Origin of the sequence: Pseudomonas sp. R1-15, assembly GCF_051132085.1 — a bacterium.
Lineage (GTDB): Bacteria > Pseudomonadota > Gammaproteobacteria > Pseudomonadales > Pseudomonadaceae > Aquipseudomonas.
This window is the reverse complement of record NZ_CP071660.1, coordinates 2991986-3049656: the sequence shown is the minus strand read 5'-3', so window position 1 is coordinate 3049656 and position 57671 is coordinate 2991986. Positions and strand designations below refer to the sequence as shown.

Here is a 57671-nt window from a genome sequence, read left to right as displayed (position 1 = left end):
TTGCCAGTAATGGGCACGCAGATCTTTCTTCAGCACCTTGCCGACCGGGCTGCGCGGCAATGCATCAATGAAATCTACGGTTTTCGGCGACTTGACCGAGCCGAGCCGGCTTTTGCACAGCTCGATCAACTCCTCGGCGGTGACGGTATGCCCAGCGCTCAACTCGACCACGGCTTTCACGCCCTCGCCCCATTGCTCATCCGGCACACCGATGACCGCGCAGTCCTGCACCGCCGGATGACTCCACAGCACTTGCTCGACTTCACTGGGATAAACGTTGAATCCGCCGGAGATGATCATGTCTTTCTTGCGGTCGGTAATGTGCAGGTAGCCGTGCGCATCAACGTGGCCGATGTCGCCGGTGTGCAGCCAGCCATCGATGATGGTTTCTGCGGTTTTCTGCGGATCTTTGTAATAACCCTTCATCACCAGATCGCCGCGTACACAGATTTCGCCGGTTTGACCCTGACCGAGGATGTCCCCGGCGTCGCTGAGGATTTCCACGCGCACCAGCGGATTAGGCCGGCCCACTGAAGACAGTCGCTCGTCCGATGCCAGGCGCCCACCGTGCAGATGCTCGGCGGGCGGCAGGTTGGAGATCGAGGCCGGGGCTTCGGTCTGTCCGTAACCGCCGGCCATCACCGGGCCGAAGGTCTCGATGGCTTGCTTGAGTTTGTCCACCGACATCGGCGCCGCGCCGTACAAGAAATACTTCAGCGAGCTGAAATCGACCTTCTGCGCCAGATCCGGCACATCCAGCAGTCGATAGATCACGGTAGGCGGCAAAAAGGTTTCGGTGACCTTGTACTTCGGGATCATTGCCAGCATCAGCGCCGGATCCGGTTTGGTAATGATCACCACCGTGCCACCGCGCGAGGTGCACGGCAGCGACAGCGTGCCAGCGGTGTGGGTCATCGGCGCCGCCGCCAGGTTGACTGGCGGATGGTCATCCCCGTAAGGGAAATTGATCATGAAGTGCGCGCAGAACGTCTGGATGCTGCGATGAGTGTTCATCACCCCCTTGGGCAGCCCGGTGGTGCCGCCGGTTGGCGAGAGTGCCACGACATCGTCCAGTTGATACTCGACCTCCGGTGCCGTGACCGGCTGATCCTCAATCCAGGATTTGAGCGAAGGTGCGCCCGGCAGGTGCTCGTCGATGCAGATCCACAAACGGATTTTCGGCAGACTCGGACGCAAGGCGTCGATGATCGGCGCGAACTCTCGCTGAAAAAACAGCACCTCGCAGTCGAAGGCATCGAGCACGTGCCGGTTCTCTTCGGCGCTGTTGCGTGCGCCGACGGGAATCCAGCACAGGTTGGCGCGCCAAAGTCCCAGGGTGCAGGTCCAGGCCACCGCGTCGTTGGCCGACCAGACCGCACCCTTGGTGCCGCTCGGCAAACCGGCCGCCAGCAACGCGTTGGCGATCCGGCAGGACAGATGGCGGACTTCGGTGAAGGTGAACACCCGATCGTCCTGGATGTACGCCGCGCCGTGCGGATTGATCCGCCAGCCACGGTCGAAGAAATCGATAATCGCCATGTCGGTCACTTCACAGTTGAGTAACGGTTGCGCGGGCAAGGCCACGCTGTTCAAGGAAACCCAACAGGTAGCGATGACCGAAGGCTTTCGAGGACGAGGCGAACCCGGTCCTGGCGGTGTCGTTATTCAACAGCTTGACCACGGCAGCGGCGTGCAAGGCGCCGGTGGCGATGTACGGCGTGATGCCATGCACGGTGGCACGCACCGCTGTCAGTTGACCGCGGCCGATCGCGAAGTCGACGGTGCGTTGCAGGGTGCTGCGCTCACGCGGCGGCATGCTCGGGGTGGTCGATTGCACGAGGCTCTGAATCACCGCGTCCTGCTGTTCCTTGGGCAGGTGCTTGTATTCGGCTTCCCACTTCTCGCCCAGGCCGTGGACCATTTTCATCACCGGGTTGTCGTAGAAGCCGACACAGGACATGCAACTTCGCACGCGGCCATCATCTTCGAAGAACACCGGCAGCGAGGTGCCCCCCCAAGGGAGGCAGAACACCGCTTCCAGTAGATCGGGGCAGACCACGTTGAAGCTGGCGTTCGGTGCATAAGGCACCAGTTCCTTCTCCCACAGGTAGGCACCGGGGTAACGCACGCCTTCGAAAATGGTCGCCGTAGAACCGACAGTCACCCCGGCAGCACCGGTGCGCGGGCCACGGGTCAGGGTCGCGGTTTCCAGCGAATCGACACCCGGCGTTTCCAGGGCCAGTTCGGCGGCGATCTCGGCGTAGGTGTACATGTACGCCAACGATGGCGACAGCAGCAGCCCGGCCTGGCGATACAGCTCACCGAACTGGTCGCGCAAGGCCCGGATGTGCGCCTGCTCACCGGCCGGATCCAGGTAATGGCAGCCAGCTTTCAAGGCCGCTTCCACGGCAGTCAGGCCAAAATTGATGAACGGGCCGACCGTGTTGCATACCACGCGCGCACCTTTGAACACCGAGACCAGCGCGTCGACCTCGTGGGCGCATTCAATGATTTCGTAAGTGGCCGACTCCAGACCGACGACGCGTTGCGCCATCATTTCCTGAGCCCGCGCGGCGTTGCGTGCAACGGCGGTGAACGGGATGTGCTGGTCGATCAACCAGTCCATGATCAGCATGCCGGTGTAACCACTGGCGCCGTAAACAACGACAGGATATTTGGCCATCGGGATTTACCTCATTTGTTGTTTTTGGATGAGTGATGTCGGGTGAATGCAGAATCAGTTGTTGGCCCAACCTTCGGCGTACAGTTGCTGGGCAAGCAGCCCCAGGCGCATGGTCAGGACGCGGTTTTCGCCGTCCTCGATCAATGACGACTGGGTGTCACGCAAGAGTTTTTCGATCGGGTATTCACGGGTGGTGCCATTGCCGCCGAACAGACGGAAAGCTTCCTGCACAACGGCCATTGCCTCTTCGGTCACCGTGACCTTGGCGGAGGCGGTAGCGTACGGATGGGTTTGCGGTGAAAGGCGCGCGAAGCTCAGCGAACGGCGGGCGACCGCACGGGCCGTTTCGACCCGACGCAACATGTCGCCCAAACGCAGGCGGGTCATCTGGTGGTCGATCAACGGATGCCCGCCCTGGCGGCGTTCATGGCAGTACTGCAGGGCCATTTCGAAGGCGGCACGTGCGACGCCGGTGAACACCTGCCCCATGTGGGTGCCGGCGAACGACCAGGAAGAACTGACGGCGCCGTAGTAGTTGTCGCGCTCGGCGATAGCAAAGCGCCGGGGCACTCGTACGCTGTCGAAGTAGATTTCGCCTTGGGGCAAGGAGCGCTGGCCGATCTTGTCCAGCGGCTTGCCCTTGGACACGCCCTTGAGATCGAGCGGAATAATCAGCGCAATCCCGTGCGGCCGGCCGTTCTCATCGTAAAACCCGTCACCGTAATCGGCACAGATCAAGCCCAGTGCCACTTGGGCGATGACGCCGTTGGAGACCCACGCCGAGCTTTGGCCGTTGAGGATGACTTCATCGCCAACCACTTTGGCGGTCAAGTTGCCGATATTGCCGGGCTTGCCCGCTGGCCAGTCTCGCGCCATGTCGAAGATCTGGTTGTCGCTGCCACGGTCGGGTTGGGTGGCCATCCAGCAGCCGATCCGGCCCTGGCAGAGTTCGACCAACTCGGCATTGCCGGCGGCAACGGCCATTTGCAGCGGGAAACCGGCGCAGCCCAAAGAGATCGCCAGCCCGGCATCACCCCAGCCGAGTTCTTCACCGATCAGCGATTCGATCCGCACCGCCATGTCCGGCGGCAGCTGCGCCAACAGCGCCGGGTCGAGGCCGAGTTTGGCGAATTCGGCAAACAGCGAGTAGTAAGGCGAGCCGGGGGCAACCACCTCTTCGGCGGTCATGCGATCCAGCTCGCGACCCAATGGTCGCAACACTTCTTTGGCGAAGCGGTGCACGGAGGCCTGAATCGCAGCCTCCTCTTCTGTCAGCGGGGTTTCGAAACCGGTGAGTCCGGCGGCTGGCAGGGTGAGTGTCGACTTGAGCGAGATCATCAAAGTACCTCCATCGAGAGTGGCAACCGCTGCGCTTGCAACGTGCTGCGTCTTGTTATTTGTCATCGACTCTAACAAGCAAAATTATTTAACGCAACATACGTTATGTTTATTATTTCGAGCCTGCAAAGACTTCTTCAGGCGCGGGAAAACCGGCCGAAAATCAGCAGTTTGTTTGAGAAAAAAATCGCGCTGAACTGCCGGGAAACCGGCATGGCGCCGGCCTCCCGACATCCACCCGGGTATCAGCGCCGAGAAACGACGCCTCTACGGGAAAACACGATCGGCGAGCCATCCCCGTTCAGCAGTGTCGCCGTGAGCGAAACCCCGTCGCCGCTGGGTTGCTCATGGAAACTTTGGCCACCGTCGTCACTGCGCACGAGCAAGCCGTCGAGCCCTACCGCAATGACTGTCTGCCCGGAAACATCGATGGCGGTGACCGAGCTCTTGCTCTGCAGCGGTACGCGCTGCCAGCGTGCGCCGTCGGCGGAGCCGTGCAGCAACGTGCCGCGTTGCCCGCCCACCAGCAGCGAGCCGTCGCCCAGCACCGCTCCCGTCCACAAAGTGCCGCTGTAACCGGTATCCATGTAGCGCCAGTGCTTGCCCTGATCGTCCGAGTGCAATAACTGGCCGCGTTCGGCGGTGGCGTACAAGCGCCCTTCTCGATCGGCAAACAGCCCCATCAGGTTCAGATCGGCGCGCTTCGATCCTGGCGGAGCTTCAAGTTGCTGCTCGGTCCAGGTCTTGCCGCCGTCATCTGTGGTCAGCACCAGCGACCACAGCCCCACCGCCACCCCTTGCTGCGGATTGAAAAAGTGCACGGTAAACAGCGGCCGATCTTCCGCACTGGACAGGCGTTGCACCTGCCAGGTATCGCCGCCGTCAGTAGTGGCCAGAATCGCCCCCCAGTGACCCACGGCCCAACCCTGACGGGCGTCGACGAAGGACACCCCGGTCAGAGGCGTGGACAACGGCACGGACGCAGCCTGACGGAAATGCCCGCCGTGATCGTCCGACAGCAGCACCACACCGTGATCACCGACGGCAACGGTTCGCTCCCCGGCGCGGGCAACGCTCAACAGCGTCGCGGCTGTGGCGCTGGCCGTCACGGTCGCCGGAACCGCCGGCAAGGATGACGCCTGCAACAGCGTCGGCAACATCAGAACCAGTAAAGGCATCAGGTTTCGCATGGCTATGTCCTCAATGCACCAGTGAGCCGATCAGACGCACTGGGCGCCGCCGCGGGAATGTCCGCTCCAGCCATACGGCGAAGGCTGGGAGAACGGTCATGGCCATGATCATATTGACCAGAAACATGAAAGCCAGCAGCTTGCCCATGTCTGCCTGGAACTTCAGATCGGAAAACGCCCAGGTGGCGACGCCCACCGCCAGGGTGATGGCGGTAAAAATCGTGGCGACGCCGACCTCCAGCAACGCGTGCTCGACAGCTTTGGTGATCGGCTGGCCGAGGGCCTGATGCAACTGCAAACGGTTGTAGATGTAGAACGCGTAATCCACGCCGATGCCGACGGCGAGCACCATGACCGGCAAGGTGGCGATGGTCAGGCCGATCTGCAGTTCTTTCATGAACCAGTAGCCGATGAAGGTGCCCAGGGTCAGCGGCAGGCAGCAGACCAGCACGGCGCGCCAGTCGCGATAAACGACAAACACCAGCAGCGCGATTGCGCCGTAGACGTAAAGCATCATCGGCAGCTCGCTGCGTTCCACCTCTTCGTTGATCGCCGCAATTACGCCGGCATTACCGGACGCCAGACGTACGCTCACTCCGGGCTGAGTGAACTGGCTGCGGAACGCCTTGGTCGCGGCGATCACCCGGTGAATTGTGGTCGCCTTGTGATCGGCGAGAAACAGATGCACCGCGGTCATACTGCAATCGGGCAGCATCATGCCGGGCACGCGAGCCACCTCGGCGGCCATCGACGAGTAGTTGGTCGGGTCGATGGGCACCGCGTTCATTTTCGGATTGCCCTCGTTATAACCCTCGTTGAACTGGCGTAGGCTGTTGGAAAACGAGGTCACCGAGACCACACCAGGCACCCCTTGCATGGCCCAGACGAAGCGGTCCTGATACTGGCCGAGCGCAACGTTTTCGCAGTCGTTCGCGCCGCCCTCGACCTTGACCTCGAACACCACACTGAGCCAGTCCAGACCGATGTCGTAATGGCTGGCGATCGACAGCGCATCCCTATTGAATCGCGCATCCTCGCGCAGTTCCGGGGCGCCGGCCTGCAAAGAACCGACGACTCGATCATGGCTTTGCCAGGCGGCCGTGACAAAGATCAGCACCGCCATGCCCAGCACCCAGCGCACGTTGTGCCATTCGCTCAAACGCGCAAGACCGTGCAACCAACGAGCGCGGCGCTGGCGAGAAACTTCCTCGGCGGCAGCGTAACCATCCTGCACGCTGAGCATCGAGGCCACCACCGGCAGCATCACCAGATTGGTGACGATCTTAAACGCGACCCCCAGTGACGCGGTGATTGCCAGTTCCCGCACCATGGGGATCGGGATCAACAGCAACGTCACGAACGATACAAATGCGGTGACCAACGCCAGCGTGCCCGGAATCAGCAACCCACTGAAACTCGCCCGCGCTGCGCCCTCCACTGATTTGCCGCAGGCGATCTCGCGAATGATGAAGTTGATCTGCTGCACGCCATGGGACACGCCGATGGCAAACACCAGAAACGGCACCAGCACCGCCAGCGGATCCAGGCCGTAACCGAGCAGACGCAAGGCGCCGAACTGCCAGATCAGCGACACCAACGAGCACCCCACCGCCAGCAAGGTGAAGCGCAGCGAATGGCAGTACCAGTACACCGCAGCCGCCGTCAGCAACAAGGCCAGCAGACAGAACTCGAGAACCGCTGACGCACCCACAGCAATGTCCCCGATCTGCTTGGCGAAGCCGATGATCTGGATCTCGAAATCCGTGTCCTCGAACTGACGGCGAATCTGCTGCTCCAGCACCTGGTTGTACGCCACATAATCCAGGCGCTGGCCGTTGGCATCGAATTCGTTGAGATCGACCGTGATCATCGCGCTGCTCTGGTCGCGAGCCACCAACGTCCCGATAAAACCGCCCTGCGCTGTCGAGTTGGCGATCATGGCAATGCTCGCCTCATCGAGACTTTCCGGGGTTACCGTCCCCGGTACCAGCGGGTCCGCACGAAAGCCCTCCTCGGTGATTTCATTGACGAACGCGTTGGGCGTCCACAACGAACGCACGCTGCTGCGCGACACGTTGGGCAGAAATATCAGCGCCTGGGTGACGTCATAAAGACGCTTGAGCCCTGCCTGGCTCCAGATCGTCCCTTGGCGCGCCTTGACCACCACCGTCAACCGGTTCGCGCCGAGCAAGTCATTGCGATAGGTCTCAAAGGTTTCGATGTATTCGTGGCCGATGGGTAACTGCTTTTCAAACCCGGCTTCCATGCGCAACTGCACCGCAAACCAGGCCATGCCCAGGGTGAACAGCGCCAGACCCGCCAACGTCAGCAGGCGGTGCGAGAACAGCCATTGTTCGATGCGCGGCAGGACGCCGCGCACAGGGTTTTGCTTGAGGTTCAGGGAACTGTTCACGGCGCGCCTCACAGGGTTCGGGAAACCACAAGGCCGACGTAATCGCGATCACGCAGCAGTTGATCGTAAGGGGTCTTGCCACCCATGAATTTTGCGTAGTTGACCGAGATCTGCCAGCTCGCCGGGTTGCGCACGAAATTGAGGTACAGGTTCATGCTGCTTGCATCTTCGGTGAAGGTGGCCGACAGGTTCGGGGTGCGTCCGTTGATCGAGCGCGAATAGAACACGCCCGGCGTGACCTGCCAGCCGGGAATCAGCGTGTTGTCGTAGGTCAGGCTCAAATCGAGGCTGATGCCGGAGGAGGTTTTGTTGCCCTTGGCGCTTGGCGCAATGGCCGGATCCAGTTGCCAGGTATTGAGGCCGGCGGCGATCGGTTCCCCGGCGTAGTCGTTATGCAGGCCGGGGTATTTCACGACCACCAGTTCGCTCAACAAGGTGCCGGTGCTGGCACCGGTGAATTCAAGCAAGGTCGGAGAGTTGGACGGCGTCATGCTGTAGATGCCGGTCAGGTGCCATTGCAATTTCTTTGCGTCTTTCCAGCATTTGCCACCGTTAGCGGCACAAGCGTCGATGACCGGGTTGAGTGGTACCGCATCCTTGGGACGGTAGGACAACTCGGTGCCCAGTGCCCAGTCGCCGACCGGCATGTTGGCGCTGATGCCGTACATCATTCGGTCTTCCGGATATTCCCAGGTCGGCGACACGGCGAAGGTTTGCGGATCCACCTGCACGCTCAGTGACGGCAGTTTGTCGTGATAACGCATCACGTACAGACCCAGGTTGAGATCGGTGTTGTCAGGCTGCCAGCGCAGCGACACGCCCCATTGGCCGCCGTTGCGCGCCTCTTTTTCATCGTACCCGTAGGCACCCCTGCCCTCGCCCAGCGCATGGGTCGTGGACCAATAGCTGCCCACTGGCGGCAATTCGCTTTTGTTCCAGTTGAACTGCCAGTACGCCTCGATATTCACCCCGGCGCCAAGCCCCGACGCGAGGCTGAGCATCGGCGCCGGCAGCAAGGCTTCCTTGAGCTGGGTACCGGGGCGCGACAAGGCCATGACATCGTAGGCGTTGGTGTTGTTGATGCCGCCGGCCGCGAACAGACTCTCGCCCCAGTTGATCACCTGATTACCCAGGCGAGCGCGGACCCGCTGGTCACCGACATCAAAGCTCTTGCTCACCCACAGATCCAGCAGCCGCGCCTTGAACTCCAGATCGTCGCGCGCGCTGCTGGTCAGGCCGTCGCTGCCGACGCCTGCAGGGCGGTCGGTCGACAACGCGCCGCTGGTGTCGGTCGCGGCAAAGTCGCGGATCCAGCTGCCGCGCGCCATGAACGTGTAGTCCTCGGGAAATTTCAGCACCAGCTCATGGGTGCCTTTTATGTAATTGGTGAAGAGGTCGCCCCGGTCGTAATTCAAGTCGCCCTGATCACCAATCCCGGCGCTGGGCGCCAGACAGCCACTGGGTGGATTGTGCCCGCCGGGGCTGCTGATAATGAGGTTGCAGCCACGCGATTCAGTGCGCAGTCCCATGCCCACAGCGAGGGTGGAATCGAATGAGCCGCGAATGTTTTCGGTTTCAAAGGTGAACGCCATGGCAAATGGGGCTGCACACGCGATGACAAGACCTGAGGTTCTACTGATTATTTTTTTCATGTCTGTTCCCGAAAGCCGCTGTCAGCGTTCGCTGGTGGCGCGCAGGTTGTCTGAGGTGTAGAAGTCACGTTTCAGGCGCGGATTGCTCGCCCCGTCGGTCAGCCAGCGATGGTCATTCTTGCCGGTGCCGATGGAGGTCATGTCGTACAGGTAGCGACCGTCAACCAGGTTGTATTGCGCCTGGGCTTCCATGTCGCAGGTGCCGGTCTCGTACACCGGGATTGTGTAGCCCTCGCGGACTTTCCAGATTTGCCCCTGCTTGTCGTAGTCCACCGCCATCAGCGCGTTCCAGCTGTCTTCGTCGATGTAGAACAGACGCTTCGGCGCCTGGTGACGCATGCCTTGGCGAACAGTGGCCTCGACCACCCACACGCGGTGCAGCTCATAGCGACGCGACTTGGGAGCGATGAAGTCGCGCTTGGCCACGTCCTCAATCTTCGCCGAGTTGTCGTAGGCCCCGAACGAGTTGTAGGGCACGAGCATTTCCTGCTTGCCCAGCAGCTTCCAGTCGAAGCGGTCCATGGGGCCGAAGAACACATTGGATTCATCGATGGTGTATTGATTGTCCAGACCGATTTGCGGCGCGTCGTAGGAATACGCCGGCATGCGCCGCACGCGGCGCTGGCCCGGGAAGTAATAGAACGTGGTGGCTTGCTCGCCAGCCTTGGTCGTGACCACTCCGGCTTGTCCGGCCAGTGCGGCGGGGTCGGTGTAGCTGAAGTAGGTGGCGACTTCCAGACGATCGAATGACGAGAACAGCGCGCTGCCCTTCACGCCCCATGGCGTGTACATGAACCAGTCGGTGGAGGTTCGCAGCCAGTCCTCACTGCCCTTGCGTGGCGAAATGCCGGACACGGTCTTCGACATATCGAAACCCACGCCGCGATAGCGCATTTTCATGTTCCACATGACCTCGGCGCCCGAGGCTGGAAATGGAAACGGAATGCCCGGCACGTAGGCTTCCTGCAACGCTAGGCCGTCGCCGTCGAGCTTGGCGAAACCGACGTTCTTCTTGGTGTTGTCCGCGACGAAATCCGGCACGCCGCAGCTACGTCGCGTCGGGTACACGTCCATGCGGTAGCCCGGAATCTTCTTGAACATTTCCACCTGGCCCGGTGAAAGCTTGCTGGCGTACTTCGCGACGTTGCCCGAGTCGATACTGAACAGCGGTTTGTCATCCTTGAATTTCCATTGCTGGCCGCGCACCTGGCCGTGGCTCCAACTGCCACCTTGAGGGCCGGGCGCCGTCCAGGCGGGAATCACCCCGTCGGCGCTGGCCGCGGCCTCGCCTCCCAGCGGGGTCAGTTTGCTGCCGAGCAAAGCAGGATCCTTGTCTGCCGCCTGTGCCGTACAGAAAAACGCCGAGGCGGCGACGGCTGCGACCAGGTGCCGGATTACGACGCCGGTAGAAAAATTGTTATGGGGGCGCTCAATCACTGTGTTCATGGGAGGGATCCTCGTGGGCCTTGGTCAGCAACGGGGCCGTCTTGACGGTGGCAACCCGTTGCCTGCGCTAACCTAATCAACTGACTTGATCAGTTGACCAAGTCGTGTGATCAAAGCAAGCCCGGTGCCAAGATTCGCGGGACCGGAATTAGTCGTTTCTTATCAATCGATTGCGCGCTCATCGGAACGACGGTGCGGGGAAACTGCCGGAGAATGTTCTCGTTTGTTTCGTCGGAACGCACCAATACGTGAAATAACGAAACAGTTGTTACCATTATTGGTGCAACCGTTTCACGTACCGTTTTCATTCATGACGTCGTGCGATTTGTTGATGTAGGATCCGCAAGCGTCGACATCGCCCTCTTCGTTTTCGGGGGCGCCAGGAATAAGGGAGATTGCTGAACCATGGCCAGAATGGGCGCTGAATTACGCCGGCAGGATTTCGTCGAAGCAACGATCAGAGTGATCGCCGAGCACGGCGTAGCCAATGCCACGACCCGCCGTATTTCGGCGCAGGCCGGCTGTCCGTTGGCCTCGTTGCACTACGTGTTTCATACCAAGAACGACCTGTTTTATGCCGTCTACGAATCGCTGTTCAGCCTGCCCCCGCAAGCGCTGGAACGGGTACCGGCCGGCACCACTGCGGCGGCGACGACTGCCGAAGTTCTGCGCCAGTTGATTACTTGGTTCATCGATCATCCGGATGCGGCCAGGGCGCAGACCGAGTTGTTCTTCTGGGCAGTGCGCAATGACCCGCAAATGGCCAGCAAGATTTACTCGGTGGCGATTGAAGCCACCGAGCAGGCGCTGCAGCGGGCCATGGGAACTGAGTTGGACGAAGCGTTTTTAAAGGCGACCAGTCGCTTGTTGATCCAACTGGTAGACGGGCTGACCATTGCCTGGTCGGCCCACGGTGATCTGGATCGATTGCGAGCCGAAACCGAGACTGCTTGCACGGCGCTGGCCTTGCTGGTGGCCAGTCACTGAGTCGATCATCACATGCTGCTGACCAGATGGCCGCCATCCACCGCCAATACGCTGCCGGTCATGAACGCCCCGGCATCGCTGGCCAACAGCAAAAACGGTCCGGCCAGTTCGTGCAACTGGCCCAGGCGCCGCATGGGAATCACGTCGCGGATGTAGTTGTTGCCCTTCTCGCCTTCAAAAAAGGCCTGGTTCATCTCGGTCTTGAAGTAGCCGGGCGCAATGGCGTTGACCCGGATGTTATACCGCGCCAGTTCCAGGGCCAGGGATTTGGTCAGTTGGACAACCCCGGCTTTCGCGGCGCTGTAATGGCTGTAACCGGTGCCGACGCGTAATCCAAGAATCGACGCCACGTTGACGATGCTGCCGCTGCGCCCGGCCTTGGCCAGCCGTTGAGCGGCAACCTGGGCCACACGCCAGACGCCGTCCAGATTGGTCGACAGCATTGCGCGCCACTGCTCTTCGCTGATCTCCAGCGGGCGCTGACCGTCACCGATTCCGGCGTTGTTGAGCACCACGTCGACCAGGCCGAAATGCGCTTGGGCCGTATCGAACGCGGCTTCGACACTGCCGCGATCGGTCACGTCGAGTTCAACCGACAGCGCCTGCCCGCAATCCCACTCAATGTCCTTGGCCACTTGCGCAAGCTTTTCCACGCGCCGCGCAGTCAGCACCACCCGGGCGCCGGCATGTGCAGCGACCCGCGCCAGATGCGCACCAATGCCGCTGGAGGCGCCGGTGATCAATACCGTTCGGCCGGCGAGGGAAAAGTTCTGGGCGAAATCGTAAGTCATCAGTGCACCTCGATAAAATTGGACTCGGCAGCGTTGCCGCACAAAACCGGCCGTTTTCCGATACGCCGGACGATCTCCACGACGGCCGTTACCGCATACGCCGCTGTGGCCTGGCAAGGCACAATTTCCACTTGGCACATGTCGGAGGCCGGGCTGAAGAAACGCAGCCCGACCACAGCCTGTGGCCGCGAAACCTTGTTCGCCAGCGCTTCGATATCCAGCGACGACGTATGGGGCGCGAAAATAGCGCCCGCTTTGCAGACCTGATCCAGCGCGAGAAACACCTGGTGTTTGCTCTCCAGCTTTTCGCACGTCGCCTCGATGATCAGGTCGGCATCCGAAAGATCTGCGTAGTCGAACGTGGTGAATAACAGCTCCATCCGCGGCTGTACTTGTGCGGCGATGAGCTGGCCGCGCTGAACGTGGAGCTGATAATTTTCGTGGATGCGTCGAAGGCCACGGTTCAGCGTGCGCCTGTCCACATCCATCAGCGCCACGGCAATGCCGACATCGGCGAAGCACATCGCGATGCCGCCACCCAGCGTGCCGGCACCGATCACCGCCACCTTATTGATCTTGCACGGCGCACGGTTCAGAGCGGACAGCGCAAGGCCGTATTCGAAACGGTAATAGACCTGGTCAGACATGGCGTATCTCAAAACTTGCGGAATACCCGCCGATGCTGGCAACCGGCAAACCAGGCTGCGCGCGCGCCGGCAGCGTCGAACTCACCGCGCTGAACGCGCCGTACGAGCCGGTCGAGTAAAAGCTATAAATCGAGTAAATGGCGAGTGAGACGAGAGTCACGGTCAGGCAGGAAAAAACAATTGGGCGCATCACTAACCTCCGTCATCTGGCTGGGGCCAAATGCAGTGTCTTTTGTTATTGAGGGTTTTGATTCTGGGTAGCGCGCGCCGCAAAAGCTTGGCAGATCGCGCCAGGTTTTTTGCAGTTCATGACAGTCGAACGCTCTGTAATTCGACCTGCGCGATGAACAGAAATTGTCTCAAATGAACTAATTTTCTCTATTTCAGTGGTTTTCGTTGCAGTAATGAGCTTTTCCGGCACAATTCAGCCTATTGAAATTCGATTCGAGACCAACTGATGTCCCTGACTCCTCAAGATGAACGACTCATCAAGGCGCTGGCCTTGGCCATCGTTGATCGCCCCCGGGCGACGCTCAAGGAACTGGCTGAAGCGGCTGGCGTCAGCAAGGCTACTCTGCATCGCTTTTGCGGCACCCGTGACAATCTGGTTCAGATGATGGAAAGCCATGGTGAGACGGTGCTGAACCAGATCACCACCACCACTGACCTGTTGCACGGCGAGCCGGTGCAGGCGTTGCGCAGTCTGATCAACGAGCATCTGGCGCATCGGGAAATGCTGGTTTTCCTACTCTTTCAGTACCGCCCCGACACGTTTGCGGTCAATGGTGAGGGCGACCGCTGGCAGACTTATGCCGATGCACTCGATGCCTTTTTCCTGCGTGGCCAGCAATCGGGCGCGTTCCGCATCGATGTCACCGCAGCGGTGTTCACCGAACTGTTCCTGACCATGATCTTCGGCATGGTCGATGCCGAGCGCCGTGGACGCGCGGCCAGTGCCAACTCGGCCAACGTGCTGGAACAGATGTTTCTGCACGGCGCCGCCACCGCTACGCCCGCCCCCTGATCCTCATTTTTTCCCGCAAAAAAAGCCCCGTGACCTATCGGTTCACGGGGCAAAAAAAGGTTGGATGCGCCAACCCAAAGGAGCTCCGGTAGGGCGTTACCTGACGGTTGTCGGCGTGGACCATCCTCCGCCCAGCGAACGGAACAGATCGACCAAAGCGATCTGCCGTTGCGTGCTGATCTCAATAAACGCTGTCTCGTTGACGAAGCTGGTGCGCTGCGCATCGAGATAACGCAGGTGGCTGTCGATACCGCCTTCATATCGAGCCCTGGCCAGACTCAGGGTTACAGTGCTGGTGTTGGCCAGTGCTCGGCGCGCGGCCTCCTCCCGGCGCAAGGTGTCGGTGGCAGCCAATGCATCGGCGACCTCGCGGAACGCCGTCTGAATCGTGCCTTCATAGGCCGCCACAGCTGAATCCTTGCGGGCTTCGGCCAGACTCAGCCCGGCACTATTGCGACCGGCATCAAACAACGGCAGCGAAAGGTTCGGCACAAAACTCCAGGAGCGCGAGCCACCGTCGAACAGACCGGACATTTGCGCGCTGGAAGTACCAAAGCTGCCGGTCAGGCTGATACGCGGAAAGAACGCTGCCCGTGCCGCGCCGATATCGGCATTGCGCGCTTGCAGTCGATGCTCGGCCGCAAGAATGTCCGGCCGGCGCTCGATCAGCGTCGACGTGGTGTCCGGGGCGATGTCCTGAACCAGCATCGGCTGCGTCGTCAGGCGCTCGGGAATCACTTTTCCTGCGTCCTTTGTCCCCAGCAGCAAAACCAGCGCGTTGAACGCCTGCTGCTTCTCGCGCAGATTGCGTTCCTGCTCGGCCCGCGCCTGCTCCACCAGCCCAAGCGCTTCCTGATAATCCAGCGCAGTCGCCGTACCGCTGGAGCGGCGCTGGCTGATCAGCGCGAACGAGTATTCGCGGCTGCTCAGTGTTTGTTGGGTCAAATCCAGACGACGCTGGGCGCCGTCATGAACCAGATAGGCCTGACTGACTTCGGCGATCAGCGCGATCTGCGCGGCGCGGGCGGCTTCTTCGGTGGCCAGATATTCCTGCAGCGCAGAGTCGCTGAGGCTTTTTACCCGGCCAAACAGATCCAGCTCGTATTCGGGCAGCGACAGGCCGACCTGATACTGGCTGGCCACTCCTGCCCGGCCATAGCTGGCCAGGCCCGAGGGCAAGCGCTGGCGATTGCCGGACGCGCTTGCATTCAGCCCGGGAACCCGATCGGCCCGCTGAATGCGGTACAGCGCCCGAGCCTGCTCGATGTCCAGAAGGGTCTGGCGCAATGAGCGATTGTTATCCAGCGCAACCTCCACCAGACGGCGCAGGTCGGGATCGACGATGAACGCCTGCCATGCTAATTGGTTGATCGGAACGCCTTGTTTCAGCGACTCGCCCGCCCAGTTGTCCGCGACCGGTGCAACGGGCCGATCATAGGTCGGCGCCAACGAGCAACCGGCCAGCAGTATGGCGATCACCAGCGCAGAAAATCCTGAAATACGCATGTGTCACTCCTGAGTCAAAGCGGGTTGTTCAATGGGCGCTGGTTTACTGCGCAACATCGACAGCACCCAGACAAAACAGATCGGGACAAACAACACCCCCAGCAGCGTCGCGCTGAGCATGCCGCCGATCACCCCGGTACCGATCGCCCGCTGACTCGCGGCCCCTGCCCCGGTCGCCAGTGCCAGCGGCACCACGCCGAGAATGAACGCCATGGACGTCATCACGATTGGTCGAAAGCGCAGCCGTGCGGCCTCGATCGCGGCGTCGCGCAGGCTGTAACCTTTCTCCCAAAGCTCCTTGGCGAACTCGACGATCAGAATCGCGTTTTTCGCTGCCAGACCGATGATGGTGATCAAGCCAACCTTGAAGTACACGTCGTTGGGCATGCCGGCGACCATCACCGCAAGTACCGCACCGATGGCGCCGATCGGCACAATCAGCATCACGGTCAGCGGAATCGCCCAGCTCTCGTACAGCGCCACTAACAGCAGAAACACCACCAGAATGGCCAGCGCGAAGAGTTGCGTGGCCTGACCGCTGGAGACCTTCTCCTGATAGGACAGACCGGTCCACTCGTAGCTGAAGCCGGCCGGCAATTGCGCGGCGATACGCTCCATTTCCGCCATGGCTTCACCGGTGCTGTAGCCCGGCCCCGCATCACCGACGATGCGCACCGACGGATAACCGTTGTAGCGCACTACCTGCACCGGACCTTCCTCCCAATGCGTGGTGACGAAGGCACTGAACGGCACCAGATCGCCCGCGGTGTTGTGTACATACAGCTTGAGCACGCTTTCCGGAGTCATCCGGTCGCCCTGCTCGGCCTGCACCACCACGCGCTGCTGGCGGCCAGCGTTGGTGAAGTCGTTGATCACCTCCGAACCGAAGGCGGCAGACAACGCACTGCTGATCGATTCAAAACTCACCCCCAGGGTGCGCGCCTTGTCACGGTCGATCACCACGCGCAATTGCGGCGACTCGGCCAGCCCTTCCATCATCGCGTAGAGAATTTTCGAGTTGCCGTTGGCCTGGCCAAGCACCTGATCACGGGCAGCGAGCAATGCTTCACGGCCCAGACCGGCACGATCCTGCAGGCGCAAGGCGAAACCACCGGAGTTGCCCAGCCCGTCAATCGGCGGCGGTGGCACGGCCATCACCGCACCGTCGTTGGCCACGGCAAATTGCTCGTTCAGCGCATTGACTTCTGCCATGGCCGATTGATCTTCGCCACGCTCTGACCAGTCCTTGAACACCGGGAACGCCAGCGCTGCGTTATCGCCCATCCCGGAGAAGCTGAAGCCGGACACCAGAAACGTCGACTGAATCCCGTCGCGGGTAGCCAAGTAGCGCTCCAGTTGTTCGCCGGTCGCTTCGGTACGGGTGCGGGTCGCACCCGGCGGCAGCTGGACGTCGACGATCATGTAGCCCTGATCCTCCACCGGCACGAACGATTCCGGCAGGCGCAGGTAGAAGAAACCGAGCATTGCGATAATGCCCAGGTACACCAACATCATCCGGTCGGCACGCGCCACCAGTCCGTTGTTCAGCACCGAGTAACGTTCGGTGAGATTAGCAAAACCACGGTTGAAGGCGCCGAAGAAGCCACGCTTTTCATGGTGCCCTTGTGGAATCGGCTTGAGCAGCGTGGCGCATAGCGCCGGGGTGAACGTCAGTGCGAGGAAACCGGAGAACAGAATCGACACCGCCAGTGATACCGAGAACTGCTGGTAGATCACACCGACCGAGCCGGACATGAATGCCAGCGGCATGAACACCGCCGACAGCACCAGGGTGATACCGATGATCGCGCCCGATACCTGCCCCATGGCTTTCACCGTGGCGTCGACCGGCGACAAGCCCTCTTCGGCCATGATCCGCTCGACGTTCTCCACCACGACGATTGCGTCGTCCACCAGAATGCCGATGGCGAGCACCATGCCGAACATGGTCATCATGTTCACCGAGAAGCCCAGCACGTACATCATCAGCAGCGTGCCGAGCAGACACACAGGCACCACAATCGACGGAATCAGGGTGTAGCGGATGTTCTGTAGGAATAGGAACATCACCAGAAATACCAGAACCATCGCTTCGATCAGGGTATGAATCACCTTCTCGATCGCGACATCGACGAAACGCGAGGTGTCGTAAGGAACGGAATATTCCACGTCATCCGGGAAGTAGGCCGACAGTTCGGCCAGGCGCTGCTTGACCGCGGTTGCGGTCTGGATCGCGTTGGCGCCGGGCGATAACTGGATCGCCGCTGCCACGGCGGGTCTGCCATTCAGACGCGAGTTGAAGTTGTAACTTTCCTGACCGATTTCCACGCGGGCGACGTCGCCCAGTTTGACTGTGGAACCGTCCTCGTTGGCACGCAGGACAATGCGTGAGAATTCTTCCGGATTGTCCAGCGTACCTTTCACCGCCAGGGTGGCGGTCAGTTCCTGCTGGCTGCTGGTCGGCGTACTGCCGAAGCTGCCGGCCGGCACTTGCACGTTCTGGCCACGGATGGCCGCGCTGACGTCGTCGATCGACAGCCCGTATCCCAACAGTTTCTGCGGGTCGAGCCAGACTCGCATCGCTGCTTCAGAGGAGAAGAACTGCAGCTTGCCGACGCCCGGGACCCGGCGCAGCTCGTTGTTGATATTGCGCGCGGCGTAGTCGCCCAGAGCGGTGGTGTCGCTGTGCTGAGTGCCTTCCTTATAGTTCAGCGCATAGATCAGCAGGAAACCGGCACTGGTCTGCTCCACCTCCAGACCTTGGGTGAGCACGGCTTGCGGCATCCGCGCTTCGGCTTTTTTCAGACGGTTTTGCACGTCAACCTGGGCGAGCTGCGGGTCGGTGCCTGGCTGGAACGTCACTGCAATCTCGGCGATACCGTTGGAGTTGTTGGTCGACTCGAAATACAGCAGGTTCTTCGCACCGTTGAGCGACTCTTCGATCACGCTAGTGACCGAGTCCACCAGCACCTTCGCAGAGGCACCGGGATAGGTCGCCGTCACCTTGATTTGCGGCGGCGCGACGTTGGGGTACTGTGCCACCGGCAGCATCGGAATGACCAGCAGACCGGCCAGAGAGATGAACAACGCTACCACCCAGGCGAAGTTCGGGCGTTTGATGAAAAACTGAGACATCGGAATATCCTCGCGGCGACGGCGCCCTTACTGTTTCGACTCAGGCGCCTGCGCCTGGGCTTGGGGCTGACCCGGCACGACCTTGGCGCCTGCCTGCAGGCCACTCAGGCCGCTGACAATCACCTGATCGCCAGCCTTCAGACCTTCACTGATCTGCCAGCGCGAACCCTGCATGGAACCGGTCACCACATTGCGCGCTTCGGCGCGGCCGTCGGTGCCGACCAGCATGACCTGCGCGCTGCCATCGCTGCCGCGCTGCACCGAGCGCTGCGGCACGAGAATGGCCTGGTTGTCGGTGCCTTGAGGTGTGCGCACGCGCACGAACATGCCCGGCAGCAACACACCGTCGCTGTTGGCGAACTTGCCACGCAACGAGACTTGGCCGGTGCCGCGGTCAACGGCGACATCGGTAAACATCAGTGCTCCCTGACGCTCGTAAGCAGTGCCGTCGACACGAATCGACAACGCCTTGTTGTCGTCGGCGGAGAGTTTTCCGCCTTTGAGCGATTCGCGCAGACGCAACGCGTCAGCGGCCGATTGGGTGAAGTCGACATACACCGGATCCAGCTGCTGAATCCGCGCCATCAACGTTGCGTCACCCTGACCGACCAAGGCACCCTCGGTGACCAGGGCGCGGCCGACACGCCCGGAAATCGGCGCGGTTACCGAGGCATAACCCAGGTTCAACCGGGCGCTTTGCAGATCGGCCTGGGCCGAACGCGTGGCCGCCTGTGCACTGCGCAAATCAGCCATGGCGCTGTCGTAGTCCTGCTGACTGACCGCCTCGATCTTCACCAGCGGTTCATAACGCTTGACCCGTGCCTGAGCCTCGAGTGCAACGGATTGCGCACGGGCCAGTCCACCCTCGGCGCGAGCCAGGGCTGCTTTCAGAGGTGCCGGGTCGATCTGGAACAGCAGGTCGCCGGCTTTGACATCAGCGCCCTCTTCAAAACGCTTCTGCATTACGATGCCCGGCACCCGCGCACGCACTTCCGCAACGCGCATCGGTTCCACCCGGCCCGGCAGCTCTGACGTAAGTGCCAGAGGTTCGGTCTTCACGGCTAATACTTCTACCGGGCGCGCCACTTCGGACATATCCGCCTGTTCATTCGCTGGTCCACACCCGGCCAGCGCAATGGCAACTGCCAACGACCCCGCCATCCCTACTGCACGCAAATTGCCCATAACTCACCCGAGGCTTGATTGAATTTGGCGCGAATGCTACTTTCCAAACTCCAATGAGTCAACGAAGACTCATATGAGAAAATATTGAATCTTACGTGACGGTCGCTTGAGGCTTGGTGATGAACCTTATTTACCAGGAAGAACGCCTGCTCAAATCGTTGACCGTGGCGGTCGTCAACCGGCCGAGGGCAACCATGAAAGAACTGGCGCAATTGGCAGGCGTGAGCAAGGCCACCCTGCACCGCCATTGCGGAACACGGGAAAATCTGGTGCAGAGACTGGAAGAACACGCCGAAGCAACGCTCAATCTGATTATCCGCCGCGCCGGTTTGCAGCATTCGCAGGCGCTGGACGCGTTACGTCGATTGATACGCGAACACCTCGCCCACCGCGAGTTGTTGGCGTTTCTGATGGCACATTACCGCCCCGACTTTCTCGATTTCGAACGGGGCGACACACGCTGGCAGTTTTACCTGGAGGCGCTGGACGGATTTTTTCTGAGAGGCCAGCAACAAGGGCTGTTTCGCATCGACATCACCGCCGCGATTTTCACCGAGCTGTTCATCACGCTGGTGTATGGCCTGGTGGATGCCGAACAGCGCGGGCGAGCCGCCAACGCCGATTCGGCACGCACCCTTGAGCAAATGTTCCTGCATGGCGCGCTGGCCGGTGGTCAATTGCGCGAGCAGGCCTGCGTGCCGGAAAAAATGTTCTAACGCTTAGAAATGGGTGAAGGCATCGCTGATGCTGGCGACCGGAGGGTGACTGGAATGATGGACAACCGTATGGCCAACTGGCCGGTGCTGCGAATACAGCGCACCCGAAACCAGTGCGACCGCGAGCAAAGCAAACAGGAACCGGCGCATCGAACACCTCCATCATCCAGCCGCGGGCTGAACGCAGTTTTATTGTTGTGGGCGCTTCGAGTCTGGCCCTCTAAGCGCGGTGAAAGCTTTGCAGATCGCGCCAGCGATTTTGCAAATCGTGCCAGTTCTTTCCGGCCAGCGGCGGCCGGTCATTCTGAGGGTTGAGCGGATGTCCACCATTCGGGGTACTGCGCTGCTGGGGTTCAAGGCATTTTGTGCCAGTCAGGGCATCGACCCGGAGTCGGCGCTGGCTGTGGTAGATCTGCCTGAAGACCCGCTGAATACTCGACTGTCCGGCGCGCAGTTCAATACCTTGATCGACTTGTGCGCTCAGCGCTCGAACAACCCGCTATTCGGCGTGCAGTTCGGCTTGCGCCAGGGCACGCAAAGTCTCGGCACCCTGCTCTACGCCATGCGCAGTTCAGCCACAGTCGGCGAGGCGCTGAATTTGCTGACATGTTATTTCCATATCCATAGCGACGGCGCGCTCGTGCAGCTTGAGCGTCAGGCCGGCAACGCCCTGCTGCTATATGACGTCACGGATGGCACCTTGATTTCGGTCCGCCAGACCGTGGAACTGGCGATGGGTATCGCCAGTTGCCTGCTGCGTGAACTGCTCGGGCATGCCTGGCAACCAAAAGCGCTGCTGTTGCGCCACAGTGCTCCGGACAACCGCCTGACCTATCGCGCCTTGCTCGGGGTGGCTCCGCGTTTCGACAGCCTGGTCAATGCCTGGGTGTTTGATGAGTCATTACTGACGACACCGCTGGGCACGACAGACGCCAGATACCAACAATTGTCTCGGCAACATATCGACGAACTGGCCCGTGTGACGCTAGAGGAATTGCCGTCTTACCTGCAAAAAAGGCTGCGCAATGAACTGGCCCGCGGCCCGGTCACGCTGCGTGACATGGCGGAATACATGATGATCAGTCCACGCACCTTGCAGCGCTATCTTCGAGCGCAGGGCTCGGGATTTCAGGAGTTGCTGGACCAGACGCGCCGAGCGATGGCCGCGCGAAACCTCTGCGATTCGTCGCTCAGCCTGACGCAAGTAGCTGGTCTGTTAGGTTACGCCGACCTGAGCGCGTTTTCCCGGGCATTCACGCGCTGGAACGGGGTCAGCCCGCAGCAGTGGAAACAACGCATGCAACACTTACCTCGGTAACTCGACATGGCTTGCAACCCGTTCATTCGCGCCATCAGCCTGACAGGTTTCGATCCATTCGCCCGGCGTCAAGGATTGGAGCCGAACGGAATGCTGCGCCAGGCGGGTCTGCCCGTCGCGTCACTGCAGCGCCTGGAAGACATCATGTCCTTTCGCAATTACTGCCGCTTGTTGACGCTGTGCCGGCAGTGCTCGAATAACGCATTGTTCGGTCTGGAGTTCGGCCTCCATCAGGGAGTCAACGTCTTCGGTGACATGTTTTTCCTGATTCGCAACACCCGCACCGTCGGCGACGCGCTGCGCGAACTGCGTGCCAATTTCGCCCTGTACAACGGCGCGGCGCATCTCTATCTGGAGGTGGCCGACGGCATCGCGTTACTGGGTTATCGAGCCAATGAGCAGGAGATCGACGGCCTGGCGCAGGCCGAAGAGCTGGCGTGCGGGGTCGGTCTGCGCCTGATGCAAACCCTCATCGGTGAACAATGGCAACCCGAGGCAATCATGCTCCGCCATGCGCCTTTGGCGGATGAAGGCCTCTATCGGCAGGCGCTAACCATCACGCCGACGTTTTCAGCCGCCCACACGGGATTGCTCTTCAACACCAGTGTGCTTGCGCAGCCGCTGGATTGCGCCAGTGAAGCCCTGCATCAGCTCATCGCTGAACATTTGGCAGGCATCGAACGCCTGTCGACCGACGCCATGCCGGGCTACGTCAGGCAATTGCTGCGCAATCTGTTGCCCAGCGGCCGTGCGACGATTGACAGAGTGGCCGACTGCATGGCCGTCACCCCGAGGTCCTTGCAGCGCCACCTGGCTGAGGAAAACACCTCTTTTCAGCAGTTGCTGGACGAGACGCGCCAGCAACTGGTGCGCAAATACCTGCAGGTCCCGACGATCAGTCTGCCGCAAGTAGCGCACCTGCTGGGCTACGCCGATGTCAGTACATTCTCGCGGGCTTTTCATCGATGGTTTGGGGTCTCGGTGCTGGAGTGGTGCAGGCAATCCGGAGTGAACAGACAGCCCTTATTGCTTCGCATTCGAGTGAAACAGCGACCTTGAATGTATTTACATGGAACTCTTTTGTGTTGGAAATCAGCACTACAGCAAAATGATTGTAGTAAGTAGCAGTCATCGGCCAATAGCTGTCAGCAGGAGCCATGCGGACGTAGGATGTGGGCTCACCACATCATTTCAACGAGGGTCTCTCCCTTATGAGTGAATCTGTATAGACAATCGTGACAAGCTAAGATCCAGGTGATGGGAGCGGACGTCATTATCGATTTCCCATCGGAGTCAGCGAATGGGGCGACACGCCGGTTCGCATCTGCAAACCGTCGAATTGTATGTTCGCCAAGCAATTTCTCTAAGGATTCCGAATGACCAAACATCCGTCAGCGCAGGAGCCTCTCTGGATATGGAGCAGTATCGATCCGCTAGTCTGCTTCGCTTCATACACTTTAATCTCTGCCCAAAGTGCTCGGTCAGGGAAACCAACTGCCGAGGCGTCCCAGCAGCTAGCCTGTTACGGACCTTAGTAGCACCCACTATGCTTGACCGACGGCCCGGCCGAGCCATCGATCACCCTCTGCTAGCCGGGAACCGACTCGAACTGCCTTGTAGGTGGATGGCTTGCCATATCATGATCGCAGCGGGTGAGTTGGAGCACGAGGCCCTTAAGTTCGTCGAGGTGATTTTCATACAGGCCACGCGGTGTCGTACCGATCTTGTTGCATAGGGCAGCCGCAGCGGCGACTGCAACGCCATGCTGTGCGCCGTTGCCCATGAATTTAGTCGCAGAACCAGCGACATGCGTGACACTGATGTGCTTCCCGGCCATCATCAGGTTCTCGATGTTAGCCGAGTAGAGGCAACGGTACGGGATCTCGTACGACTCCTTGTCACGTGCGTCGAAGATCCAGTCCTTGAGGCGGAAATTGTACTTGCCCTCGCCCGGTCCCCAAGCGCAGTGTATGCAGAACGATCCGTCATTGGCGATCAACGTGTCGGGGAATTGCTTATGGTCGCGGATGTCTTTTTCCGTGAGGATATAGTCACCGAGATATCGCCTGAACTCTCCCTGCGCAGTAACATGGGCGATCCACTCCAACTCAAGGTTCGCGTATTTCCTGGGCTCAAGATTCTTGACATTCGAGAACGTCCCATAGAGCGCTCGAAGTAGATAATCGCGGATATGCTCTCCCTCAACGTAGGGGTCGAGCCACTGGCCGTATTCCCAGAAATGGGTCGCAGGGAAAGTATCGGAGGATCTGCCAAACCTGAACTCCGGTGTGTCCGGATTTGCTCCGGCTTTCGGGCCAGGACCGTTTTCAATACCTGCCACAACCAACTGCCCACTGAGGTTTGCGTAGTCTTTGGATACTTCGGTCGCCCAAGGTACCTCTGGAAACGGAGCTGAGTGTTCAGCAATCCGTGTACGGAAGAACAATGTGTTGCCATGGTGCATGTCATCCCCGACGTCAGGCGCATAGTGCTCATTGAAATCTGACTTTGCCTCCCGTCCGAACATGGTCTGCGCCCCTGCAAGAACGCCCAGCATTGCCGTGCCAGTACAATCAATGAACACCGCGCCTTTGAAGCAGCGCTCATGGCCACCGCGAGCCTGAACGGCGTTGACCGAGACGATCCTCACGCCATCGGTGGCGACAGCGACAGTGCGATGTTCGAGGTACACTGTCGCGGTCGGCTCAGCTTCAAGCAATGTAAAGGCCACCAGGTCACCATCAGCGGTTCGCGCAGACAACTCCTTGAGCAGGGCGCCCTGAGTACCGCGCGGCATCAAACCAATCTCTTTGCTTGCATTGCCGCCGAGAACTGGGCGGTCGTGAATCAGCGCAACGCGCTGACCGAGACGCGCGGCGGCGAGCGCTGCTGCACAGCCGGAAATGCCACCGCCAACGACGACCACATCGTACTCTCCCGCATCAACCGGGTTGTCCGGAAGACCGCGCAGGGCCCTACGCCAAGCTCGGCTGGCCTCATTAACGTCGTTTGGCGGCAGCATTCCATCCACACGGAGATAGATTGCATCACAGCGCCCCTCGAAGCCTGTCAGGTCGTGTAGCGCCAAGCTCACATCGCCCTGCGGAAGCGAAACCTTTCCGGCGCACTGCCAGGACCAATCCTGCCCATTCGCGCCGAACTCCGTTTCGAGCAGAATGCCGTTGATCGACAGAGCGAACCGGCCGGGATGATGCGCAGGCACCCAGTCCTTTGCGCGCACCCACACCTCGTATTCACCAGCATTGGCGATAGCGACAACCGTTGTTGCATCGGACACTGGGCGACCAAGGCCATGGGCAAGCAAGTAGGGAGAGCCCATCACCGTTTCAAACTGGGAATCGAGGACCCAACCACCGTAGCTATCGAAATCTTCGGCTTCGATCAGGATTCCCGTTCCAGATGGCACTTGAGTGTGTTCTACATTGCTCATTGTTCTGACTCCGTTTGCTGGTGTTCTTGCGACGCCCTCTGCAAAAGAGCTCAGCTCTTATGTCGAGCCGGAGGCAACCAGTCGCACCTAACCAAGCCATCGCTAGCGATCGTTTCTTTTCTCGGGGTGACGAACCGTCTAGAACCAGGGGTAGAACGGCGGCATGCTGGACGCCTTGGCGGAGAAGCGCGCAGGCCGCTTATCGCGGAACGCCTGGACCCCTTCCCTGCCATCGGCCTGGCTGGTGTAGAACATGGCCAGCGACTCCACCTCATGCGCAGCGAGCGGGTGCGCCTGTGCGCTGTTTCGCCACAGCATCTGGCGTATGAGCCCTATCGATACCGGCGAACGGTCCTTGACCAGCGCAGTGGCGAAGGCGCGGGCCTCGTCCACCAGCGTTTCAGCGGGCAATATTGCCCGGATCAAGTCCTTTTCCAGCGCCTCGTTGGCGTCGAAGATCTCGGCCCGATAAAACCACTCCAGCGCCTGCTCCAAGCCCACAAGGCGCGGCAGGAACCAGCTGGAACAGCCCTCGGCAGTGACCCCTAGCTTGCCGAATACGAAGCCGAAGCGTGCCCTGTCGGAGGCAAAACGGAAATCCATGGGCAGCAACATAGTCGAGCCGACACCAATCGCTGGACCATTGACCGCGCCGATGATTGGCTTCAAGCAGTCGTACATCGCCAGCGTCACCCGCCCACCAGTGTCGCTCACGCCCTGCAGGACCTCCGGCGTATCCCGACGTTGGCGCACGTCCTCCAGCGTAGGAGTCAGGCTCTCATCCAGCCCGAAGACATTGCCGTCGACCGAGAGATCCATGCCCACACAGAAAGCTCGGCCATCCCCAGTCACGACGATGGCGCGCACGGTATCGTCGCCACTGGCACGCCGATAGGCATCGGCCAGCTCGCTACACATATCAACGGTGAAGGCGTTTAGTTGCTCGGGTCGCGACAGGGTGAGCAGCAGGATCCCGTCGTCCCCCACCTCATAGCGGATCGTCTTATAGGACATGGGCGCTCTCCTGCGTCAGCGCAGCGCCGCGAGCGATGGCCTGGCGACAGTCGCTCACCATGCGTTCGACGAGTTCGGCACAGCTCGGCACGTCCTTGATGAGGCCGATGCCCTGCCCTGCCCAGAGGAGGCCGCCATCCACTTCCCCGCCCTCCAATGCGGCACGCCCGCGCGCCCCCGCAACTAGGGCCCTGATATCCTCGTACGTCGCCCCTGGGCGTCGTTCTAGCGCCACCACTTCATCCGAGACGGCATTGCGGAAGACCCGGCCCGTGTTGCGGAAAACGCGGAAGATGAGATTCGTATCCAACTCGCTACCCGCTGCGACCGCATCCTTGATAGCGGCGTGGATCGGTGCTTCCTTCGTCAGCATGAAACGCGTGCCCATGTTGATGCCTTCCGCACCAAGCATCAGCGCCGCCGCCATGCCGCGGCCATCGGCGATGCCGCCTGAGGCAAGGATCGGAATCCCCAAAGCCGCCGCCGCAGCCGGGATAAGGACGAGGCCCGGCACATCGTCCTCGCCGGGATGACCCGCGGCCTCGAACCCATCGATGCTGACCGCATCCACACCCGCCCGCTCGGCCGACAGGGCATGACGGACCGCGGTGCATTTGTGGATTATCTTGATGCCTGCGGTTTTGAATCGCTCGATGAAGTCGGCGGGACTGCGCCCCGCCGTCTCCACCACCTTCACCCCGCTTTCGATGATGGCCGTCACGTAGTCCGCATAGGGTGGCGGCGTGGTGGTCGGCAGGACGGTGAGGTTGACGCCAAATGGCTGGTCGGTCATCGACCGGCACCGCGCAATCTCCGCTGCCAGCGCATCGGGCGTCGGCTGGGTCAGCGCAGTCAGTATGCCGAGGGCACCAGCGTTGGAGACCGCGCTGGCCAACTCGGCCCGACCGACCCACTGCATTCCCCCCTGAACAATCGGATATCGCGTACCCGTCAGCTCGGTAATTCTTGTACGCATTTAAACCCCCTTTGGACCATCAAGAAAAGGACATCGCAGATGCAATTGAGCGATCTGACGCCCCATAACTGTGCAGCACAAGATCGAAGCGCAAATTAACCTAACACACGTTACCTTAATGTTGCATGTTCGCCGCTTGCAACAAATTTCATCCAAGTACCGACGGCGGATTCGAAATGGCGCAGAAAGTTGCTCGGGCTGGGACGATGGAGAGCCGGACGACTAGGTAGTCGCTCGAAATTCCCGACAGGCCTCGCGTAGCCAGTTGAGCCGCTACGGCCTGGGCGCGCGACCGCTTTCCCCGCGTTGTCCGGCTGCGGATCGCAATGTTGAAATAGCTGATTGGTTTTCCATGCATGCTGACCGACAGCGACTCTTCGCACTCTTGCGCCTGGGGAAACAAAAAGTACTCGAGCTTAGTCGCCTGCAACGACTCGAAGCATGGCTAACCTCTCAATAACCCATTAGCTGGTTTGGCGACGCAGCCCCAGTCCCATGGCGAAATACCTGATGTATCGTTTCCTCTGAGAGCAATGGATATGCGCAAGAAACCCCGATCTTGGTTTGTCCGCTTTTGATCGTTTTCGCCGTTCTGTGGGCGATCGGGAAAAAGGAAACTCCTACATCTCAGACTCAGCCCGCAGCCCTCAGCACACCGGGTAAATCGACATCCGCACCGGCTGCATCTACCTCGCCAATAGCTGCACCACCCGACCAGTACGTGAGCACCGACAAGCTCAACATCCGGGATCAACCCGGCGGAAAAGTCATTTCGAAGCTTCAGCGCGGAGATAACGTGCAGGTATTTGAAAAACGAAACGAATGGGTACGCATAAGCATTGATGGCCAGCCGGCTAGATGGCTTTCCTCTAAACGTCTTTGCAGCGGATCGAACTGCTACGTCAGAACCCAGCCGAAATCACTACGACCCGCGCCACAACCTGCATATCGACCTGCCACCGAATACAGTTCTTCTTGTCCCTGCTCGTCCGGGAACGTTTGCATAGGCCCCAGAGGTGGTAGATATTGCATCACCTCAGGCGGAAACAAGCGTTACGGCGTATAGAATATTAGCGAACGGCTATTTCTTATTGAGCAGGCCACTAGGCGGCGTACGGCGTCGCTCAAACTCATCCCAGCTGTTTGCAGGGCGTTGCTCACCACAAATCACGCACGCATAAACGTCACTTGGTATCCCGAGGTAATACCCCTTACGAATATACGGGTGGATACACTTATTCGCTGATTCGTTGAGTTCAGTTGCGGGCCTCATCGCGCACCTTGCCTTCCAACAATTCCGCAAACGAGAACTCACTCGCGCGGAAGAGTTAAAAAGCCCGCACAATGTGCGGGCAAAAGGAGAATTTACATGAGCAGCCTGCAATGCCGTGGCAGGCATATATATTGGAAAGCATGGAAATGGGAGCCGTTTCATTTATTTCGACTTGGCGGTCGCGCGTCAGACAAACGGTTTCTGAAGCTCTCAGCTACCAGTAAGCCCAGCGTGGCGGGTGCGGTGCGCTAGCCAGGCTTGTTCATGGGCGACAGGTTGAGACGAGAACATCCGTGCAGCAGCATCCCTACGATGATCAATACACCTGCCCGCGTCCACGTTTCCCAACTCTGCTGGCTCAGCAGCACGAGACACGACGCGATGGCTAGCACCGGGACAAATGTAGGGACTCGGAAGTGACGCTCGTCGACTAGGTCGCGACGCAATACCAACACCGCGACGTTTGTGCTGAGAAAAACGAACAGCAAGAGCAATACGACCGTTTGCGCCAGCGTTGCCAAGGTACCAGTTAACGTCAGGGCAATTGCCACCACGGTGGTTGCGATAATCGCCGCCCATGGGGTTTGTCGTTTCGGCAGAACCGCACCCAAAATGCCTGGCAACAGTCCGAGGTTTGCCATGCCATATGTCAAACGACTGGCCATGATCATGGTTAACAGCGCACCGTTGGCGACAGCGATCAGCGCAATGAAGGAGAACAGTGTCGGCGGAATTTCGAGAGTCGATGCGCGGACAACTTCCAGTAACGGCGCCGACGTGGCGACCAACTTCTCGGTAGGCAGAACCGACGAGGCAGCCACACCCACCGCCATGTAAACCACGCCAGCGGTAAGCAAAGCCGCGAACAAAGCGCGGGGGTAGACCTTCCGCACATCCTTAATTTCCTCGGCCAGATTGGCCGAGGTTTCGAAGCCAACGAAGGAATAGAAAGCCAGCAATGCCGCCCCCAGCACGGCAAGCATGGGACTGACGCCAGGTTTGAACGTAAGCGTTCGCCCCAGATCCGCCTCGCCTGTGCGGAAATACCAGATGGCCGCCACGATCACCAAAATTAGCCCGGATAGCTCAATCACGGTCATCACCAGATTCGCGCCAAGCGACTCCTTGATCCCCTGCGCATTGAGCAGGCCAATAGCCAAGAGAAACACCAGAGCTGCAATTTGCGGCGATACGTCAACGAAGGCGTTGAGGTAATCCCCTGCAAATGCCAGCGACAACCCTGCAGCGCTGGTCATCGCGGCAGCCAGCATGCAAAAACCTACGAGGAAGGAAACAAGCGGTGACTTGAACGCCTTTTCAGCAAAAACCGAAGCCGCGCCGGCGTGGGGATACTTCGATACCAGCTCTGCGTAGGAACCCGCCGTCAACATGGCGAAGAATAGTGCAATCAGCAGCGGCACCCATATTGCGCCGCCCACCTCTCCCGCGATCGTGCCGGCAAGTGCATAAACGCCGGCGCCGAGTACATCGCCAAGAATAAACAGAAACAGCATCGGAAAAGTGATGGCCCGGCGCAGAGAAGTTTTATGAGTGGTAGCAGTCACGTTCATTCCTTAGTTCAGGTGTGATAGTCAGCTTCGGCGCGCGGAGCTGGATGCTTGTCACCTCAAACAATGGAAAATGTCGCGCACAGCAAAGTTCAATGCACGTCTCTGGGATAAACGGGTACGAAGTGGAAGATAATTTCCATCGCTGAGTCGGCGGCACTATTAGCGACTCGTGTTATCGCCACAAGCGCTCCTTTCACCCTAGAACACGCACACCACGCTCCTTGCTCCGTCTTTTTTTTGAACTTATACCGCGCTGCCGTCCGTCCGGTCAGAAATCTAGAGCAGGAAATTTTTGTTTATTCCCCTCCTCACAAATTATGCATGCGCCAACGCCAGCATTGGTGATCGCGCGAAAGCTAAGCATGAGGAAATCTGAATGTTTATTCATAACAAGCGACTTCAGTACACCGTTCGCGTTGCCGAGCCAAATCCAGGTCTTGCGAATCTGCTACTCGAACAATTCGGTGGCGCCAACGGCGAATTGGCAGCGGCAGCACGTTATTTTACTCAAGCGTTAGCAGAGGAAGATCCAGGGCGAAAAGATCTTCTGCTGGATATTGCCACCGAAGAATTGAGCCACTTGGAGGTTGTCGGCTCCATTATTGTGATGCTCAACAAAGGTGCGAAGGGTCAGCTCGCCGAGGGCGTCCAAGAGGAAGGAGAGCTATACCGAGCCCTAAATGGCGCCGGTAATGACTCGCACATCACAAGTCTGCTTTACGGCGCAGGCGCACCTCTCGTCAATTCGGCAGGTGTGCCTTGGACGGCGGCGTATGTTGACTCGATCACCGAACCTACAGCCGACTTCCGCTCGAACATTGCGGCGGAAGCAAGGGCAAAAATCCTCTACGAACGCTTGATCAACATTACTGATGATCCAGGTGTAAAGGAGGCGCTTGGTTTCTTAATGACGCGGGAAATCGCACACCAAAAGTCGTTCGAGAAAGCTTTGCATGCGATCCAACCGAACTTCCCGCAGGGCAAACTTCCGGGTATGCCAGAGTTCACCAACAAGTATTTCAGTATGTCGGGCCAGCCGAACGTACGAGGCCCGTGGAACGAGGGTGATGCTTGGGAGTACGTGGAAAATCCCGAACCGGCGGTAGACGGCGGCGATGGCCTGGCGTCGGTCAACCTTCCTGCCGAGGATGTAGATGTGTTGGAGGCGATGAAGACACGCACGGCCTCAGATTCGCTCAGCGAACCGGTTACCGGTGCTGACCTAGGCTCCGGTTATGTCCAAGGCAAAGACGTCTGAAAATAATAAGGCGGCCTCATGCCGAGGCCGCCACAAACTCGGATGACCGTAATGAAAAACTACAAAGTATCCTCGCTGACTACTGACCCTTTCCAGCATTTGATGGAGGCAGCTTCTGCTGGCTTTGAACATGACTGTCGGCAGGCCTGTCGAGGTTTAAGGGTGAACATGGCAGTAAATGCGTTCGGTATGGGGAAGCTAATTCCAAACAACCTTGCGAGCGAGGGCTACCCCGAACCCAGTGCACAGGAATTAACGAGACCGTACCTACGTTGACAATATAGGTTCGCGGTCTTACGGCGGCAAGAATACCGTATCGGATGGGGCTGATTAGCTCCCGCAAGAGGAAACTACAATGAGATTTACGAAGAATTCGGGATTTAACATCAGGGTCGTAAATGCACATAGACCTACATTTTTATTCGGTAGCGCAATCTTCTTAGCCGGCACGCTGATGATGTTTTCCGATATTGTAAGCATCGTTTTAAAATCCATGTAGGCAGGCGTGCCCGCCCAAGCCGGATGTGACCAATGCACGCTCAAATCACGAAACTAAGCCTCTACCCGATTCCGCCCTTTAGATTTCGCCGCGTACAGCAAACGGTCAGCTTTGATCAGAAACTCTTTTGGACTCTCCTCTCCTGTTCTAGAGGTCGAGACTACACCTGAGCTTATGGTGACTATTTCGAAGGGGCTCGCTGAATGTTGAAGATTTGCATTCGATAGGGAAAGCCTAATATTTTCTGCAACCATGACCGCACCTGCCAGTTCAGTGTCCGGAAGCAAAACTACGAACTCCTCCCCACCGTAGCGAGCAGCGATATCACCCGGTCTGTTGACGTTGGCTGCAATAAGGTTCGCTACGTGTACAAGACAATCGTCGCCGCTTAGATGGCCGTAACGGTCATTATATTGTTTGAACAAATCTATATCCAAAAGGATTACGGATATGCTTGTCTGATTTCTCGTGGCACGCTTCCATTCTTTATCCATAGCCAAGTCAAAGCTTCTCCTATTTGCTAGAGAAGTAAGACCATCTGTATGGGCTATCACTTCTAACTCCTTTCGGATTATTTTTAGCTCGTACTCTGCAACTAGCAGCTGTTGGATCTGCCGATAAAGCAAGCTACCTAAAACTGCCAACGCCAGTATGATGGAACCTACCAGTGCAACCGATTGGTAAACATATGACCACCAAGGGGCAAATACATGCTCGTACGACACGCCAGCTGCTGCGACGATGGGCAGCCCAGCCAGACGACGATAGGCGTAGATCCGCTCGATACCATCCACGATAGATTTAATGACTGCAGTCCCGCTATCGCTCTCAGGTAGATACCTGCTAAAAATTTCGCCTTTGGAAAGATTAGTTGTCATCAATGCTGCGACGGTCGGGCGTCGCGCGAGGAGTTCGCCGTTATCGAGTGCTAGGAAAATTACCCCTTCGTCGTCCACGGCCATACGTTTGAAAAAGCTTTGAAAATATAAAACCGGAACCGTGGCTAACGCAACCCCTGCAAAAGCTCCATCGGCTGTTTGGATACGCCGACTTATAGGGATCACCATATCCCCTGTCGTTCGACTTTCCACTATCGAGCCAACGTGGATGGACTGGTCATCGTGCTCACGGTGATATCGAAAGTAAGCTCTGTCGCCGTTGTTTTTGGTTTGCAAACCTTCGGAAAACGAATTGGCCATCCAATTGCCTTGAGCATCGAAGATGAATAGGCCCTGAACGCCTTCAATGTCGTTAACTTGGCGGGCCATCAGCTTCGCCAACCGCTCCTGTTGATCAGGGCCGCTTCCATCGTGCGCCACACGCTCAGCAAGATCCCGCAAGGTATTGTCGGCCTGCAGCATCGTGTCACGGGCCTGCTGTTCAGCGGCAAGTACAATGTTCGAAACAGTTATTTTGGCCGCGTCTACTCGCTCACCGGACGACTGCACAATCTGCCAAGCAGTAGCAAGGATCAACGATAAACAAACTAGAAGAACGAAACCTATCAGCGAAAGGGACAGCGCTTTAGGTGTCAGCCTTGCGTAGATCGGTAAGGAGAGCGTCATATATACGTCTTCAAATTAGCGGTGGGCTCAAACGAGCAATTTTTATACCGGCGTGGAAATTAAAGCGTTCACCCGCAGCTTCGGATCTCTGAAAATCTGCGCAGACAGGCGTTATTTCTTCACATACCCCACCGCAGATTCCCACCTACACACCTAGATGCTTCATAAACCTATCGATTGAAGATTGCGAATCGCAGCGACCCCCACTTTCTTCATCGTAGGAGGATCACCGTCTTGGGTACCTCAGACCCACGAATGGGCATGATGGCGTGAATCGTTCCGGGCTTTCAGCACAGGTCACTGCCACCCTAACCTTGAAATGATTTCTCGCCGGTAAGGCGTATCGATCTGCGGCGGCACTTGTTTGATGTAGTCGCGCGCGTTCTCAAGTGTTTCTCCGCTTAAGCCGGCGAGATAGCCAATAGCGTCCTCGGCTGCGGGGACGAGCCCCTCAACGCCTCCGAATCTTGGTGGCAGTCCTGTCCAAACTACCGCGTCCAATCGGCGGGCGATCGCCCATTCAGCGATGATTCCCGCTGCGTTCGTACCGACCACGAAACTACCGATGCCATCCTCCCGGTCTTGAGGAACCCCCTCCCGAATTATAAGAGCCTCGCGTGCCTCATCAAGGTTGTCCAGATCCAATACCGTCCAAAGCACTTTGCACCCAGGTGCGTTTGCGCAGATGGCTGTCGTAAGATCGCCGTTATCACTGACCCGCGCGAACTCGATGGGCAACACGGGGCCGTCCATAAACCACTCGCTCGCAAGCGGTAAGGCGCCTGGTTTCCAGATCAACGATCCCCATCCTAGACATGCGATCACCATGATCTGCACCTGAGTTAGAAATTAAGTTCACTTGAAATGCGGCGAGACCTCCGGTCGGCCGCATTCACAGCATTGCGGCGCAATGGGCACCGCACCTCCCTGGGCAGGTGGTCTGTTTACCCTTTCGTTTTTCTAGGATCTGCTGAACGAGGAAATGTACGCTCCTCTTGGATCGTGCCGTCCTCTTTGTGGATTTTGAGAGAGGCTGTCTTGCCCTGAAGAAATTCGCTCGCTATCTCGGTGATTTCTGCTTTGGTAGATGCGGTCTTGGAGGCACGTTGCGCGCCCTCTTTGACGAGCTCCCAAAGTTTTTCCGTTTTTTTGATGTGATAGTTATCCATTGGCTCACCTCTGACATGACGATCAATACCTGTCAGGTTGACCATAGGAGAAGCGAAGAGTTTGAACGGATTGGCGGCATTCTGGATGCTTACGAAAATCCTCTTGAGTTTCCTCGGGACGTGGGCGCAACGCCCGAAGCATGGGACTAGCCGCTACACAGCAGTAAGAGCTTTAGCATGGCAAAGCTCAAACAGTCCTGGTTCGCTGTAAGCGTGGCTTTCTGGCGCGGTTTGAGATCTCGGGCACTGGGCCTTCGCCGTTCTGCTGCCTACAAAGAAATTCACGTATCAAGGCAGCAGTTCGCCCGGCACTGGTCACTACGAAGAAATGCCCCTCGCCCTTAAGCACGCGGAGTTCGGATCGTGGAATTGAGCATTTCAGGATGTGCGCGTTGTAAGGTTGTACCACGGTGTCACGGTCGCCGATCAGAATAAGCGTGCGCGAGCGCAGACGGAATAACCGCAGCAGACTTGTCCAGCCTACCAAAGCGGCTAGCTGGTGATGATAGGTTCGCAGGCGTACGGTTAGCATTCGCTTTACAACACCGAAACGCAGCAGCGCCTGTGTCGAACTGGCTGAACCATCTCGTTCGGGCTGTTTGCCGCCTGCGCTCCCTCTAAAAAATTCCAGGATGTCGGCGGGCTTTACCAGTAGCACCGGGCCCGCAGAGGTCGCCGCCAAGATAAGCCTTCGTACCATGGTGGGATGACGAAGAGCCAACTCTTGCGCCAATGCACCGCCCCAGCTCACGCCGAATACATCAATATGGTCGATGCCCAGTTGCTTTAGCATTTCGGCGATCAGATCGGCATGGCTTGGCAAACGCATCGGCCAGCGAGGCATCTGCGATTTGCCGACACCAGGCACGTCCAGCGTGATCGTCGTGTAGTCGCTTAGTTCGTCGCGCAAAGCATCGAAGGTTTTAATCAAACCTCCCAAACCGTTGAGTAGGAGTAAGGGTGGGCCTTGGCCGGCGGTTGAGACATTCACCTGCAAGTCTTTAACTGTCATCATTCGGCTCGGCATGGATACCTCCTCTGTCATCCGTTCAGCAGTCTAGATGAGCTGTAAAAACTCGATTTTTTCGGCAATAGACAGCCTGATAGATGCTTCAAACTAACTTTCGAACATCTTCACCGGAGCCGTACACGTTACTGGGCGCCACAATAAAAGAACCCGAGTCGGCGCGGGTTCAACCGGGACGTAAGGATGAAACCAATTCTCGAAGAGTTGCCTTGTGGCCTTCGAGTCCCTCACTTGCAAGTTCGTATTCTCGTAACGCGCCCAAGCGCCCGCCATCTCTGCTGCTCTGAACGAGCCGACCAAGGAGCAACTGTTTTTCATGCAACGCTCTAATGGCCACCCAGAGTGCTTCCTCAATCGTTTCATCCTGCGCATGAAATAATGCGGCGGCGGTATAGGCATGACCGGTATGGCAGCGAAACCGGGGCGATGACGCGTGTACCTCCCACAGAGCGCCTCCGCACTCAGGACAGGAGATGCCTGCGACTCGGCCGATCTCATCCAGCGCGGAGGTACCTCCCTTACTGAAGTCCTCAGCCAGATCATTCTCCGTTGCGAATGGCTCGATACGTTTTGACTCAGAAGCCGCTGTCGCCTCCGCTGTACGCTGATTGATGACCTGTACGAGCCTCTTACTCAACTCGGTGAGCGGCAAGCATCCGTCCACGGTCACATGCCGGAGAGCGTTCGTTGGCATTGAGGGCGCTTCAGCAGTCTCAGGATCTTGTACGAAGGCCAGTCCGCCATAGGCTTTTATCGCCTGAAGCCCAACTACACCGTCATCAAGCTCGCCGGTCATCAACACCCCTATGACACTGCTTCCGTAGCTGATGGCAGCCGATCTAAACATTGGATCAATCGCGGGCCGCGAGTGGTTTTCCTTGGCGCTTCGAGTGATCTGAATAGCTCCTTTTTTGACAAGGAGATGCTTATCGGGAGGGGCTATGTATACACGACCCGTCACTACCTGCTCTTGGCTCAAAGCGAAGCCGACGGGCAATTGGCTCGACTGGGTTAGAAGGCTAGGGAGAGCACTAGGTTGGTCTCCGATGTGCATCGTGACGAAGACAGCCGCATTAAAATCAGACGGAAGCTCGGCAAGAAACTCACGCAGTGCAGCGAGTCCGCCGCTGGACGTTCCGATGACTATAACTGGGTGGTTGTGGTTTTCTTGCTGCATGGATCGATCCTGGTTGCTAGCTGTCGCACGCTCGAATTTGACTCATCTGCCTCAACTAATTCGCGATAAGTGCTTGCCGATCTTCCCCGGTGATGCGCTTACCCTGTTCCTAGTTTCGATAGATACCTCTGAAGGAAGGTTCGAAAAATTGAGCAATGTTTGATCTAGATCAAGGGATTGCTACGCAGCATTCATAGCCTCAAGCGCACAACTGGAGATGAATTCCATGCTAGCGCAGGAGATCAGAACGCGAGGCGCCACACGCTCTTCAATACGCTGCGAGGACATCTGTGGGGACTTGACCTGCGTCGAGCGTCCCGGGAGCTCCACGCGTTTTCACGGCACACGCGGCATTTTCGCTTACACTCATGCACCGTTCCGTTTGTTTGGTCGGTCGGGCTCTCTGTTTAGAGGAGGATTGTTTGAACGTAAATTGGGAAGGATTGCTGCCGATTCGCGGCGAGGTCATCGTCATTGAGGACGACCCAACTCTGCAGTCGCTCATGACCGATATCATGGATGAGATTGGTGCGAAGACTGTCCCGTTCGCGACAGCGGATGATGCGTTGACCTACCTGCTCGAAGCACATGGTGAATGCGTCCTTGTGATCGCCGATCACGGCGTCCCCGGCCAAGTCCAAGGCATCGAGTTCATACAGATGGTCAAAGGCAGATGGCCTCACATCGCTGCGATACTTACCTCGGGTTATCTGATCGAGAGCACCGAAGTGCCAGCTCAAACTATTTACCTGCACAAGCCTTGGTCGCTGGATGAGATGGTTGTGGCAGTGGCGGAGCTTATGCAGCCCGGAAACCCCATAAGTAAACGCTAAGCCTGGCTTCGAAATCGTGAGGCCATGCCGGATTTGGTTGGTGCTCAGCGGATGAAGCTGGATCTCCACTGCCCTGAATCAATACAAGGGGTGAAGTCCCTGAATTTTTTGAATTTTTCCGCGATCGATGACTCCGTTAGATCAGAGCAGACGGAGTAAGTCATGGAAAACAACCTATTCGTCATCAATTACAAGCTTCACGGTGTGCCCAAGTCCTTCATCATCCGTAGCAAATCGATGCAAAACGCTGATGCCTGGCACTGGGCTAGTTGCGATGCGGGTGTAGCACCCATTCCCAGACCTGGTCGCCCGCCGCTGAAGATGGTGTCCAAACCTCAAGCCGAAAGATTTGGCATTACCGATGTCACCTGGCGAGCCAGCTCAACGTAGCAGTGCGTGGTATGGCGCGGGCTATTGATGAATCCGCTTCATGTCGTAACAGCCCGCAAAGTCCGATTATCCGCTGAATATTCCGACATCAGCTTTTGAAACCAACGCTGATTCGATCCGTAGTCCACTCTGAAAATACAATCGAGGTCACGATGTCGCCTTTCGATATCCAGCGGATGCTGATAGACGAATTTCCCTTAACGTTTTTGCTGGAGGTAGGTTTCAGGGCCACTTTCGCGTTCCTCGCAGTGTTTCTTTTTTTGAAATCCAGCGGTCGACGAGGGATCAGACAGCTTTCACTTTTTGAGCTGGTCGTGATTCTGACATTGGGCTCAGCGGCAGGAGACGTGTCTTTCTACCATGACGTTCCGCTATTGCCGGTTGCAGTGGTCTTTCTCACGCTCCTGCTTCTGTACCGGCTTACCGTTCTGGTGATGACGAAGAGCAAGAAGTTCGAAGCCTGGATGGATGGGCTTCCGGTAACGGTCATTCGTGACGGTCTCTACGAGCTCAAGTCTTTAGAAACGTTGAACATCTCATCTAACGAATTGCTGATGGAGTTACGACAGCAAGGGGTTGAACATCTCGGACAAGTAAGGCTTGGGCTCGTTGAGACCGACGGCGACGTCAGCCTTTATTTTTTCGAACAGAAAGATCTGCGCCCTGGGCTGTCCGTCCTGCCATTAGAGCATCGTGCCGAGTTTGAAACTGCGCCTGCATCGGGTTCGTATTGCTGCGTAAATTGCGGTTTCCCCCAGCACATGGTGGAGGCTCAACGAGCAGACTGCCCTCGGTGCAACCACAGCATTTGGTCAACTGCCCTCAACAGTCCACGCTGTCGGTGACGCGTCCCGCAATGTCGGTCGCCCTTACAGCACGCGCAACGCTGCGACTCCGCGCCCGACGTAAAAAAGAGCCCCGTAGGGCTCTCTTATCTCAACGCATAATTATTTGGTTAGCCATGACTCAACGGTTTCAGAACCGTGCTCCGCTTTCCAGTCTTTGAGGCCACGATGGTTACCGCCCTTGGTTTCGATTACTTCACCAGTGTGCGGATTTTTATAGGTCTTGACTTGGCGGGGCTTGCGCCGCCCAAAGTTTGATTGGACAGCGGGTTCGCGACGACCAGCTCGTGGGTCAAGCACGTTGATTACGTCTTTCAGGCTGTAACCGTATTTCGCAAGGAGATCACGCAGCTTATTCTCAAACTCAATTTCTTTTTTAAGATCAGCGTCACCTTTTAGCGCTTCCAACGCCTTGAGTTGTTCTGCGAGATGTCTTTCTAATTGGCGGTATTCTGCGAGCTTGGACATGGACATTCTCTTTGGACGGTTGGTGAAGGTCTTTATGAAATAATATCTCAGATTTATAGATGGATAATCTAGCGATGATCATCACTGCGTGCAGAATCAACCTTAATCTGGCCCGATTCACCTAACGTGCGGTATTGCTCACGAAGTTTTCTGAGTTCACTCGATCCCATTTGCTCCAAACCGAGCGTGGCATTCTGCGCATCGTGAGTAGCTCGTATAAGCTCATCAATCTTCAGATGCAGGATGTCGTTGTCACGGTTCTGGGTGTTCTGAATCAGGAACACCATCAGGAAAGTAATGATTGTGGTCGACGTATTGATGATGAGCTGCCATGTATCGTTGTAGTGGAAGTATGGGCCGGTCGCCGCCCAGGCGATGATCAACAAAATTGCGCTCAAAAACGTCTTCGGGCTGCCAGCCCAATTGGATAGCGATTGGCAGAAAAGGGAAAATCTCATAACACACACTCTGGATGAACACAGTCTGTTGACCGCATAGAAGCCAGAAATACTTTATTACATTTTAACCGTCTGTCGGTTTCGAGTTTCCCGCACGGCCTTCCTTCAGCACTAACAAAATTTGAACGCCTGATTCCACCGACTGGTCATTTCTTCATGCAGCCCACATGCGTGGACATGCAAATGACGCGTCTCGACACCGAGACTTATACAGTGGAGAGGAGAAATAAGATGGCTAGAAAAACTGTTGAAGACCTGTTTATCCACGAACTTTCCGATATTTATAGCGCTGAGAAACAGATCACTCGCGCCCTCCCGCGCATGGCACGCGCGGCGACCAATCCTCTCTTGGCTGAAGCCTTCAATGCGCACCTGGAGGAAACCCAAGGACAGATTGAGCGGATTGACCAGCTCGTCGAATTGACTGGCTTAAAGCTCAAGCGCATGAAGTGCGTAGCGATGGAGGGACTGGTCGAAGAATCGAAAGAGCTTTTGGAGGAAATCGAGAAAGGTGCCGTTCTCGATGCGGGACTTATTGGCGCCGCGCAAAAGGTCGAGCACTACGAGATCGCCAGTTACGGCACGTTGATCGCTATGGCGAAGCACTTGAACTTAACTGATGCTGCCAAGCTCCTCAGCGCAACACTTGCCGAAGAGAAAGCTACGGACGACAAACTGTCGAAGATCGCCGAGCAAGGTGGTAATCAAGCGGCAACCATGGAATCAAAGTAACGCACGACCTGGTGACATGGGCGAAGTTGTGAAAACAACATCGCCTTTTTTCTACAGCGTTCTTTCAGAGATTTCTCCCCCCTCACCTTGCCTGTTCGTCGCCGCGGCCTCAGTGCGCCCCGTGAACGCATGCATACCATGTCAGCAGCACGGACGCGCTGAACGCCAAACACCGACGCACGACGAAAACTTTCGTGGCTCACAGGCAAGTGCTGGCAGTGCTAGCCGCGTTTCATTTGCGGTGATCGACATTCAGCTAATGCACAAGGATTCGCCCTATCCCTCCCCGCCAGAAAAAGACGATATCTCGGGAAAATTAATCGTAAACGTTGTGCCCTCGTCGGCAGTCGAGTGCACAGCGATATCGCCTCCATGTGCAATAGCAATTTCCCGGACTATGAAGAGGCCAAGCCCCACGCTACGGTTCTGACTATCCTGGTCTGAACCACGGGTCATCGGTTCGAAAAGCTTGGATCGAGCGGACTCAGGAATCGCCGCGCCGAAGTTGTGAACCGAAATGCTTGCACGGTTAACATCAAGGCTGGAGATGACAGTAATCGGTTTTTTCTGGTCGCCGTACGCCGCACTGTTGGCGACTAGGTTACCGATGATCTGTTGTATACGGTCAGCGTCGAGTTCGACATTTCCCCGCCCAACCGTTTGGTGCTGAAGATCGACATCTGGAAAGGCAACTCGTAGCTCTGCGACGCTCTTAGCTACTACCGAATGTAGGTCAATGGCTGAACGCGAGACAGATATACCTCGTCCGACTCTAGCTAAAGCAAAATCCAAAAGGTCAGTTATCATTCGATGCGCCCGATCCGTGGAGTTGCTGATGTGGTTCAGCATGAGCTTTTCCTTCCCGTCAGGCATTTTCCGACCGAGAATCTCTGCCGCCATTTTGATTGCCGTCAATGGGTTCTTCAGGTCATGGCTAACGATCGCAACCATTTGCTCCGCGAATAACGCGCGACGCTGAGCTTTTTCATAAGCTTTGTTTAGCTTCGTCTGCGCCTGCGACAACGCTGCATCAGCGGCCACTTTATTCGCGAGAAGCTCTTCAGCGAGTTGCTTGGCTTTCAATAGCTCACGTTCGTAGTGATCCCGGTCGGTGGTACAGAACAACGCCAGTTGATAAATAACGCCGGAATCATGCTGCTGACGAATACCATTGAGCAGCATTGAAATTAAGGTTTTGTCGCGGTGAACCACATCCAACTTTACCTCGGCCACCGAGCCCTGCATCTGTATCAGTGGCGCCCAATGTGTTTGGTGGAAAATTCGTCCGCCCATCGTGAGGAGATCTTGAAAGCGCCGGCGCTCCAGGTCGGTTTTCTCCCAACCGATCCAGGTACAGAAAGTTTTATTGGCGCTCAGGATGCTGCCGTCTTCCCGAGTAACGACCAAGCCGCAAGGCGCGTTGTCGAAAAGCGACTGCGAATCGGGAATTAGGGACGGTTCACCGGCCATCGCCGCCTTCCGTCCAGGGCGAAAGGAAGCTGTCCATCGCTTCAGAGCATGCACTGGGCACACTCATATGCGGACAATGACCAACATTGGAAACTAGACAGAGGGTGCTATTGGGCAGGATCTGATGCAGGTACTCACCTACGGCGACCGGGGCGATGATGTCATCCGTGGATTGCAATATCAGCGTCGGAGTTTCTAAACCGACTACGTCATCCCGGTTATCCGACATGAACGTCACTCGGGCAAATTGCTTCGCGATCTCCGGATCAGTACGGCAAAAGCTGTTCGTCAGCTTCTCACCAAGAGCCGGTTGGCCAGGAGCGCCCATGATGACGGGTGCCATGGTGCTCGACCAGCCGAGATAATTGCTGTCGAGGGTATCCAGCAATGAGTGGATGTCCTCAAGCTTAAATCCCCCGACATAATCCCCGGAGTCGACATAGCAAGGGGACGGGCCAATCATCACGTGAGCGTCGATGCGGTCGCTGTGAGCCCTATCTGCCAATACGCCGATCATGGCACTGACGGAGTGACCGACCGCTATGACTGGGCCACTGGCGAACTCGTTGATGACTTCAGCCAGATCTTGCGCATAACCGTCTAACGAACTGTACTTTTCCGAATCATAAGCCGTGAGATCAGACTGTCCCGCGCCGACAAGATCATAAAGAACGACCCTGAATCGATTCGTAAAATGGTCGACGAGGTAACACCACATGCTTTGGTCGCAACCAAATCCGTGGGAAAAAACGAGAGTTGCCGGGCCATTACCGAGCACGTTCACATTATTGCGATGTTGGGCGGACATGCATGACGCTCCGGACGGCCAAAAGAATTTCAGGCGCAGCACGCAGTGTAGCTAGCTAAGCACTACAGGTCACGAATAGGATCGATTCCAGAGAATCCTCTTACGCTTACCAGCTGCATCTATGAGACTTCGCGCTTTAGCCTCGTCATGAGTCGATATAGACACGATGGTTGATGCAAGCGAACCAGCTTCGCTTTTGGTTCACGCGTATGGAGCATGTAGGGGGCTACAGATAGTCTTTTGCAGACCATCCTGGCATTGAGGTTGTGGGTGCAACCGCCCCGTTCCTAGCTCGGCACTGATCGTCAATTTCGTCCAGAAAAGCTCGCCATTGATATCTGTCGATTACGCCGATAATCAATAGTGCCTCGCAATAGCCGAGGAGATAAGCATGACGTTTGTCAAAATTGCTTCGGCTTGAAGCTCTTCGCAAGCCAGCGAGACTTTGTCCGAGATGTATGAGCGCCGCGTCGGTAGTCATAGGCATGGGAGCGCCTCCTGTTCTTTGCAAGTCCAGCGCTGCACAGTGGTGTTGCACTCTATAAATACAATCAACAAGCTTGAACTTTCACACTACGTTCGTCATTGGACAACTGAATTGCGGTCATGTCACGGGCTAATCAGTCGTCGAGGTCTGACGCCAGTGAAAGCGGCTGAATCAAATGTGAGCCCTGATTACGAACGTTTCCCACCTCCTTGCTGACCTTGTACCAATGAAAACCTGTAGCGGGCCTGCATTGCTCCATCGCTAGTTCGCGAGCTCGCTCAGGTGAGGTATCCGGGTCAATCCATTCACGCGCATGCTCCGGCGATAAGACTAAGGGCTTGCGATCGTGGATATCGACCATGCCTTCATCACTCGCAGCGGTGATGATGACAAAGCCGTCGCGGTCATCCGGCTCCGTACCTTCGTGCACCTCGGCCAACCCCGCGAAGAACATGGGAATTTGCTCTTTCAGAGTAATGAAATACGGCTGCTTTTTCTTCGGATCCTCTTCCTTTACCCATTCGAACCAGCCATTCGCCGGAGCAAGCACGCGTCCGTTTGGCCAGAGCCGATTGAAAAATTTGCCGGTGATGACGGTCTCGACTCTCGCGTTTATTGGATCAGGACGCTTACCCTTCGCCCAGAATGGCGCCCATCCCCATCTGACCTTATCAATGCTCAAGCCCTCTCGAACCGGCCGGATGATTTCGACCCGCGTCGACGGCGCGACGTTGTATCGCTCAATGGGCCGAAGGTCATAGCCATTGATAACTAGCTGCTTTGGCGCAAGCTCCTTGAGGTAGTGATCCATCGATTCGTAGATCGAGTAGCGTCCGCACATGCTGTCACCCGTCGAAATGTCGTGCCTATGAGATTGACCGCAAGCGAACCAAATCATTAACTGTATGCATGTACAGTTAACCTCCTAAGGCTTGCATCATGAGCATCACCCTCCTCGGCCCACTCGCTACTGGCGGTAAGCAGCTGCCCCTTTATTCATCCAAGGTACCGGCGGGCTTCCCTTCCCCTGCGGCTGACCACATCGAAAAGCACATTTCCCTGGATGAGCTGTTCGATATCAGGGCGCCGCACGTGTATCTGGTGAGGATTGATGGGGATAGCATGCAGGGCGCGGGCATCTATTCCGGGGATATGGTGATCGTCGATCGAAGCATCGAAGCGGTCAGTGGCGATATCGTTATCGCCGCGTTGAATTCGGAACCATTCTGCAAGCGTCTGCTTCTGCGCGAGAACGCCGTGATTCTCCTATCGGAAAACCCGAAATATCCGGCTAGACATGTCATGGAAGGCGATGAGCTTGTGATCTGGGTGGTGGTGAAATACAGCGTGCGCGATCATGACAACACGTGAGCCTGTCTTCGTCCTGATCGACTGCAACTCGTTTTACGCGAGCTGCGAGCGAGTCTTTAGACCGGACCTCGCCAAGATACCTGTTGTGGTGCTGTCCAACAACGACGGCTGTGTGATCGCGCGTAGCTACGACGCCAAGCCTTTCGTGAAGATGGGCCAGCCGTACTTCCAGATCAAAGACCATCTACGCCGGCATGGAGTGGTGGCATTCAGCAGCAATTACGCTCTGTACGGTGACATGAGCGAGCGCGTCATGACGATCATCGAATCGATGGTGCCGGCACTTGAGGTCTACAGCATTGATGAAGCATTTGCTGATTTGACGGGCATGCCTGGAGATCTGTCCGCGTTCGGCAGGCACATGCGCTCCACCCTTCTCAAGCGCACAGGCATTCCAGTCGGGGTGGGCATTGCCGGCACCAAGACGCTGGCGAAGCTCGCAAACCATACCGCCAAAAGGCTGCTGAATATCACCGGAGGTGTGGTCGATCTCTGCGATCCGTTCAAACGGGACTGGACGCTGCGCAACACCAATGTCGGCGAAGTCTGGGGCATTGGCAAGCGCATGAAGGCTCACCTGGGAACGATGTGCATCAAGACCGCCATGGACTTAGCGAAAGCCAATCCATGGATGCTTCGCCAGAAATTCAGCGTGGTGATCGAGAAGACTGCTCGCGAACTGGCCGGTACCCCATGCTTGGAACTGGGGGCAGCAGACCCACCGAAGCAGGAGATTTGCTGTAGCCGAATGTTCGGCATGCGGCTCACGCAGATCAAGCCGATCAAGGTAGCGGTCGCCACCTACACCCAACGCGCAGCGGAAAAGCTCCGAGCGCAAAACTCGCTGTGCAAGAAGATTCGCGTGAGCATTCGCACCGGCATGTTCAAGCCCGAGAAAGCGAAATATGCGAATGGCGCCTTGGTGGAATTGCCGTACCCAACCAACGACGTGCGGCTGATGACGAAGGCTGCGACCGAAGCGGTCAATCGCCTCTTCCGCCCAGGCTACAAATACGGCAAAGCGGAGGTTTCGCTGACGGATCTGCGCCAGCCCGGCGAATTCACTGGCGACCTCTTTGCGCATTCGCAGCCTGCTATGGCGGACAAAGTGATGGAGCTGTTGGATGAGATCAACAGCCAATGGGGAGAGGGAGTTATTCGATTGGCCAGCGTGCCGGCTGCACCTAGTTGGGCGATGCGTCGCGAACTGATGAGTAGAAGTTACACGACGAAGATAGATCAGCTGTGAACGGTGAGAGCAAAGTAGCGCCGAACAGATGGGCCTCTACCGCCGCAGAAACGGGCAGCCTTGAACGGCTGCTTACGGCCAGAAGCGGACGTTCCACGTCTTCTAAAGTCGATCCAAAAGGGACATCGGGGGTGTCGATCGTGGCCTCAGCACAGATTTTCAATTTCTATAGCGACCTGGACAGCGTGATGGCAGTTTACTAGCCTGCATGAAGCCGTCCACGCCTTGCGTTGTATGGGGCATCCATGGACTTTATCAGTGCTTTTTTGGAGGTCAGGATGACTTTTACAGCAATTCGTGGCGGTACTGATTTAGCGGATGAAACGGAGCTTGAGGCACATCTCGCTTCGCTCCTGAGACTTGAAAACATCGGCCTCCTTCTAGGCGCCGGCGCATCGGTTGCTGCTGGTGGCCTTACGATGATCGCGCTTTGGACTAGGTTTGTAACAGAGTGCCCAGAAGACGCTGCCTGGATGGTTGAGCATGGATTCATTCGCGGGGACGCCACCACACTTCCAAGACCCGCTACACCCAACTTTGAGCATTTAATCGATAGCCTTGAAATCGCCCTGTCCGACTGGACTCGGCAAATGGGCATGTTCAGTGATGATGCGATTGAATACGCGCCAGGCGAGCGGGATCTGGAGGAAAACCTCAGCGACCTGAAGAAGGTAAAGGCAGCGCTTTTAAGAACCGTTGTCAGCGCTGCCGTGCTCCGGCAGCAGTGGTGGCTCTCACCCAGCGGCGTTGAGTCGGACGACGATGGTCTCGCAAGCCAGCGGACAATTCTTCAGAAACTGGTTTCCGCTCGCCAACCGGGTCAGTCATCACCTTGGGTATTCACCACAAATTATGATCTAGCTATCGAGTGGGCAGCGGAATCCATTGACCTTCAAGTCTCGAATGGCTTCCTCGGCACTCATACCCGGCGCTTTTCCCCACAGAGCTTCGACCTTGGCTTCCGAAACACCCAAGCCCGGGGCGAAGCCAGATTCGGCGTCTACAACATTTATCTCGCAAAACTGCATGGGTCATTGACCTGGAAACAGGAATGCGGCCAGGTATTTGAGGTGTCTGCGCCGCTTGCCCATCAACGCATTGAAGCGTTCATGGCTGAGCGGGACGGCGAGGACTTGGGGCTGATGGTTATGCCGAGGGCAGCGAAATACATGGACACCATCGGCTACGTTCTAGGTGAGCTTTTTAGAAGGTTTGCAGAGTTTATGTCCAAACCGCAGAGCTGCTTGATCTTATGTGGCTACGGGTTTGGGGATGAACATATCAATCGGCTGATTAGGTCGGCTTTGCTCAATCCCACGCTTCAACTGGTCATTTACTCCTCCGGGTTTAACGGTGATCCGGCGGATCAAACCTTGCCTCCAGCATTGCGAAAATTACTTTCGCTGAAAAACCCACGCATCACCTTGGTGGGTGGTGGTTCCGCTCACGCTTACATTGATTCGCTCGCGCGGAATCTGCCTGACCCTCTCATATACGACGAGGACATGCGCAAATTTGAGAAGGCTTTGAGGGAGCCGCGAGAACTTCAAGGCGAGGCAGCAGCACCGAGGATGGGGGAATGAGAGGGCGCCTTCCTGTCGGGTATGTGGTAAGAATCGAAGGCTCAGACGTCACCCTCAATTTGCTTGATATGCACCGAGGTCAATTAGCATCGCATGCCCAAGGAATATCGTCAGTGACGGAGATCGGTAGTCTCTTAGTGCTGGATGCAGGAAGTCGGGCCTTGGTAATGAAGGTTGTCTCACTTAGCTTCGACGAGCCTCGCGAAGCCCATCGACTGGGGATAGGTTCTAGCACCCATCAAACTGAGCCGCTGCGTAACATTTCAGGTGCGGTTGTCGGACGGCTGTCCAGAAAAGAGGGCAAGGCGCGCTTTACCAGCGACTCACTTGCAACCCCTCCTCTTGGGGCTGAGGCCTTTCCTCTTAGCACGGAGGAACTGGCCGCAATCCTGTGTTCTGACGATGAGGACGATGTCCCTCTTAAGTTGGGTGATGACTTACGTGGGGGCGGAAGCTTGAAAGTGGGGCTCAAAAATTTGATCTCCAGGCATGTCGCGGTGCTGGGCAGTTCGGGCCAAGGTAAGAGCTGTTTTACAGCAGCAGTGCTCCAGCAAATAGTGAAACTACCCCGTGCGCGGATTGTTATCTTCGATATTAATGGCGAGTATGAAGCCGCGCTCAACGTTCCAGAGCTTCCAGATGGTGCCGTGAAATGCACGACCGTTGGAGGGCCGGGACCGGACACCTTTAAAATTCCGTATTACGCACTGGGGCGGCACGGCCTCAACAGGCTTTTGATTCCTAGCGAAAAAACACAGCGGCCAGCGCTAACATTCGCACTGGAACACCTCCACCAAGTCCGGTGGTTTCCCCAACTGAGGGGGGCTGGTTTGACAAATGACACAACGCCTTTCCTATTCGACGATTGCCGTCAGGGAGGAGCCGCTGATGCTGATAGCCGGATTCGGCAGATCCGCAATGGACAAGCTGGCGCAGCGACAATTTGGCCTCATATGGCCGCTCTCGCGTCACTAGTAGCTGAAAGCCACGGGATACAACCCTCTCAGAGGAATGGGGCGGAGAGAAATGCCTTCAGCTATTCGAACGTTTCGCCACTCATTACCAGGATCAATCGGTTCGCTGAAGATCCTATGTTCCGCTCTGTCGTCGATGTAGATGGTGGAGTAGGTACTGGGACTTCGCTCAATTGGGCGCATGAATCCACCAACCTAGTGGAGCATATCTTTGGCGGTCAGGATGTGCCATGGCGGGTACATATCATAAACCTGAGACATTTATCACACGATCTGACCCCATTCATTCTAGGCTCTCTCTTGGAGCTTTACGCCTACGAGCTTTTTCGGAGAGGGCAGGAGAACAAAATCCCAACCTTGCTCGTTCTAGAGGAGGCACACCATTATCTGCGCCCTATCGGTTCCGGCGACGATGCAGGTGAAAACGCACTTGCATATGAACGGCTTGCAAAAGAAGGGAGGAAGTTTGGCCTTGCGCTTTGGTTGAGTACACAAAGGCCATCAGAGATATCTCCTACGGTTCTCTCGCAGTGTAACAATTGGGTGTCCTTCAGGCTGACATCTGAAAAGGATTTGGCTGCGATTCAATCGGCCAGTGAGTGGGCTGATCGACGGGAAATCCGTCGTATTGCGGGTTTACCAAGGCAGACAGCGATTGTTTTCGGCGGGAGCATTGCTATGCCAACACTCATTCGAGCTGCTGATGCCTCACCTACGCCTCATTCCGGCGATGCTGATTTCAGTGGCTGGGCAACCGGAAGGCCTGAGGCACCACCACCACCACCACCACCACCACCACCACCACCACCACCACTTCCATGGAACGAACCGCCGCCAGAACCCGCTTACGATGATGATGTACCGTTTTAGGAGCTGACGGGTCTTAGCTCTAGACTTCCATCTCTCAGTATTCACAGTCGAAGTAAGCTGTTAAGAGGCGAGCGCGGGCCGCATTAGTCGTTCCCTAATCGTGGAGCATCCTGCGATCTTCAGTTGGCTCGTTGCGGTGACGCTCTGAGCTTAGCGTTCCGGCGTCTACGGTTCGAAGGTTTTGAGGTCATTGGCGAATGTCTCCTTTTGGCCGAAAGCGGCCGCCTGAGAATAGCCACTTTCTAGCCGATTAATGACAGTCTCAACGATTCCTAGCACCCCCGTAATTTCATGATTGCCTCTGTTATCGCTTTTGCGTTTGCATCCAGTGCCCCCAAAGCAGCGACGGCGTTATCCGCAACAATGTCTGCGCCATCCCCTGAAATCCAATGAGTGATCTCTTCGATAGCCGCACCGAGCGCATGCTGGTTGTGCAGCAGCAGCAGCGTCAGCGCATCGGCAGTGGCGACATTGCAATCCGAGTTATTTGGCATTTGTATCGTCCTTGACTGATAGGTCCGGAAGCTAATTCGTGTTTACCAGAACAGATTAGCCCAAGCATATTCACTGGATTAACGGAAGTGCTTTTAGTTATTTGTAATTGATATCGGATTTTTTCGGGCTCTTGGCTTACGCTTGGTCTCGGGAATCTGACGAATCTGAATCAACTGCTGTTCCAAGGTTTCAGCACGGGCTAGCTGCGCCGCGGCATGCTGCTGTGCTTGGCTCAGTTCGCTCTGGGCCAACTCCAGCTTTCGTTGCAGGTCGTCATACTTTCGGCTGGCGGCCTTTAACTGGTTTACTGCGGCTTTCCCCTCCTCCCGGGCGCGATCGATCTCGCGATGGGCGCGATCCTCAACCCCACGCAGATAACTGTCCTGAGCTGTTCGCTCCTGTTCATGCTTCTGTCGTAACGCCTGGAGATGTTGCTGAAGTGCCTGGTTTTGCTGTTGGGTATCATGCCGCTCGCGCGACAACACGTCACGCTGCTGCTGCAGCTCCTCGATCTGCGTCTGCCGCTGTACCAGCAGCAGATCCAGGTCAGCCAACCGCGATTCGACCGCCTGACGCTCGGTCACGGCCTCTGTGACCTGTTGGCGTCCCTTTGCTAGATCCTGTCGCACTTGATCCTCGACCGTCGCCAGTCGTTCACGCTCGGCCTCCAATACTTCGCGCTGCTGAGCCAAAGCTTGTTCGGCCACACCTTGCGCTAAGTGAATCGCCTGTTGCCACACGGCAACAAAGGCTTGTGACACTTCACCGGGTAATGTCGGCAGTCGCGTTTCGCCATTCAGACGTTCGGCCAAACGCGCCCACCAAATATCCAGTAGCCCGCCGACTCGCGCCGGGCTACCTCGACCCAGTTCCAGGCGTACACGTTCGACCGTCGGCCGCTCACCGCGGGCCAACACTGCGTCCGCGGCGGCAAAAACGTCGTTTTCCGGTACCCCTACTGCCATGGCTCACCTCGGCGTATATTAGGTCTGATAATTTAATGTTATCCGACATTATTTTTTAAATATTGGAATTATCATACGTTGAACGTATTAAATATTACAGATCAGTTGACACTGGTCGACGAAACGCCCCTAGACCCGCAAACCCTAGCGCTCCACACCCAGGAAGCTGCGGCGGCGTTTATCGCCGCTGGCACCGCAGCCAATACCGTGCGCAGCTATCGCAGCGCCCTCGCCTACTGGTCGGCCTGGCTGCAATTGCGTTACGGCCAGGCATTGGGCGATGCGCCGCTCCCAGCGGCCGTGGCGGTGCAGTTTGTCCTCGATCATCTGGCGCGGCCGTTGGCCGACGGCACTTGGGCACACCTGCTGCCGCCAGGCATCGACGCCCTACTGATCGCTGCCCGGGTCAAGAGCAAGCTGGGACCACTGGCGTTCAACACGGTGAGCCATCGCCTAGCCGTCTTGGGCAAATGGCATCGGATCAATGAGTGGGGCAGCCCGACCGAGGCGCCGGCGTTAAAAACGCTGCTGCGCGAGGCACGCAAGGCGCAGGCACGCCAGGGCGTGAACGTGCGCAAGAAAACCGCGATCGTGCTCGAGCCGTTGCAGGCACTGCTCGCCACCTGTGACGACGGCGTGCGCGGCATACGTGACCGCGCCCTTCTCTTGCTGGCCTGGAGCGGTGGCGGTCGGCGTCGCTCGGAAGTGGTCGGCCTGCAGGTCAGCGATGTGCGTCGACTGGATGCCGACACCTGGCTGTACGCGCTCGGCGCGACTAAGACCGACACCGGTGGCGTTCGTCGGGAGAAGCCGCTGCGAGGTCCTGCAGCGCAGGCCCTCGCCGCTTGGCTGGCCGCCGCTCCCGCCGACAGCGGTCCGCTGTTTCGCCGGTTGTACAAGGGAGGGCGGGTCGGCGCGAGTGGCCTGAGCGGCGACCAGGTTGCGCGGATTGTCAAACGCCGCGCCGCATTGGCCGGGCTCGACGGGGACTGGGCCGCGCACAGCCTGCGCTCAGGCTTCGTCACCGAAGCGGGACGCCAGGGCGTGCCGCTCGGTGAGGTGATGGCGATGACCGAGCACCGCAGTGTGAGCACGGTGATGGGCTACTTCCAGGCCGGTTCTTTGCTTGGCAGTCGGGCCAGCCAATTACTCTCCGATCCGTCGGTAGCGGCTGCGCAGCCTGATGAGGGGGCGTCGTTGGTTGTGCAGAGCGACTTAACATCCTAGCGCTACCCAATCCATGCATCGGGCTGCCATACGATCGACGCACGGCTTTCCACGAAGTAGGCGCGCTAGAGTTCTACCGAGTCGACGGACAAATTCCCGAGCCGCTTGCAGGTAGCGCAACCTCTTGCAGTGAATGCTCGTCAAGATGTTTGCTAGACTGCAAGTAGAGGGTCGTCGGGCACAGCGCAGGGAACCCTACCGAGCGTCAGTGTACTCAATGAAATTACCAGGGCGGGACGGGATGGCCTTCTTGGGATGACTGCCTCATGAGTTGTTTATAGGAACTTTGGGGATCTTGCCAAGCGGCGGCTGCGCGTCTATCTGGAGTGCATCACCAAGCCCGCAAGCAGGCGCGGTGATTGATCAAGGAAGGCCTGGTTCAAGGCGCTGCGCTTGATCAGCGCAGGGAGAAACCGTGGTATTGGAAGTCCCCGTGTAGGGTTCATCCATGATGATTGCCTGTCGGAGCAGCCCATGGCAATACTGCAAAAAATCTATTTCATTCCCAGTCTGGGTCAGGAAATCACCGATTTTCTACTGAGCACCATCCCCTTGCGCAGGCAGCGCAAAGTGGCGCGCTATCTTCAGCACTTTGACTTATGGTTGCGCCATACACAGTACAAATCACTCAGTGAGAGCCTGCTGCCGCTAGAGGCCTACGTGTATTTTTATCTTTCACATATCAGTGTCTACCCGGGTGAGCCCACAGAGCCCAGGAACTACTATCTGCCTGTATACATCGACGATTTGCTCATCCAACGTCAACTGAAGGGCTTGGGTCGACTGAGCAGCCGCCAGGCCGCTTCTAGAATCGCCGCCGTCATGCGTTGGCAGGAACATCGCTTCGGCAAAAATCTGGCCCCCTTGCGCTCCCAAATGAAGAAGCTCTACCGTCAAGCCGCCCACTTTGTCCGTACCACTGAGCTCACAGCGCATGCAAAGCTGTACTCAGGCGAAGGCCTGGAACTGATAAGCGCCACCTGCCGGGGGCTGGACCACTGGGTGAGAGATCTGGCCATGCTTCGCGTATTGCAGGAAACGGGATGCACCACCTCCGATCTCGCCAAAATTCGCTGCGCTGATTTGTTTTCCGAAGGCGCCGATTTCTGGTACCTCCAATTCGATAATGGAAAAGAAGCCCACCTGGCTGACGATACGGCCATACTCCTGCAGGTACTGCTAGGCCGGCATCATCACCTGGCCAAGTACCGCTGTAATCATGACCATTTGTTCAGCATGGGGGATGCTCAGGTTGAGTTCACCATGGACGCTCATGACATAGAGACCGTCTTGGAGCGCCGCTATCGCTTCTCGCTCATGGTGACGAGTGTAAACTGCGCTCAGGCAGTCGACCTTTACTGTCACGACGCAGAACCCTTTCCGAATGGATTTGTCAGTGTAGGAACGGAAGTAAACTCCATCGATGAAGCACGCACAAAAGTTGTCAATCTCCAGTTTTCGCCCGAGGTTGACAATAGACTGACGCGTGGGGCATCGACAGCGCTGGATGACCAATATTGCTACGTAGATTGGGATGACGCGATCCGTAACTCCAGGATAGCTTCGGACGCTGCGAAAGATACAAGCCCTTCTGGCATATCCGCCTCGCTGTCGCGTACCAATTTCAGTAACGGTCAGGTCTTTATTACCGAAGACGATAACGACAACTGAGTCGCTGGTGAATGAGGCACTAGTTTCTTTAGTCTGCAGAAGACTAATGCGACAGAGCTGCGATTGCCGCACGCAGCTCTTCAGCAGTCATACACGGCCGGCCCATTCCAATCAGCGCGCAACGAGCGCAAAAATGAAATGTACAAGTTGCGTCAGTTGCCAGTACTACCACTGCCCATGCAGCAGGGCCGACGGTACGGTGATAGACGATGCCGCTTGATTCGGGGTCGCCGGCATCGGGCTCGGGGGCTGATAACGATTGCAGTTGCATGGCCATGAAGTGAGCGACCTCATGCGCGAATATTTTCATTATCAGCCAGTGCTTTTCGGGCTTTCCTTTTAATAGCGTAAACACTTCGTGTTCCCGCTTGGAGTCAAGCCAGGCTCTAAGCTTACTGGTTAGAGAGCGCCGCGCTTTCGAACGCAAATCCGCGGGCGCTTGTATGTCATACCAAAAGCAGAGCCAGTCAAGATAGCCGGCCAGCCGATACCCTGACCGAGGAATTTCAGTCCCCTCAATGTTTCTCCACATTCCAGCCAAGCGCCGGTTGCTCAGCCGGATGCCCGGTAACACGCGCTTTCTTATCTGCCGAAAGATACTTTTCAGCGCAGGAACAAGAGCGGCGACCGCCTCATCGCTCAGCGCCTCCTCAAGGATTACACAACGGCCGGTGTTGGTTGTCCGGTAAAAGCCAGCCCCAGGCCCGCCACGACCTGCGGTAACCCAGCTTTGAACTTCTTTATACAGTGCGCGTTGGCGCACGACAAAATCGTGGGTGACAGCGGAAAATTGCACAGTATTATCGAAATACAAATTCGTAGGCTGACTGATATCAAAATAGATCCTCCGGCCTCTGCCACGCTCAAAGATCCGATGCGCCAACGTCAGGCGATTGAGCCCAGATTTATTTAGGTACGACCATCCACTGCTGCTTTCTTTGTACCACAGCAGTCGTCCGCAATGGTGGCAAGCGTATGCCTCCTGGAACAACCTGCTGTTCAGTGAATAATCCATGGACCCACCACAAGTTCGGCAGGTTTGGGTCAGCTCGACTTGATGGACTGGACACTGCTGGATGAGCAGGTACTGGAAGATGGAATAATGCACACCACGCGCCAGGCACAATGGACAAACTCTTAGTGTGGTGGCGACGTGTTCACTGAAAGGCTGTGCTGATGGGACTAAAAAAAGAGCATCTTGTTGTGCGCCATCCAGGCTAAAGCATTCTTGGAGCGCCACAGGATTAACGGACGCGCTATGGGCAAGGTTTAACCATCGGCTACGCCTACCCCCTTCCGGATTCTTTACCGGGGCGAAGACCTTGACCACAGCATCGCCACGGATGACGTTGTACAGCGCAAACCGGCTAAGAATAGAATAGGCAGACTCGTAGACTATGTACCGAGGAACTACAGGGCAGTAACTAGGTACAACGCTGAGCGTTTTCGCATCAGGGACAATGATCATCGTCAGGCATTCTGGTCCGCAGTCTTCGTGTTGAGCGTTGCGGCTAAAAACCACGATTCTCGGATCGACCGCAAGCTGAACTCCCTGGTGATGGTGTACTCCGGCTGATCCAAGTCCACACTGTCACGCAGAATAATCTCTATGGTTTTGCTGAAATACTGCATGGGTATCTCCATCTTGCTTTTCAGCTTTAATTCCTGATAGCTATCACAGAAAGCATCCCACAAGATGTCCTTAACATGCGCTAGTCGAAAACCATTGGCATAGGCCTGCGGTAAAAAGAATTTGGTAAAGGTCCAGGAGGTAGTGGCCGGATAGGGGGTGCTGTCAAAAAAGCCGAGGCAGGTCGCGAAGTCTTCTTTCTCGCGTATGCCGCGGAAAGGATGCTCATAAAGCATGAATCTATTGACGATGGCTTCACCTTCCACACCGGACTTGAGGAGTGCTTTTTTCTGGTCCAACAACTGCTGTTGACCGACAAGAATTGGCAACAGAGTCACCCCTTTCAGCCTCAGGTCGTTGTAGATGTCTTTGATCCAGTCATAATGCGGCTGCTGGAGTCGCTGCGCTTCATCCACGAAGAGAATGTAGACTTGCCGCGGATCCTTGAGTGCTGCTTGCTCCATAAAATTCACGAGCCGCAGATGTTTTTTTGAAATGCTGACGTTGTCATTCGATTGCTTGTGGCCAACGACCGCCAGCAATGAGTTGTAAAAATTACCTTTGGTGGCGAACACCTCTCGCTTTGCGTTGTAAATGACCACCGGGAAATCCGGAAAATCCTGGACCAGGCATTGCTGGCAGTACATCATCGCCCACGTCTTGCCGTAGCGAGTATGCCCCCAAATCACTAAACCCGAGTCTCTGCGCCGGATAACTTTAAGCACTAATGCATAGGTTTCTCCAATTGAGAAAGTCGGTATTAAATAACGCTGATTACAAACGGGGTGGAGCTCAACCTCGATGGGGCGGGTATCCCGAATGTCCATTGCGGTCTCCTTATTAGAAAGTGAACACTTTGGAGAGCTTTACGCGGTCATGTTGTGGTTCAGGTTCCATAGGCAGCGTGGTTTCTTCAACGGGCGGCCGTAAAGAAGCAGCCCCGACATGTTTGTAGAAACTTGTGGCACTTGCCCGGCTTATTGTGTTGCCTTTCAACTGAAACCTCAGGACTGCTTCGATGAATGATTCATTGTCCGAAAATCGAAACTGACCATCTTTAACGGCTTTTGAGATCTCCGTTTGCAATTTGTAGCTGTGCGCCGTGGTGGAGTAAGGCGGCGGCGGTGTCAGCACGCCAACGAACTTCCCAAACTCATCCAACAAATTGATCGAAGATACATCCCTACGTGAATACTCGATGATCATCTTCTGCCCGGCTGAATTACTGCGCAGCACGTCTGGATTTCGATATTTTTGGTATGCAAAATTGATGAAAGCCCCTCCATATTTCGCATTGGTCTTCACTGTCTTTATCTCACGAACTTTCGTAAAAGCCGCCTCCTGCTGGAAGCGGACAGGCAGCGTGTTCGGTGGTAGCGCTCTAGCGGACAAGCGCAACAGGTAGAGATCCAGGGGGGTATGGTTCTGAATGGCCGAATGGGGCCGGCCATTATAATCAGAGATGACTATATCTAATGCACTTTCCAACTCATCGAGCGACAACAGCATCTTTAGCGGATTTTTTGATTTTGGTGATAAGCGCGCTTTTATTTCATCTTTAGACTCACTGCCAGTAGTGCCGATTACGCGATGAGAGAAGTTTTGCACCAAATAGAGGAAAAAACGCTCTACGATAGGGCGGTCATTTGGGGTATGCGGCCTGCCAAACTCCACCACACAACCTAACCTATCCGTCAACACATCAATTACATGCTTTGCCTTATGGGCCCACGCGTTGTCCAGTTTTAATGTAGACCAGGTCTGCCAAGCGCCGGCCGTTTCTGAGGGGAATCCCCCTTGATCGTGATAACAGGTGTCGGGTATACGGACAGGTGGACGCGTGTGCGGACTCAAGGCACGGTAGATTGCCGTAAGCAGATCCACCTGATCATAGTTATGCCCTAACGCCAATGAGTAACCCAGTACACACCGTGAAAACTTCTCAATCAGGGCAATCAGCCAGACCCTGAGAATTTCATACTCTACCGGCTCTCCGTAAGCGTTCACATCACGAATGACCAGCCGTATGTCCAACTTGTGCCCATCTGCTTCAACTTGTTCTAAGATATCAGAGGGGTCGATATCCCGGACATTTTCATTGGACGCGTAGGATCGCAATTCTTGCTCCGCCTGT

At 57.0% G+C, this 57671-nt stretch carries 50 protein-coding genes (2 of these 50 running past the window's edge); 17 read left to right on the top strand and 33 right to left on the bottom strand.

Translation table 11 applies throughout. From position 1 onward, the window contains the following. The 7 genes from J3P97_RS13715 to J3P97_RS13685 all read right to left on the bottom strand — a co-directional run. On the bottom strand, nt 1-1539 hold the 5' portion of the coding sequence (locus tag J3P97_RS13715) for an AMP-binding protein (protein WP_122607421.1). It extends 21 nt beyond the left edge of the window; the window shows 1539 of its 1560 coding nt (coding positions 1-1539); the start codon lies at nt 1537-1539; its stop codon lies off the left edge, out of view. Between the two features lie 10 nt (nt 1540-1549). Then, nucleotides 1550-2683 carry a saccharopine dehydrogenase family protein gene (locus tag J3P97_RS13710; RefSeq protein WP_122607415.1) on the bottom strand — a complete coding sequence of 378 codons (1134 nt, stop codon included), beginning with the start codon at nt 2681-2683 and terminating at the stop codon, nt 1550-1552. A gap of 54 nt (nt 2684-2737) precedes the next feature. Beyond that, nucleotides 2738-4021: an acyl-CoA dehydrogenase family protein gene (locus tag J3P97_RS13705; RefSeq protein ID WP_122843987.1), complete on the bottom strand. Its 1284-nt coding sequence runs from the start codon at nt 4019-4021 to the stop codon at nt 2738-2740. A 245-nt stretch (nt 4022-4266) separates the two neighbouring features. After that, a complete protein-coding gene (locus tag J3P97_RS13700; RefSeq protein ID WP_434671929.1) occupies nt 4267-5211 on the bottom strand; it encodes a WD40/YVTN/BNR-like repeat-containing protein in 945 nt (314 codons plus the stop codon). A 10-nt stretch (nt 5212-5221) separates the two neighbouring features. Then, a complete protein-coding gene (locus tag J3P97_RS13695) occupies nt 5222-7624 on the bottom strand; it encodes an efflux RND transporter permease subunit (protein WP_434671928.1) in 2403 nt (800 codons plus the stop codon). Between the two features lie 8 nt (nt 7625-7632). Then, entirely contained in the window at nt 7633-9216 is a 1584-nt protein-coding gene (locus tag J3P97_RS13690) for a DUF1302 domain-containing protein (protein ID WP_434671927.1), read from the bottom strand. A gap of 81 nt (nt 9217-9297) precedes the next feature. Continuing rightward, complete coding sequence (locus J3P97_RS13685; RefSeq protein ID WP_434674492.1) at nt 9298-10722, bottom strand: DUF1329 domain-containing protein; 1425 nt, start codon at nt 10720-10722, stop codon at nt 9298-9300. 405 nt (nt 10723-11127) lie between these two features. Between J3P97_RS13685 and J3P97_RS13680 the strand changes: the two genes are divergently transcribed. Beyond that, nucleotides 11128-11709 carry a TetR/AcrR family transcriptional regulator gene (locus J3P97_RS13680; protein ID WP_434674491.1) on the top strand — a complete coding sequence of 194 codons (582 nt, stop codon included), beginning with the start codon at nt 11128-11130 and terminating at the stop codon, nt 11707-11709. Between the two features lie 8 nt (nt 11710-11717). Here the strand turns inward: J3P97_RS13680 and J3P97_RS13675 are convergent, their stop codons facing one another. From J3P97_RS13675 to J3P97_RS13665, 3 genes are read right to left on the bottom strand one after another with little or no spacing between them, the layout of a single operon-like run. Then, nucleotides 11718-12500: an SDR family NAD(P)-dependent oxidoreductase gene (locus J3P97_RS13675; protein WP_434674490.1), complete on the bottom strand. Its 783-nt coding sequence runs from the start codon at nt 12498-12500 to the stop codon at nt 11718-11720. Continuing rightward, nucleotides 12500-13147, bottom strand: a complete 648-nt coding sequence (locus J3P97_RS13670) for a 3-hydroxyacyl-CoA dehydrogenase family protein (RefSeq protein ID WP_434674489.1) — start codon at nt 13145-13147, stop codon at nt 12500-12502. The genes J3P97_RS13675 and J3P97_RS13670 overlap by 1 nt, the downstream gene beginning before the upstream one ends. Further along, nucleotides 13140-13337, bottom strand: coding sequence for a hypothetical protein (locus J3P97_RS13665; RefSeq protein ID WP_434674488.1), 198 nt, complete (start codon nt 13335-13337; stop codon nt 13140-13142). The genes J3P97_RS13670 and J3P97_RS13665 overlap by 8 nt, the downstream gene beginning before the upstream one ends. Nucleotides 13338-13604: 267 nt before the next feature. Here J3P97_RS13665 and J3P97_RS13660 point away from each other — a divergent pair, with 267 nt between their 5' ends. Then, on the top strand, nt 13605-14171 hold the full coding sequence (locus tag J3P97_RS13660; protein WP_434674487.1) for a TetR/AcrR family transcriptional regulator: 567 nt from the start codon (nt 13605-13607) through the stop codon (nt 14169-14171). Nucleotides 14172-14267: 96 nt separating this feature from the next. Here J3P97_RS13660 and J3P97_RS13655 read toward each other — a convergent pair whose 3' ends face one another. From J3P97_RS13655 to J3P97_RS13645, 3 genes are read right to left on the bottom strand one after another with little or no spacing between them, the layout of a single operon-like run. Continuing rightward, a complete protein-coding gene (locus J3P97_RS13655) occupies nt 14268-15677 on the bottom strand; it encodes an efflux transporter outer membrane subunit (protein WP_434674486.1) in 1410 nt (469 codons plus the stop codon). A 3-nt stretch (nt 15678-15680) separates the two neighbouring features. Beyond that, nucleotides 15681-18812 (bottom strand): multidrug efflux RND transporter permease subunit, encoded by a 3132-nt coding sequence (locus J3P97_RS13650; protein WP_434674485.1) that lies wholly within the window; start codon nt 18810-18812, stop codon nt 15681-15683. A gap of 27 nt (nt 18813-18839) precedes the next feature. After that, the gene (locus tag J3P97_RS13645) at nt 18840-19997 is read right to left on the bottom strand and encodes a MexC family multidrug efflux RND transporter periplasmic adaptor subunit (RefSeq protein WP_434674484.1); all 1158 of its coding nucleotides are present in this window, start codon (nt 19995-19997) and stop codon (nt 18840-18842) included. A 119-nt stretch (nt 19998-20116) separates the two neighbouring features. On the opposite strand from J3P97_RS13645, the gene J3P97_RS13640 reads away from it, so the two are divergent. Beyond that, nucleotides 20117-20713 carry a TetR/AcrR family transcriptional regulator gene (locus J3P97_RS13640; protein WP_434674483.1) on the top strand — a complete coding sequence of 199 codons (597 nt, stop codon included), beginning with the start codon at nt 20117-20119 and terminating at the stop codon, nt 20711-20713. A gap of 3 nt (nt 20714-20716) precedes the next feature. On the opposite strand, the gene J3P97_RS13635 is transcribed toward J3P97_RS13640, so the two are convergent. After that, entirely contained in the window at nt 20717-20863 is a 147-nt protein-coding gene (locus tag J3P97_RS13635; RefSeq protein ID WP_434674482.1) for a hypothetical protein, read from the bottom strand. 169 nt (nt 20864-21032) lie between these two features. On the opposite strand from J3P97_RS13635, the gene J3P97_RS13630 reads away from it, so the two are divergent. Together J3P97_RS13630 and J3P97_RS13625 are read left to right on the top strand one after the other, a co-directional pair. After that, nucleotides 21033-22031 carry an AraC family transcriptional regulator gene (locus tag J3P97_RS13630; protein WP_434674481.1) on the top strand — a complete coding sequence of 333 codons (999 nt, stop codon included), beginning with the start codon at nt 21033-21035 and terminating at the stop codon, nt 22029-22031. A 90-nt stretch (nt 22032-22121) separates the two neighbouring features. Beyond that, complete coding sequence (locus tag J3P97_RS13625) at nt 22122-23090, top strand: AraC family transcriptional regulator ligand-binding domain-containing protein (RefSeq protein ID WP_434674480.1); 969 nt, start codon at nt 22122-22124, stop codon at nt 23088-23090. A gap of 529 nt (nt 23091-23619) precedes the next feature. Here J3P97_RS13625 and J3P97_RS13620 read toward each other — a convergent pair. The 3 genes from J3P97_RS13620 to J3P97_RS13610 all read right to left on the bottom strand — a co-directional run bounded on the left by J3P97_RS13620 (nt 23620) and on the right by J3P97_RS13610 (nt 27472). Next, on the bottom strand, nt 23620-25482 hold the full coding sequence (locus J3P97_RS13620) for an FAD-dependent oxidoreductase (RefSeq protein WP_434674479.1): 1863 nt from the start codon (nt 25480-25482) through the stop codon (nt 23620-23622). A 138-nt stretch (nt 25483-25620) separates the two neighbouring features. Next, the gene (locus J3P97_RS13615; RefSeq protein WP_434674478.1) at nt 25621-26496 is read right to left on the bottom strand and encodes a crotonase/enoyl-CoA hydratase family protein; all 876 of its coding nucleotides are present in this window, start codon (nt 26494-26496) and stop codon (nt 25621-25623) included. Next, nucleotides 26486-27472: an NAD(P)H-dependent flavin oxidoreductase gene (locus J3P97_RS13610; protein ID WP_434674477.1), complete on the bottom strand. Its 987-nt coding sequence runs from the start codon at nt 27470-27472 to the stop codon at nt 26486-26488. The genes J3P97_RS13615 and J3P97_RS13610 overlap by 11 nt, the downstream gene beginning before the upstream one ends. A gap of 721 nt (nt 27473-28193) precedes the next feature. Here J3P97_RS13610 and J3P97_RS13605 point away from each other — a divergent pair. Then, entirely contained in the window at nt 28194-28538 is a 345-nt protein-coding gene (locus J3P97_RS13605) for an SH3 domain-containing protein (protein ID WP_434674476.1), read from the top strand. A gap of 455 nt (nt 28539-28993) precedes the next feature. On the opposite strand, the gene J3P97_RS13600 is transcribed toward J3P97_RS13605, so the two are convergent. Further along, on the bottom strand, nt 28994-30259 hold the full coding sequence (locus J3P97_RS13600) for an APC family permease (protein ID WP_434674556.1): 1266 nt from the start codon (nt 30257-30259) through the stop codon (nt 28994-28996). Nucleotides 30260-30692: 433 nt separating this feature from the next. Between J3P97_RS13600 and J3P97_RS13595 the strand changes: the two genes are divergently transcribed. After that, on the top strand, nt 30693-31574 hold the full coding sequence (locus J3P97_RS13595) for a manganese catalase family protein (protein WP_434674475.1): 882 nt from the start codon (nt 30693-30695) through the stop codon (nt 31572-31574). Nucleotides 31575-32126: 552 nt separating this feature from the next. Here J3P97_RS13595 and J3P97_RS13590 read toward each other — a convergent pair. The 5 genes from J3P97_RS13590 to J3P97_RS13570 all read right to left on the bottom strand — a co-directional run bounded on the left by J3P97_RS13590 (nt 32127) and on the right by J3P97_RS13570 (nt 37011). After that, complete coding sequence (locus tag J3P97_RS13590; protein WP_434674474.1) at nt 32127-33638, bottom strand: sensor domain-containing diguanylate cyclase; 1512 nt, start codon at nt 33636-33638, stop codon at nt 32127-32129. Nucleotides 33639-33935: 297 nt separating this feature from the next. Beyond that, a complete protein-coding gene (locus tag J3P97_RS13585) occupies nt 33936-34391 on the bottom strand; it encodes a hypothetical protein (protein WP_434674473.1) in 456 nt (151 codons plus the stop codon). 191 nt (nt 34392-34582) lie between these two features. Beyond that, nucleotides 34583-34807, bottom strand: coding sequence for a DUF2188 domain-containing protein (locus J3P97_RS13580; RefSeq protein ID WP_041478933.1), 225 nt, complete (start codon nt 34805-34807; stop codon nt 34583-34585). 187 nt (nt 34808-34994) lie between these two features. Beyond that, nucleotides 34995-35834: an alpha/beta fold hydrolase gene (locus tag J3P97_RS13575; protein WP_434674472.1), complete on the bottom strand. Its 840-nt coding sequence runs from the start codon at nt 35832-35834 to the stop codon at nt 34995-34997. Nucleotides 35835-36000: 166 nt separating this feature from the next. Beyond that, entirely contained in the window at nt 36001-37011 is a 1011-nt protein-coding gene (locus J3P97_RS13570) for a chemotaxis protein CheB (RefSeq protein ID WP_434674471.1), read from the bottom strand. A 422-nt stretch (nt 37012-37433) separates the two neighbouring features. Here J3P97_RS13570 and J3P97_RS13565 point away from each other — a divergent pair, with 422 nt between their 5' ends. The 3 genes from J3P97_RS13565 (at nt 37434) to J3P97_RS13555 (ending at nt 39079) form a co-directional block, all read left to right on the top strand. After that, nucleotides 37434-37844: a response regulator gene (locus J3P97_RS13565; RefSeq protein WP_434674470.1), complete on the top strand. Its 411-nt coding sequence runs from the start codon at nt 37434-37436 to the stop codon at nt 37842-37844. 162 nt (nt 37845-38006) lie between these two features. After that, nucleotides 38007-38234, top strand: coding sequence for a DUF6555 family protein (locus J3P97_RS13560; protein WP_122746257.1), 228 nt, complete (start codon nt 38007-38009; stop codon nt 38232-38234). A 152-nt stretch (nt 38235-38386) separates the two neighbouring features. After that, entirely contained in the window at nt 38387-39079 is a 693-nt protein-coding gene (locus J3P97_RS13555) for a DUF421 domain-containing protein (RefSeq protein ID WP_024013811.1), read from the top strand. Between the two features lie 102 nt (nt 39080-39181). Here J3P97_RS13555 and J3P97_RS13550 read toward each other — a convergent pair whose 3' ends face one another. Then, nucleotides 39182-39547, bottom strand: a complete 366-nt coding sequence (locus J3P97_RS13550) for a histone-like nucleoid-structuring protein, MvaT/MvaU family (protein WP_434674469.1) — start codon at nt 39545-39547, stop codon at nt 39182-39184. Between the two features lie 68 nt (nt 39548-39615). Then, nucleotides 39616-40005, bottom strand: coding sequence for a low affinity iron permease family protein (locus J3P97_RS13545; RefSeq protein ID WP_024013813.1), 390 nt, complete (start codon nt 40003-40005; stop codon nt 39616-39618). A 231-nt stretch (nt 40006-40236) separates the two neighbouring features. Between J3P97_RS13545 and J3P97_RS13540 the strand changes: the two genes are divergently transcribed. Continuing rightward, nucleotides 40237-40737: a ferritin-like domain-containing protein gene (locus J3P97_RS13540; RefSeq protein ID WP_039768421.1), complete on the top strand. Its 501-nt coding sequence runs from the start codon at nt 40237-40239 to the stop codon at nt 40735-40737. Between the two features lie 276 nt (nt 40738-41013). Here the strand turns inward: J3P97_RS13540 and J3P97_RS13535 are convergent, their stop codons facing one another. The 3 genes from J3P97_RS13535 to J3P97_RS13525 form a co-directional block, all read right to left on the bottom strand. Then, complete coding sequence (locus J3P97_RS13535) at nt 41014-42207, bottom strand: ATP-binding protein (protein ID WP_434674468.1); 1194 nt, start codon at nt 42205-42207, stop codon at nt 41014-41016. Continuing rightward, on the bottom strand, nt 42197-43015 hold the full coding sequence (locus J3P97_RS13530) for an alpha/beta fold hydrolase (RefSeq protein WP_434674467.1): 819 nt from the start codon (nt 43013-43015) through the stop codon (nt 42197-42199). The genes J3P97_RS13535 and J3P97_RS13530 overlap by 11 nt, the downstream gene beginning before the upstream one ends. Nucleotides 43016-43635: 620 nt before the next feature. Beyond that, nucleotides 43636-44343 carry an SOS response-associated peptidase family protein gene (locus J3P97_RS13525; protein ID WP_434674466.1) on the bottom strand — a complete coding sequence of 236 codons (708 nt, stop codon included), beginning with the start codon at nt 44341-44343 and terminating at the stop codon, nt 43636-43638. A gap of 98 nt (nt 44344-44441) precedes the next feature. On the opposite strand from J3P97_RS13525, the gene J3P97_RS13520 reads away from it, so the two are divergent. The 4 genes from J3P97_RS13520 to herA all read left to right on the top strand — a co-directional run bounded on the left by J3P97_RS13520 (nt 44442) and on the right by herA (nt 49549). Beyond that, nucleotides 44442-44873 (top strand): LexA family protein, encoded by a 432-nt coding sequence (locus J3P97_RS13520; RefSeq protein ID WP_434674465.1) that lies wholly within the window; start codon nt 44442-44444, stop codon nt 44871-44873. Beyond that, the gene (umuC, locus tag J3P97_RS13515) at nt 44860-46122 is read left to right on the top strand and encodes a translesion error-prone DNA polymerase V subunit UmuC (protein WP_434674464.1); all 1263 of its coding nucleotides are present in this window, start codon (nt 44860-44862) and stop codon (nt 46120-46122) included. The genes J3P97_RS13520 and umuC overlap by 14 nt, the downstream gene beginning before the upstream one ends. Nucleotides 46123-46367: 245 nt before the next feature. After that, the gene (locus tag J3P97_RS13510; RefSeq protein ID WP_434674463.1) at nt 46368-47705 is read left to right on the top strand and encodes an SIR2 family anti-phage-associated protein; all 1338 of its coding nucleotides are present in this window, start codon (nt 46368-46370) and stop codon (nt 47703-47705) included. Next, entirely contained in the window at nt 47702-49549 is a 1848-nt protein-coding gene (gene herA, locus J3P97_RS13505; protein WP_434674462.1) for an anti-phage-associated helicase HerA, read from the top strand. Before J3P97_RS13510 ends, herA begins: the two co-directional genes overlap by 4 nt. Before the next feature lie 272 nt (nt 49550-49821). On the opposite strand, the gene J3P97_RS13500 is transcribed toward herA, so the two are convergent. Further along, nucleotides 49822-50043, bottom strand: a complete 222-nt coding sequence (locus J3P97_RS13500) for a hypothetical protein (RefSeq protein WP_434674461.1) — start codon at nt 50041-50043, stop codon at nt 49822-49824. 93 nt (nt 50044-50136) lie between these two features. After that, a complete protein-coding gene (locus tag J3P97_RS13495) occupies nt 50137-51009 on the bottom strand; it encodes a DNA-binding protein (RefSeq protein ID WP_434674460.1) in 873 nt (290 codons plus the stop codon). Between the two features lie 78 nt (nt 51010-51087). Here J3P97_RS13495 and J3P97_RS13490 point away from each other — a divergent pair, with 78 nt between their 5' ends. Beyond that, on the top strand, nt 51088-52236 hold the full coding sequence (locus tag J3P97_RS13490) for a site-specific integrase (RefSeq protein WP_434674459.1): 1149 nt from the start codon (nt 51088-51090) through the stop codon (nt 52234-52236). A gap of 474 nt (nt 52237-52710) precedes the next feature. Further along, nucleotides 52711-53907, top strand: coding sequence for a hypothetical protein (locus tag J3P97_RS13485; protein ID WP_434674458.1), 1197 nt, complete (start codon nt 52711-52713; stop codon nt 53905-53907). 43 nt (nt 53908-53950) lie between these two features. Here the strand turns inward: J3P97_RS13485 and J3P97_RS13480 are convergent, their stop codons facing one another. The 3 genes in view from J3P97_RS13480 to J3P97_RS13470 are tightly spaced (at most 13 nt apart) and all read right to left on the bottom strand, a layout consistent with a single transcriptional unit that may run on beyond the window. Continuing rightward, on the bottom strand, nt 53951-55375 hold the full coding sequence (locus J3P97_RS13480; protein WP_434674457.1) for a TniQ family protein: 1425 nt from the start codon (nt 55373-55375) through the stop codon (nt 53951-53953). A 2-nt stretch (nt 55376-55377) separates the two neighbouring features. Then, a complete protein-coding gene (locus tag J3P97_RS13475) occupies nt 55378-56364 on the bottom strand; it encodes an ATP-binding protein (protein WP_434674456.1) in 987 nt (328 codons plus the stop codon). Between the two features lie 13 nt (nt 56365-56377). Further along, on the bottom strand, nt 56378-57671 hold the 3' portion of the coding sequence (locus J3P97_RS13470) for a helix-turn-helix domain-containing protein (RefSeq protein WP_434674455.1). Its footprint extends 581 nt past the window's final position; the window shows 1294 of its 1875 coding nt (coding positions 582-1875); the start codon falls outside the window, past its right edge; the stop codon is at nt 56378-56380.

Excerpts from the sequence above, each read along its gene's own strand:
- J3P97_RS13710 (WP_122607415.1), bottom strand. The coding sequence starts at position 2,683 with ATGGCCAAATATCCTGTCGTTGTTTACGGCGCCAGTGGTTACACCGGC.
- J3P97_RS13705 (WP_122843987.1), bottom strand. The coding sequence starts at position 4,021 with ATGATCTCGCTCAAGTCGACACTCACCCTGCCAGCCGCCGGACTCACC.
- J3P97_RS13700 (WP_434671929.1), bottom strand. The coding sequence starts at position 5,211 with ATGCGAAACCTGATGCCTTTACTGGTTCTGATGTTGCCGACGCTGTTG.
- J3P97_RS13690 (WP_434671927.1), bottom strand. The coding sequence starts at position 9,216 with ATGGCGTTCACCTTTGAAACCGAAAACATTCGCGGCTCATTCGATTCC.
- J3P97_RS13685 (WP_434674492.1), bottom strand. The coding sequence starts at position 10,722 with ATGAACACAGTGATTGAGCGCCCCCATAACAATTTTTCTACCGGCGTC.
- J3P97_RS13680 (WP_434674491.1), top strand. The coding sequence starts at position 11,128 with ATGGCCAGAATGGGCGCTGAATTACGCCGGCAGGATTTCGTCGAAGCA.
- J3P97_RS13675 (WP_434674490.1), bottom strand. The coding sequence starts at position 12,500 with ATGACTTACGATTTCGCCCAGAACTTTTCCCTCGCCGGCCGAACGGTA.
- J3P97_RS13670 (WP_434674489.1), bottom strand. The coding sequence starts at position 13,147 with ATGTCTGACCAGGTCTATTACCGTTTCGAATACGGCCTTGCGCTGTCC.
- J3P97_RS13665 (WP_434674488.1), bottom strand. The coding sequence starts at position 13,337 with ATGCGCCCAATTGTTTTTTCCTGCCTGACCGTGACTCTCGTCTCACTC.
- J3P97_RS13660 (WP_434674487.1), top strand. The coding sequence starts at position 13,605 with ATGTCCCTGACTCCTCAAGATGAACGACTCATCAAGGCGCTGGCCTTG.
- J3P97_RS13655 (WP_434674486.1), bottom strand. The coding sequence starts at position 15,677 with ATGCGTATTTCAGGATTTTCTGCGCTGGTGATCGCCATACTGCTGGCC.
- J3P97_RS13650 (WP_434674485.1), bottom strand. The coding sequence starts at position 18,812 with ATGTCTCAGTTTTTCATCAAACGCCCGAACTTCGCCTGGGTGGTAGCG.
- J3P97_RS13645 (WP_434674484.1), bottom strand. The coding sequence starts at position 19,997 with ATGGGCAATTTGCGTGCAGTAGGGATGGCGGGGTCGTTGGCAGTTGCC.
- J3P97_RS13640 (WP_434674483.1), top strand. The coding sequence starts at position 20,117 with ATGAACCTTATTTACCAGGAAGAACGCCTGCTCAAATCGTTGACCGTG.
- J3P97_RS13635 (WP_434674482.1), bottom strand. The coding sequence starts at position 20,863 with ATGCGCCGGTTCCTGTTTGCTTTGCTCGCGGTCGCACTGGTTTCGGGT.
- J3P97_RS13630 (WP_434674481.1), top strand. The coding sequence starts at position 21,033 with ATGTCCACCATTCGGGGTACTGCGCTGCTGGGGTTCAAGGCATTTTGT.
- J3P97_RS13625 (WP_434674480.1), top strand. The coding sequence starts at position 22,122 with ATGCTGCGCCAGGCGGGTCTGCCCGTCGCGTCACTGCAGCGCCTGGAA.
- J3P97_RS13620 (WP_434674479.1), bottom strand. The coding sequence starts at position 25,482 with ATGAGCAATGTAGAACACACTCAAGTGCCATCTGGAACGGGAATCCTG.
- J3P97_RS13615 (WP_434674478.1), bottom strand. The coding sequence starts at position 26,496 with ATGTCCTATAAGACGATCCGCTATGAGGTGGGGGACGACGGGATCCTG.
- J3P97_RS13610 (WP_434674477.1), bottom strand. The coding sequence starts at position 27,472 with ATGCGTACAAGAATTACCGAGCTGACGGGTACGCGATATCCGATTGTT.
- J3P97_RS13600 (WP_434674556.1), bottom strand. The coding sequence starts at position 30,259 with ATGCTGTTTCTGTTTATTCTTGGCGATGTACTCGGCGCCGGCGTTTAT.
- J3P97_RS13595 (WP_434674475.1), top strand. The coding sequence starts at position 30,693 with ATGTTTATTCATAACAAGCGACTTCAGTACACCGTTCGCGTTGCCGAG.
- J3P97_RS13590 (WP_434674474.1), bottom strand. The coding sequence starts at position 33,638 with ATGACGCTCTCCTTACCGATCTACGCAAGGCTGACACCTAAAGCGCTG.
- J3P97_RS13585 (WP_434674473.1), bottom strand. The coding sequence starts at position 34,391 with ATGGACGGCCCCGTGTTGCCCATCGAGTTCGCGCGGGTCAGTGATAAC.
- J3P97_RS13580 (WP_041478933.1), bottom strand. The coding sequence starts at position 34,807 with ATGGATAACTATCACATCAAAAAAACGGAAAAACTTTGGGAGCTCGTC.
- J3P97_RS13575 (WP_434674472.1), bottom strand. The coding sequence starts at position 35,834 with ATGCCGAGCCGAATGATGACAGTTAAAGACTTGCAGGTGAATGTCTCA.
- J3P97_RS13570 (WP_434674471.1), bottom strand. The coding sequence starts at position 37,011 with ATGCAGCAAGAAAACCACAACCACCCAGTTATAGTCATCGGAACGTCC.
- J3P97_RS13560 (WP_122746257.1), top strand. The coding sequence starts at position 38,007 with ATGGAAAACAACCTATTCGTCATCAATTACAAGCTTCACGGTGTGCCC.
- J3P97_RS13555 (WP_024013811.1), top strand. The coding sequence starts at position 38,387 with ATGTCGCCTTTCGATATCCAGCGGATGCTGATAGACGAATTTCCCTTA.
- J3P97_RS13550 (WP_434674469.1), bottom strand. The coding sequence starts at position 39,547 with ATGTCCAAGCTCGCAGAATACCGCCAATTAGAAAGACATCTCGCAGAA.
- J3P97_RS13545 (WP_024013813.1), bottom strand. The coding sequence starts at position 40,005 with ATGAGATTTTCCCTTTTCTGCCAATCGCTATCCAATTGGGCTGGCAGC.
- J3P97_RS13540 (WP_039768421.1), top strand. The coding sequence starts at position 40,237 with ATGGCTAGAAAAACTGTTGAAGACCTGTTTATCCACGAACTTTCCGAT.
- J3P97_RS13535 (WP_434674468.1), bottom strand. The coding sequence starts at position 42,207 with ATGGCCGGTGAACCGTCCCTAATTCCCGATTCGCAGTCGCTTTTCGAC.
- J3P97_RS13530 (WP_434674467.1), bottom strand. The coding sequence starts at position 43,015 with ATGTCCGCCCAACATCGCAATAATGTGAACGTGCTCGGTAATGGCCCG.
- J3P97_RS13525 (WP_434674466.1), bottom strand. The coding sequence starts at position 44,343 with ATGTGCGGACGCTACTCGATCTACGAATCGATGGATCACTACCTCAAG.
- J3P97_RS13520 (WP_434674465.1), top strand. The coding sequence starts at position 44,442 with ATGAGCATCACCCTCCTCGGCCCACTCGCTACTGGCGGTAAGCAGCTG.
- umuC (WP_434674464.1), top strand. The coding sequence starts at position 44,860 with ATGACAACACGTGAGCCTGTCTTCGTCCTGATCGACTGCAACTCGTTT.
- J3P97_RS13510 (WP_434674463.1), top strand. The coding sequence starts at position 46,368 with ATGGACTTTATCAGTGCTTTTTTGGAGGTCAGGATGACTTTTACAGCA.
- herA (WP_434674462.1), top strand. The coding sequence starts at position 47,702 with ATGAGAGGGCGCCTTCCTGTCGGGTATGTGGTAAGAATCGAAGGCTCA.
- J3P97_RS13500 (WP_434674461.1), bottom strand. The coding sequence starts at position 50,043 with ATGCCAAATAACTCGGATTGCAATGTCGCCACTGCCGATGCGCTGACG.
- J3P97_RS13495 (WP_434674460.1), bottom strand. The coding sequence starts at position 51,009 with ATGGCAGTAGGGGTACCGGAAAACGACGTTTTTGCCGCCGCGGACGCA.
- J3P97_RS13485 (WP_434674458.1), top strand. The coding sequence starts at position 52,711 with ATGGCAATACTGCAAAAAATCTATTTCATTCCCAGTCTGGGTCAGGAA.
- J3P97_RS13480 (WP_434674457.1), bottom strand. The coding sequence starts at position 55,375 with ATGATCATTGTCCCTGATGCGAAAACGCTCAGCGTTGTACCTAGTTAC.
- J3P97_RS13475 (WP_434674456.1), bottom strand. The coding sequence starts at position 56,364 with ATGGACATTCGGGATACCCGCCCCATCGAGGTTGAGCTCCACCCCGTT.